Genomic DNA, 57,671 nt, shown 5'->3' on the forward strand with positions numbered 1-57,671 from the left:
TCCAGCGGCTTTCCGGCACCAACGGCAACTGCGGCGCGCGTTTTCATGAGGCATTCCTCCCAAGGCAGTCGAAGAATTCCATGCTCGGCGGGCTTGACGTCCGCTCGCAACAAATGTCCGTTTTCTGGCCGTCGTGAGGTCGCGATAATCGAACGATCCACCTCATAAGTCTATTCTACCAAGGTACCCCGACCCTCAACCGCGTCGAGGCAGCCGCGTCATGCACGCGGCGCTGATCTTGAGGATCAGTTCGGAACTTTCTGCGCAGGTTTCGGGAGCCGTGACCCGTTTGATCGCCGACCTCCTGGCACGGGCAAATTGGACTAAAGCAGAAGCGACAAGCCAGCTTACACGTTTGATAAATCCAGCACTTCCGCTAAGTTCGCCACGGGCACCTTGGGCTTGGCGCCGGTCCGACGCGATCGGGTTTCAGCGCAAGAACGGGCATGTTTATCGATGACGAGCGCGGTGCCGAGCACTCTTGCGGCCTTTTTGTGCTTTGTTTTCCTGACCGCCAACATTTCCGGGGCGATAGGCCAGGAAGAGGCGGGCAAACAACCGACGGCAGCGGTCGGGGCTGAAAAAAAGATCACTGAAATCAAGATCGGCTACCTGCGGGCTTACGCCCCGCGACTGACGCTTTCCCTGCTCGACGTGCCGCCGCGTAACGAAGGCGTCGCGGGCGCCAATGTCGCTATCGGCGACAACAACACGACCGGGAAGTTCATCAATCAGAAGTTCAGCCTGGATGTTACCGAGATAAAGCCGGAATCCGACGCGGTTCAGGCATTCGGCGACCTCATCGCCAAAGGCGACCGCTATGTGGTCGCGGACCTCTCGGCCAAGCAATTGCTGTCGATAGCCGACATCGCCCGCGACAAGGGCGTGCTGATCTTCAACATCGGCGCTACCGACGACAGGCTGCGCGAGGAAGACTGCCGCATAAATGTCTTCCACATCGCCCCGACGCGCAGCATGCTGGCCGACGCGCTGGCGCAGTATCTCATGGTGAAGAAATGGCCGAACTGGGTGCTGCTCTATGGTTCGCATGATGAGGACCATCTCTATGCCGACGCGTTGCGCCGCGCGGCAACCCGTTTCGGCGGCCAGATCGTCGCCGAGAAGGAGTTCAAGGACACCGGCACAGCCAGGCGTACCGACACAGGCGCTACGCAGATCCAGCAGCAGATCTCCGTCTTCACGCAGGATCTGCCGGAGCACGATGTGGTGCTGGTCGCCGATGAGAGCGAAGTGTTCGGGACTTACGTCCCTTACCGCACCTGGACGCCGCGGCTTGTCGCAGGCACGACCGGGCTTGTGCCATCGTCGTGGCATCCCGCCAGCGAGCAATGGGGCGGCATCCAGATGCAAAGTCGCTTCCTGAGGACGACGGGCCGGCGAATGCTGTCCAAGGACATGTCGGCCTGGACGGCCGTGCGGGCCGTCGGCGAAGCCACCACCCGCACCAATGGCGACGATCCGAAAAAGATCAGCGACTACATCCGTTCGGGCGATTTCTCGGTCGCCGCCTTCAAGGGACAGAAGCTGACCTTCCGCAAATGGAACCTTCAGCTGCGCCAGCCGATCCTGCTCGGCGACGCCAAGTCGGTCGTCTCGACCTCGCCGCAAGAGGGTTATCTCCACCAGGTTTCCGAGCTCGACACGCTCGGCGTCGATCAGCCGGAGACGAAATGCGCCCTTAAGTAGAATCAATCGGGAGGAATTTTGGTGCAAGGACGAGCTTGTGCACTCGCCATTCTCGCGACCGGCCTCATGGCGGGTCCGGCGTCGGCCTATACTGCCTATGTCTCCAACGAGAAAGACAACACGATGACCGTCGTCGACACGGCGACGATGAAGGTTGTCAAGACCGTCGATGTCGGGCAGAGGCCGCGCGGCATCACCATCTCGCACGACGGCAAGTTCATCTATCTGTGCGCCAGCGACGACAATATGATCCAAATCATCGACACCGCGACGCTGCAGGTCGTCGGTACGCTGCCCTCCGGCGACGATCCCGAATTGTTCGTGCTTTCGCCCGACGGCAAGACGCTCTACGTCGCCAACGAAAACGACAATCTGGTCACGGCGATCGACGTCGACAGCAAGGATGTCAAGACCGAGATCCCGGTTGGCGTGGAACCGGAAGGCATGGCCGTCAGCCCAGACGGCAAGACCATGGTCAACACCTCAGAGACCACCAGCATGGCGCATTTCATCGACACCGAGAGCCATGACGTAACCGACAACGTGCTGGTCGACACGCGCCCGCGCTTCGCTGCGTTCAAGCCGGACGGATCACAGATCTGGGTCAGTGCCGAGGTCGGTGGCACCGTCAGCGTCATCGATAACGCCAAGCGCGAGGTCGTGAAGAAGATCGGGTTCGCGATTGCGGGACTACGGGCCGAAACCATTCAGCCGGTAGGCATCGCCATCAGCGCCGACGGCAAGAAGGCCTATGTCGCGCTTGGCCCGGCGAACCACGTCGCGGTGATCAACACCGAAAGCTACGAGGTGGAAAAGTACATCCTCGTCGGCCAACGCGTCTGGCATCTGGACTTCACCCCCGATCAGAAAACACTGATCACCACGAACGGCAATTCCAACGACATCACTTTCATCGATACGGCGACCGACGAGCCGGTTCAGTCGGTCACCGTCGGCCAGCAGCCCTGGGGCGTGGTCATATCGCCCCAATAGAAAGCAGTCGGATGACTGACCCCGGCGACATCGAGCGCGCCAGGCACAAGCATCCTGAAGGAGCATCCATGCAGCATGCCGGGACGGGGAAAGCGGGAGACGAGGTGGCGGCGCTCGACGTCGCCGGCGTCAGCCATTCCTATGGTCCGAAGCGGGCGCTCAACGACGTCTCTTTTTCAATCGCACCGGCGACTTTCACCGCCCTGCTCGGTCTCAATGGTGCCGGCAAGACAACTCTGTTCTCGTTGATCAGCCACCTTTACAACACGCGCCGGGGATCGATCCGCATCTTCGGCCATGACGTCAGCCGTGCTTCCGGCGAGGCGCTCAGGCGTGTCGGCATCGTGTTCCAGGCACGTACGCTCGATCTCGACCTCAGCGTCTACCAGAACCTCTCCTATCACGCCTCGCTGCACGGCATTGGCGGACGCGAGGCCCGGCAGCGTATCGCCACTCTGCTTGAAACGGTCGACATGCAGGGCCGTGAGCATGACAAGGCCCGTTCTCTCTCCGGCGGCCAGATGCGGCGCATCGAGATCGCCAGGGCGCTGCTCCACCACCCTTCCTTGCTGCTGCTCGACGAGGCGACGGTCGGTCTCGACATCCAGTCGCGCGCGGGCATTCTTGCCACCATCCGAAAGCTGGTCGAAACCGACGGCATCGGCGTGCTTTGGGCCACCCATTTGATCGACGAGGTTGATGACGGCGACCACGTGGTCGTGCTGCGGCAGGGCGACCTGGTCGCCAAGGGCAAGGTAGCCGACGTCGTCAAGGCAAGCGGCGCCGGTTCGATCGGCGACGCCTTTTCGAGGCTCAGCCGCGGCCAAGCGGCCGGCATTGCGGAGATTTCGCCATGAGCGCTTCGGCAATGCCGGAAAAGGTCGCCGCCGTCGCGCCGGCGACGTCCGGCGCATTCGGCCCTCGTCACTATCTCATCTGCCTCAAGGGTGTCGTCGTACGGGAATGCCTGCGCTTCCTGCATCAACGCGAGCGCTTCATCTCCTCGCTGGTTCGACCGCTCGTCTGGCTGTTCATTTTTGCCGCCGGATTCCGGCAGGTGCTCGGCGTCTCGATCATCCCGCCCTACAAGACCTACGTGCTCTACGAAGTCTACATCACGCCCGGTCTATGCGGCATGATCCTTCTGTTTTCGGGCATGCAGTCTTCGCTGTCGATGGTTTACGACCGCGAGATGGGCAATATGCGCATCCTGCTTGTCAGCCCATTTCCGCGTTGGTTCCTGCTGCTGTCGAAGATGCTCGCCGGCGTTGCCGTTTCGATCGCGCAGGTTTACGCGTTCCTGATCGTTGCCTGGTTCTGGGGCGTCAAGGCGCCGCCGCTCGGCTATTTGTTCGTGCTGCCAGCGCTGTTCCTGTCGGGCATGATGCTTTGTGCGCTCGGCATGCTTTTGTCCTCGATGATCAAGCAGCTCGAAAACTTCGCCGGCATCATGAACTTCGTCATCTTTCCCGGCTATTTCGCTTCACCGGCGCTCTACCCTTTGTGGCGCATCCAGGAAGCGAGCCCGCTTCTTTACAAGCTCTGCCTCGCCAACCCCTTCACCTATGCCGTCGAGCTGATCCGCTTCGCCTTCTACGGGCAGGTCGATTGGGTGTCGCTGGGTGTCGTCGCCGGCTGCACGCTGCTGTTCCTGGGAGGCGCCATCATCGCTTATGACCCTTCGCGCGGCCTGATGACCCGCAAACAAGGCACGGGAGGAAACGGTTGATGGAACGGATGGGCCTTGTTCGCAGCCTGGTTGCGGCTGCCGTGCTCGTACCGCACGCCAGCGCCATGGCCGCGAATACCGATCCGGACTGGCCCTGCGTGCAGCGCAAGGTGCCGCAACTCTCGCTCGGCCAGGTCTGGAACGGACCGGACCTTCCACCAGCGGCGAAGGACTGGTCGGAGGACCCTTTGGTCTCCGCCTTGGTCGAGGAAGTGGCGGCTCGCAGGCTGCCGATTGCAGACGCGCAGAAGAAGATCAGGGATTTTGCGGCCTCGGTGCCGGTCGGGCAGCTTGCGCCGAAAATGGCGATGCTCGAGCAGGGCATGTTCGACCACATGGACGCCGAGCGTTCGCACGTGATTACCGGCATTTCCCGCTACGCCCACAGGCAGCTCGAAATGGCAGCCGAATTGCGCAAGCAAGCGTCCGATGTCGATGCGTTGCGTGCAAAACCCGACGCGGATCAGGACGAGGTCGAGCGGCGGACCGACCAACTGAATTTCGCCACGCGAATCTTCAACGAGCGAGCGCAATCGCTGACTTATGTCTGCGATGTGCCGACGATAATCGAGCAGCGGCTTTACCAGCTGTCCAAGACCGTCTCGGAAACGCTTGCCGCGAAGAAATAACGCATGTCGCCCAAAAGTGCGCAGCAGTTTTGGAAGAACGACATGCGAAAATAAAAGATCTAAAGCCTGCTGCGAAGACGCGCCCCGTCAGGATGACCGGCCAGGCAGTACACGCCAGCGCTGCACGAAATAGCCGGGATGTGTTTCCAGCCAGTGGGCGACCAGCGGCTGCGCCTGCATGAAGGCCACCCCGGGATTCATGGCCAGGCCGTCCGCCATTTCCTCGCGTTGCTCGCAGGTCTGCGGCACCGCCGTCATGCAGACCATCATCACGATTGTATAAAGCATTGCCCCTTCCCCTTCGAATTCCCGAACCCCACGCCCGGGACGCATAGCGATTTGCCTGCAGGGATTGGCTGCCCATCCGTCTTGGTGCGAGTGTGAAAGCGCGTGCCCCTGCCCTTTCGCGCTGCAACATAACATGCGAGCCGGACGACCGCCATCGGCGGCGATCCTTTTCCACGCCCTTCTCGGGCCATTTTTGCACGATCCCGTGCGCCGGTATGTCAGGCATTTCACTCCGACAGCTTTCCGGACGCTCTCGCTTGTTGCGTCCGCGCTGCGTCATTCGCTTCGGCGTATGGATACAGCTTGCCGAACAGGGGCAGGTATGTTGCGCCCCTGCGCATCAGGAAATCGTTGAAGGTCGCCATGGCCGGCGAGATCACGTGATCGGTGCGCATCACCGAAAACCATTGCCGGCGGATCGGCATGCCGACGACGTCGAGAATAACGAGGCGGCCGGCTTCCGTTTCGGCCGCGATGGTGTGGGCGGAGATGAAAGCGATGCCGAGATCTGCCATCACCGCCTGCTTGATCGTCTCGTTCGAGCCCATCTCGACGCCGAGATCGTCGATCCGGCCGGGTACGTCGCTCAGGAATATCTCCAGCGAGATGCGCGTGCCCGAGCCTGGCTCGCGAACAAGGAAATGCTCCTCGGCGATTCTTTCCTTGGAAATGTCACGTGCCGACGCCAGCGGATGTTCGGGCGGCGCGATGATGACCAGCGGATGATCGCCGAAGACCGAAGCGCGCACCGAAACTTCCTTGGGCGGACGGCCCATCAGTGCGATGTCGATGTCGTGGTTCTTCAGCCTATCGATCGTTTCGGCGCGATTACCGATGGCAAGCCGCATATCGATATCGGGATGCTCCTTCATGAAGCCGGCCATGAGCCGCGGCGCAAAATATTTGGCGGTGGAAACGACGCCAAGCCTCAGACTGCCGGTGCGCACGCCCTTGATGGCGTCCATCGCGTCTTCGAGCAGGCGAAGCCGCTCCTCGATAGCCTGCGCCGCCTCGACGAAGGCCAGCCCTGCGGCGGTCGGACGCATGCCGTCCGACGTCCGGTCGAACAAGGCCAGCTGGAACTCCTCCTCCACCTGTCGCAACTGGATCGTCACCGCCGGAGGAGAAAGGCCTAACACCTTGGCCGCGCTGACGATTTTCCCGTGGCTGACGATTGCCTGCACGGTCTTGAATTGCTTAAGCGTGAGGTTTCTCATACCGCATACTAAATTGTTTTTACTGCAAAGGTAAAGTTATTGAATTTTACTTAGCTAAGGTCGTCTGGTTTCATCCTCCCCATCCGGCCTCGAGGGATACGGCCGGACCGGGAGGTTACGATGCCAGCGGCAACGCTTGACGCTTTTCTGAACTCCTATCTCGGCGACCCGCCGAACGAACACCGCTCCGCGGTCGTGGCCACCATCCGTCAGCTCACACAGGCTGCCACCAAGACGCGCAATGCCATCAACCAAGGGGCGCTCGGCGCCGCTTTTGCCGGGACCCGCGGCGCCAATGCCGATGGCGATGTCCAGACGGATCTCGACGTCTTCGCCGACGACGTCTTCCTCGACGCCATGCGTCACGCTCCGGTCGCGCTCTATGCGTCCGAGGAGCTGGAGCAGCCGACCCTGCTCGACAGGCAAGCCCCCCTCGCCATCGCCATCGACCCGCTGGATGGCTCCTCCAACATCGACACCAACGTGTCGGTCGGGACGATCTTCTCCCTCCTCCCTGCAACTGGCGCGCCGGACGCCAATCCGGCCGCCTCTTTTTTGCAGGCGGGCGTGCGCATGCTGGGCGCCGGGTTCTTCATTTACGGGCCGCAGCTGGCGCTCGTTCTGTCGCTCGGCAGCGGCACGCATGTCTTCGTGCATTCGACGAGGCTGGGCACCTTCGTGCAGGCCTACGAAAGCCGGATCATCCCGGAGCGGACCCAGGAGTTCGCCATCAACGCCGCCAACTACCGCCACTGGGACGAGGCCGTGCGGCTCTATGTCGACGACTGCCTGGAAGGCACCGAAGGCCCAAGGGAGAAGGACTTCAACATGCGCTGGATCGCTTCGCTTGTCGCCGACTGCTACCGCATATTGATGCGCGGCGGCGTGTTTCTGTATCCCGGCGACCAACGCAGGGGCTACCGCCAAGGCCGGCTTCGGCTCGTCTATGAGGCCAATCCGATTGCCTATCTGGTCGAACAGGCGGCCGGCGCGGCGACCGATACGATTACCCGCATCCTCGAAATCGAACCAGAGAGCCTGCATCAGCGCATACCCGTGGTCTTCGGATCCGCGCGCGAAGTCGCGCGGATCGCCCGCTACCACACCGAACCCAGCGCGATCGGCGAGCGTGCGCCGCTGTTCAGCCGCCGCGGACTTTTCAGGGCCTGAGCAGCATCATGTCGGCAAGGCACCCCATCATCACCATCACCGGGTCGTCGGGCGCGGGCACAACCTCGGTCAAGCGCATCTTCGAGTTGATCTTCCGGCGCGAGAACATCGAGGCTGCCTTCATCGAGGGCGACGCCTTTCATCGCTACGACCGCGCGGCGATGAAGGTGGAGGTGGCCAAACAGGAAAAGGCAGGCAACCCGAACTTCACCCATTTCCATGCCGAGGCCAACGAGCTCGGGATCCTCGAGGGGGTTTTCGAGGAATATGGCCGCCGGGGGAGCGGAAGGACCCGCACCTACGTCCATGACGAGGACGAGGAGAAGCTATATGGCAGGCCGCCGGGGAATTTCACCGAATGGCGCGAATTCGCCCCGAGCGACCTGCTCTTCTACGAAGGCCTGCATGGCTGCGTCGTCACCGACAAGATCAATCTGGCCAGGCATGCGGACCTCAAGATCGGCGTGGTGCCGGTCATAAATCTCGAATGGATCCAGAAGATCCATCGCGACCGCGCCACGCGCGGCTATTCCACCGAGGCGGTGATGGACGTGATCCTGCGCCGCATGCCGGACTATGTCCGCTACATCGTTCCGCAATTCTCGCAGACCGCGATCAACTTCCAGCGCGTGCCGATCGTCGACACGTCCAACCCGTTCATCGCACGCTGGATACCGACCCCCGACGAATCGATGCTGGTCATCCGCTTCGCCAATCCTCGCGGCATCGATTTCCCTTACCTGCTTTCAATGATCCACGACTCGTTCATGTCGCGGCCGAATTCCATAGTGGTGCCAGGCAACAAGCTCGACCTTGCCATGCAGCTGATCCTGACGCCGCTCATCCTGCAATTGATCGAACGCAAGAAACGTGTGTCGTGAGGAGGACGCCATGACCAGCCTGGCAGCATTGAAGTCCGTCGCCGCCGCCGTCTCCGAGCGCGACATGGCGAACGCCATCCGCGCGCTGGCCATGGACAGCGTGCAGAAGGCCAACTCCGGACATCCGGGCATGCCGATGGGCATGGCCGATGTTGCGACTGTACTGTTCGGCCGCTTCGTCAACATCGACCCGACAGCGCCGGACTGGCCTGATCGCGACCGCTTCGTGCTTTCGGCCGGACACGGCTCGATGCTGCAATACGCGCTGCATTACCTGCTCGGCTACGAAGACATGCCGATCGAGGAATTGCAGCGGTTCCGTCAACTGGGCAGCCGTACCGCCGGACATCCGGAGCATGGCCACGCACTTGGCATCGAGACGACGACCGGTCCGCTCGGACAAGGCATTTCGACCGCTGTCGGCATGGCGCTGGCGGAGCGCATGCTTGCTGCCCGCCACGGCGCAGATCTCGTCGACCACTACACCTACGTGATTGCCGGCGACGGTTGTCTGCAGGAAGGCATCAGTCACGAGGCGATCGATCTCGCAGGTCACCTGAAGCTCGCGCGTCTGATCGTCCTTTGGGACGACAACGCGATCTCCATCGACGGACCGACCTCTCTGTCGACATCGATGGATCAGCCGGCCCGGTTCAAAGCCGCGGGATGGCTTGTCCAGTCGGTGGACGGCCACGACATGGAGGCCGTCGCCGCGGCGATCGAGGCCGCGCGACAGTCGGATCGGCCATCGCTGATCGCCTGCCGCACGGTGATCGGCAAGGGCGCGCCCAATCTGGGCGGTTCGGAAAAGACGCATGGCGCGCCGCTGGGCGATCCGGAGATTGCCGCGACACGCGAAAACATCGGCTGGGCCCACGCACCGTTCAAGGTGCCGGACGATATCCTTTCCGCATGGCGCGAGATTGCCGAGCGCGGGCAAGCGACGCGGCGCGCCTGGGAGCAGCGGCTTGCCGCCTCGCCGCAGCGCAAGGCCTTCGAGCGCGCGGTCGGCGGCAAATTGCCCGATGCGGTGTTCGAGGCCCTTGGCGCCTTCCGCATGGAGCATGTCGAGAAGGCGACCAAGGTTGCAACGCGCAAGGCCTCCGAGATGGCGCTTGCCGCGATCAACGGCGCCACCGATCTGACGGTCGGCGGCTCCGCCGATCTCACGCATTCGAACCTGACGATCACCAAAGGCATGGATCGCATGGTGCCGGGCGGTTATGCGGGCCGCTACATTCACTACGGCATTCGCGAGCACGGCATGGCCGCGGCCATGAACGGCATCGCGCTGCATGGCGGGTTCGTGCCCTACGGCGGCACCTTTCTGTGCTTCGCCGACTATGCTCGCGGCGCGATGCGGCTCTCGGCGCTCATGAGCCAGCGCGTCGTCTATGTGATGACGCATGATTCCATCGGTCTCGGCGAGGACGGCCCGACGCATCAGCCGATCGAGCACCTGGCGATGTTGCGGGCGACACCGAACCTGAACATCTTCCGTCCGGCCGACATCATCGAAACGGCGGAGTGCTGGGAGCTGGCGCTGAAGAGCGAGAAGCGGCCGAGCGTGCTTGTGCTCTCGCGCCAGAACCTGCCGATGCTGCGCCAGGCACCGTGCCAGGAGAACCGGTCCAGCCGGGGCGCTTACATCTTGCGCGAGCCATCCGCGCACCGCGCCGTGACACTGATCGCGACCGGCTCGGAGGTCGAGATCGCCGTTGCCGCCGCCGAACGGTTGGAGACCGAACACGGCACCGCCGCCGCGGTCGTCTCTATGCCGTGCTGGGAACTGTTTGAGGAGCAGGACGCCGACTACCGGAAGTGCGTCCTCGGTTCGGCGCCGCGCATCGCCATTGAGGCGGCCGCCCGTCTCGGCTGGGATCGTTGGATCGGCGATACGGGCGATTTTGTCGGCATGACCGGCTTCGGCGCCAGTGCTCCCGCCCCGGACCTCTACCGGCATTTCGACATCACGCCCGAAGCCGTCGCCGCGGCGGCGCTGAAGCTCATCATCTAGGAGGACGGACAATGGCCCGCATCACCCTTCGCCAGCTCCTCGACCATGCCGCCGAGCACGGTTACGGCGTGCCGGCATTCAACATCAACAACATGGAACAGGGCCTCGCCATCATGGAGGCGGCGAGCGCTTGCGACGCGCCGGTGATCATCCAGGCCTCGCGCGGCGCCCGCTCCTATGCAAACGACATCATGCTGGCCAGGATGATGGAGGCGCTGACCGAAATCCATCCGGCCATTCCGCTGTGCATCCATCAGGATCACGGCAACAACGAGGCCACCTGTCTTTCGGCGATCCGCCACGGCTTCACCTCGGTGATGATGGACGGGTCGTTGATGGCGGACGCCAAGACCCCGGCGACATACGACTACAACGTCGCCATCACCGAACGCGTCGCGCGCATGGCGCATTGGGTCGGCGCTTCCGTCGAAGGCGAGCTCGGCGTGCTCGGCTCGCTGGAAACCGGCCAGGGCGAGGCCGAGGACGGTCACGGCGCGGAGGGCGCGCTATCGCACGACCAGCTCTTGACCGATCCCGATCAGGCGGTCGACTTCGTGACCGCCACGCGGGTCGATGCGCTGGCGATTGCCTGCGGAACCTCACACGGCGCCTACAAGTTCACGCGCAAGCCGGACGGCGACATCCTGGCCATGCAGGTGATCGAGGCGATCCACGAGAAGCTGCCCAACACGCATCTGGTCATGCACGGTTCGTCCTCCGTGCCGCAGGAACTGCAGGACATCATCAACAAGTATGGCGGCGAGATGCCCCAGACCTTCGGCGTTCCGGTCGAGGAGATCGAGCGCGGCATCCGCCACGGCGTGCGCAAGGTCAACATCGACACCGACTGCCGCATGGCCATGGCCGGGCAGTTCCGTCGCGTCGCAACGCAGGATCCGCGCGAATTCGATCCGCGCAAATTCCTGAAGCCCGCCATGGACGCCTTGCGCGACCTTTGCCGCGATCGTTTCGAACGCTTCGGCACCGCCGGCAACGCCTCGAAGATCAAGGTCATCGCCATGGACGAGATGGCGAAACGCTATGCCGCGGGAAAACTCGACCCGCAAATCGCAACCGCGAAAGCCGCCTGAGCGGCGGTCCGCCAAAAAAGGAAAGGACCGGCACCATGCCCAACAAATCCGAAACCGTGACCGGTAAGGACCGCTACAGGTCCGGTGTCATGGAATACAAGAAGATGGGCTATTGGGAGCCCGATTACGAGCCGAAGGATACCGACATAATCTCGGTGTTCAGGATCACGCCGCAGGACGGTGTCGACCCGATTGAGGCCGCGGCAGCCGTCGCCGGCGAATCCTCGACCGCAACCTGGACGGTGGTCTGGACCGACCGGCTGACGGCAACCGAAAAATACCGCGCCAAGGCCTACCGGGTCGACCCGGTGCCGAACGCGCCCGGACAGTATTTCGCCTATATCGCCTATGACCTCGACCTGTTCGAGCCGGGTTCGATCGCCAATCTTTCGGCATCGATCATCGGCAATGTCTTCGGCTTCAAGCCATTGAAAGCGTTGCGGCTCGAAGACATGCGTTTTCCGGTCGCCTATGTGAAGACCTTCCAGGGACCGGCGACCGGCATCGTCGTCGAGCGCGAGCGCCTCGACAAGTTCGGCCGCCCGCTGCTCGGCGCCACCGTCAAGCCGAAGCTCGGCCTTTCGGGCCGCAATTACGGCCGTGTCGTCTATGAGGCGCTGAAGGGCGGGCTCGATTTCACCAAGGACGACGAGAACATCAACTCGCAGCCCTTCATGCATTGGCGCGAGCGTTTTCTCTACTGCATGGAGGCGGTCAACAAGGCGCAGGCCGAGACGGGCGAGATCAAGGGCACCTATCTCAACGTCACCGCGGCCACCATGGAGGACATGTACGAACGGGCCGACTTCGCCAAGGAGGTCGGCTCCAACATCGTCATGATCGACCTTGTGATCGGCTACACGGCAATCCAGTCGATGGCGAAATGGGCGCGCAGGAACGACATGATCCTGCACCTCCATCGCGCCGGCCATTCGACCTACACACGGCAGAAGTCGCACGGCGTCTCCTTCCGCGTCATCGCCAAATGGATGCGGCTTGCCGGCGTCGACCACATCCATGCCGGCACCGTGGTCGGCAAGCTGGAAGGCGACCCCGCAACGACAAGGGGTTACTACGACATCTGCCGCGAGGACCATAACCCGATGAAGCTGGAGAACGGCATATTCTTCGACCAGCACTGGGCATCGCTCAACAAGCTGATGCCGGTGGCATCGGGCGGCATCCATGCCGGCCAGATGCATCAACTCATCGACCTGCTCGGCGAAGACGTCGTGCTTCAGTTCGGCGGCGGTACCATCGGCCATCCGATGGGCATCGCTGCGGGCGCCACGGCCAATCGCGTTGCCCTCGAATGCATGATCCTCGCCCGCAACGAGGGTCGCGACTATGTGCGGGAAGGACCGCAGATCCTGGAGAACGCGGCCAGAAACTGTCTGCCGCTGAAACAGGCGCTCGAGACCTGGAAGGACGTGACCTTCAACTATGCCTCGACCGACACGCCGGACTTCGTTCCGGTGGCTACGGCAGCCGAATAAGGAGAACAGTTATGCGTATCACCCAGGGGGCCTTTTCCTTCCTGCCCGACCTGACCGACGACCAGATCCGCGCGCAGGTGCAGTATTGCATCGACAACAAATGGGCCGTCAGCCTCGAGGTCACCGACGACCCTCACCCGCGCAACGTCTATTGGGAGATGTGGGGTCACCCGATGTTCGACAATCCCGACGCGGCGGCGCTGATGATGGAGCTGAACGCATGCCGTAAGCTCTATGGCGATCGCTATATCCGCATCGTCGCCTTCGATTCCTCGCATGGCTGGGAATCGGTCAAGCTCTCCTTCATCGTCAACCGCCCGGCCGAGGAACCCGGCTATCGGCTCGAGCGGCAGGAAGCCGCAGGCCGCATGATCCGCTACACCACCAGGCCCTACGCCGCCGACAAGCCGGCTGGAACAAGGTACGGCTGATCATTGGGACGCGAGGAGAATGCCATGTTTGCGCCAGCCCTTGCCGAAACGGAAGCGCCTCAGAACGCCGTCCCGGCGGCCATCGATCTGCGTGAGGAATTCGAAACTTCCGGCGTCAAGGACGTCCTGGCCGAGCTCGACCGCGAGCTGATCGGTCTCGCGCCGGTCAAAAGACGCATCCGCGAGACGGCGGCGCTCCTGCTGGTCGAGCGGGCGCGCCGCCGCATGGGCCTCGCGCACGAAACGCCGACGCTGCATATGAGCTTCACCGGCAATCCGGGCACCGGCAAGACGACCGTCGCGCTGCGCATAGCCGACCTGCTGCATCGGCTGGGCTATATCCGCAAGGGTCATCTGGTCTCGGTGACCCGCGACGACCTGGTCGGCCAGTATATCGGCCACACCGCGCCCAAGACCAAGGAGATCCTGAAGAAGGTGATGGGCGGCGTGCTGTTCATCGACGAGGCCTACTATCTCTATCGCCCCGAGAACGAGCGCGATTACGGCCAGGAGGCGATCGAGATCCTGCTGCAGGTGATGGAGAACCAGCGCGACGACCTGGTGGTCGTCCTTGCCGGCTACGCACAGCGCATGGATCGCTTCTTCGAAAGCAATCCGGGATTCCGTTCACGCATCGCCCACCATATCGACTTTCCCGATTATTCCGACGACGAGCTTCTCAGGATCGCGGAACAAATGCTCGATCAGCAAAATTACCTGTTCGACGCCAAGGCAACCGCCGCAATGGCCGACTACATCGCACGCCGCCGCGCGCAGCCGCATTTCGCCAATGCCCGCTCGATCCGCAACGCGCTCGACCGGGCACGGCTGAGGCAGGCCAACCGCCTGTTCGAGAGCGCCAAGGGACTGCTCGACGCAAAGGCGCTGTCGACGATCTCAGCCGAGGACATCACCGCCAGCCGGGTGTTCGCGCTAAATCCCGGGGAAGGAGAAAGCAAATGACCGCAAAGACCATCATCGCCCCTTCCGTTCTGTCGTCGGATTTCTCGCGGCTCGGCGATGAGGTCGAAGCGGTCGCACGGGCGGGCGCCGATTGGATCCATCTCGACGTGATGGACGGGCATTTCGTGCCCAACATCACCTTCGGCCCGCCGGTGATCAAGACAATCCGCGATCGAACGGACAAGGTCTTCGACTGTCATCTGATGATCGCGCCGGCCGATCCCTATCTTGCAGCTTTCGCCGATGCCGGCTGCGACATCATCACGGTGCATGCCGAGGCCGGGCCGCATCTCGACCGGTCGCTGCAGGCGATCAGGAGCCTCGGCAAGAAGGCCGGCGTGTCGCTCAATCCGTCGACGCCGGAAAGCGTCATCGAATATGTTCTCGACCGGCTCGATCTGGTGCTTTTGATGACCGTCAATCCGGGTTTCGGCGGCCAGGCCTTCATCTCGGCGGTCATCGACAAGGTCAGGCGTGTCAAGGCGCTTGTCGGCCAACGTCCGATCGATATCGAGATCGACGGTGGCGTCACGCCAGAGACGGCTCCCCTGGTCACCGCGGCCGGAGCCAATGTGCTCGTCGCCGGATCTGCCGTCTTCAAGGGTGGCACCGAGGCTGCCTATCGCGCCAATATCGGCGCGATCAGACAAGCAGCCGACGGAGCGATCCGGCGAGCCGCGTGACCTGCTTGGTCGGAGGATGACATGGCGGCAATCCCACCTGTCTGTGATTTCGGCTGGCAAGCCGTCGATGCCGTTTTGCCCGGCGTCGACGGCAAATCGCATTCGATCTTCGGCCAAGCCGGTCCCAACGGGCTGGTCGTCGCCTTCATCTGCAATCACTGCCCCTATGTGAAGGCGGTGATTTCACGCATCGTGCGTGATGCCGACGACCTCAAGGCCGAAGGGATAGGCTTCGTCGCAATCAACTCCAATGATGCCGACGCCTATCCGGACGATTCCTTCGACGCCATGAAGCTCTTCGCCAGGGCGCACGCCTTCACCTTCCCGTATCTCCACGACGAGTCGCAGGCAGCGGCGCGCGCCTATGGAGCCGTGTGCACCCCGGATTTCTTCGGCCTTAACAGCGAACTGACGTTGCAATATCGCGGCCGGCTGGACGCATCTCGGCGGGACGCCGGACCGCCGGGCCTGAGGCGCGATCTGTTCGAGGCGATGAAGCAGGTTGCCCGAACCGGTGACGGACCGCTTGACCAGATCGCTTCGATCGGCTGCTCGATCAAATGGAAGGATGCCGCATGAACGTTGGCGCAAGCAGGCAGTTTCGGCCGCAGAGGGCGATCCTTTTCGATCTTGATGGCACGCTGATCGATTCGGCGCCCGACATAACGGCCGCAGTGAACGAGCTGCTGGCCGGCCGCGATCTGGCGCCGCTGCGTGTGGATCAGGTCAAGGCAATGATCGGTGGCGGCGTCACAAAGTTGGTCGAGCGGGCCTTCGCGGCCTCGGGGTCACCGCTTTCCGGCAGCGCGCTCGAGGAGGCCAACCGCGACATGGCGCCGATCTACCGCAGACATCTGACCGGCCTGACGAGGCTGATGCCTGGCGTCAGGGAGGTGCTCACGCACTTCCACCTGAACGGAACGGCCATGGGCGTTGTCACCAACAAGCCGCAATTGGCGACCCGCGAAATCCTGCTGCATTTCCACCTGACGGAATATCTCGGCGCGATCGTCGGCGGAGATGCGGTGACACAGCTGAAACCGGCGCCTGACACTCTGCTGCTGGCGCTCGACCAGCTTGGGGTCGAACCCACCGACACGCTGATGGTGGGAGACAGCAGCAGCGACGTCGGCGCCGCGCGCGCCGCCGGCATGCCCGTCATTCTGCTGCGCGGCGGCTATACCCAGGTCCCCGTCGAAGAGATCGGCGCAGACCTTGTCTGCGACAGTCTGCTCGATCTGCCTTCCGCCATGCAGAAGCTGGGTGCCGCTGCCTGACAGGCGGCGTCGATTACGGAGGTCTTCGCCGGCCGATCACAATCGAACGGCCGGCGAAGCCGTTACTTCGAGAATTGCCGTTACTTCGAGAATTGCTTGAGATAGGCAATGACGTTGGCCACGTCCTTGTCGTCCTTAAGGCCGGCAAACGCCATTTTTGTGCCTTTCACCATGGCCTTTGGATCGTGGAGATAGGTCGTCAGCGTTGGTTCGTCCCATTTGACGCCGGACTTTCCGGCCGCCACCATGGCCTGGGAATAGCTGAATCCCGGATGCGTGCCGGCCGTGCGGCCGATGACGCCGTTCAATGACGGGCCGACTTTGTTCTGGTCCTTGTCCGCGACGTGGCAGACCTTGCATTTGGCGAAGACCTTCTCACCCGCCGCGGCATCCTGCGCATGAGATTGGTTCGTGATGAAAGTCGCCAAGGATACGGCAGCGAAAAATGCGATAGCGCGCATGGCATTCCCTCATTGATCGTCAACATGCCCCAGTTGATTTGCATGCCATTGCTTTGATGAAGTCAACCATACGAAAGTCCAGAGCAATCCGGCCGCCTTGTCCTTTCGCCTTTGTTGACGGCCTTAGGGCGAGCGCGTAGCTTCAGGTCGTTGCGGGTTCTCATGGGCACCTCGGGAATCCGGCAGGCTGATTGTCCAGGCTGAGATTTATCGAGGCAGTGGGGCGGGCAGGATTTCGCCAGAGCAGGCGTTTTTGCACGCAAGAGGTGCCGGATGAATATGGTCGACCTCATATTGACGGTTTGCCTGAGCGCCAATCCTGGCGATTGCCGAGACGAGCATCTCTATTTCGAGAGCCGTGGTTCTCTGTTCCAATGCATGATGCTGGCGCCCAGCGAAATCGCGAAATGGTCGCACGAACACCCGACCTTCAAGGTCAGGCGCTGGAAATGCGCTTTCCCGACGAAGGATCAAGCTATCTGACGGAAGCCCCTGGTTTGTTGCAGTCCCGGGAGGGAACTTCATGATTTCGCGGCGGGAAACGCTCCGACTGGCGGGTCTTGGCACGGCGGCGATTCTTGGCTCACACCCAATCGCCGCCTCCGCCGCATCCAAGGTCCGCATCGGCGTGCTGAAGTTCGGCACGGTGAGCTGGGAGCTCGACACGCTGAAGGAGCACAAGTTCGACGCTGCCAACGGGATCGATCTGGACGTCAGCTATTTCGCCGGAGAGGACGCGACCAACGTCGCGATACTTGCAGGCGCGATCGACGTGATCGTGACCGACTGGCTGTGGGTCTCGCGCCAGCGCTCGACCGGTGGCGATGTCACATTGGCCCCCTATTCGACGGCGGTCGGGGCGATCATGGTGAAGGACGCATCGCCGGTCCGCACGATCGCAGACCTCAAGGGAAAGAAGATCGGCGTCGCCGGCGGGGCCCTCGACAAGAGCTGGCTGCTGATACAGGCGCTGGCCAGACGCGATCATGGCCTGGACCTGCCGGCTGTCAATGACGTCGTCTTTGGCGCGCCGCCGCTGATTTCGGAAAAGGCAATTCAGGGCGAACTCGATGCAGTGCTCAATTTCTGGCATTTTTGCGCCCGGCTCGAGGCCAACGGCTTCCGTCGGCTGATCGGCGCCGACGATGCTGAGAAGGCGCTTGGAGCTTCGGGCCCGGTATCCGCGCTCGGCTATGTATTCCAGGACAAATGGGCGAACCAGAATCCGGATGCCATCCGCGGCTTTCTCAAGGCTTCCGCGCAGGCCAAGGATATTCTGGCCAAGTCCGACGATGAGTGGCTGCGCCTGGCGCCGATCGTCCGCGCGGAAGGCAAGGAACTGGCAAAGCTGCGCGACCGCTACCGCGAGGGCATCCCCAGGCGACCGGTCGCCGAGGAAGCGGCCGATGCCGGCAAGCTCTACCGCGTACTGGCCGGGATCGGCGGCGAGAGGCTGGTCGGCGGCGCGCCGGAAATGGCGCCCGGCACGTTCTGGCAGGGGTCCCAGGAATGACTGCACGGGATACTGACGATCGCGCGCCTGGCGCCACGGCCGATACGTCCAGCCGACTCGGTCATGCAACGGCGCTGATGCCAGCGATGACGGTGACAATTTCTCTGCTCGGACTTTGCCTGCTGTGGAGCCTGGCGGCGAATGCCTGGCGAAGCCGAGCCTTTCCGGGGCCGGGAGAGGTCTGGCAGGTGTTGCTCCGGGAGGCGGCGAGCGGCGATCTTTTCTACCATCTCGGCGCAACGCTGGGCCGGGTTGCCGCGGCATACGTCGTCGCGATGATTGTCGGCTCGGTGATCGGCATCCTCCTCGGCAGCTATCGCGGCGCGGACCGGTTTTTCAGTCCGTGGGTAGTCCTGTTCCTCAACATCCCCGCGCTGGTGATCATCGTGCTGGCCTACATCTGGTTCGGCCTCACCGAGGTGGCGGCGATAGGCGCGGTTGCCGTCAACAAGATTCCGAATGTTGTGGTGAACATGCGCGAAGGGACCAGGGCGCTCGATCCCAGTTACGCCGAAATGGCAGTCGTCTACCGCTTCGGTCCCCTCGATCGCGTTCGCCATATCCTGCTGCCGCAACTGCAGCCCTATCTGGCCGCGACCTCGCGATCGGGCATCGCGCTCATCTGGAAGATCGTCCTGGTGGTCGAGCTGCTCGGCCGCTCCAATGGCGTCGGCTTCCAGATCCATCTCTATTTCCAGCTCTTCGACGTCGCTGCCATTCTTGCCTATACGCTGGCATTCGTGGCTGTGATGCTTGTCATCGAACTTCTTCTGGTGCAGCCCGTTGAACGACACGCGACCCGTTGGCGCCGGCGCCCCGCTTAGGGTCGACATCGCCGAGAAGACTTTCAGGTCCGCGCAAGGCGTCTCGGTCACGGCGCTCAAGAACCTTTCCTTCGAGGTCCGGCAAGGCGAATTCGCTTGCCTGCTCGGACCATCGGGCTGCGGCAAGACCACGACGCTGCGTATTCTGCTTGGGCTCGACAGGCAGTTCTCCGGTTCTTTCCAGCTGCCGAAGGCGGCTCGAACCGCATAGCCGCCGTGTTCCAGGAACCCACCTTGCTGCCGTGGCGGACGGTAGAGCAAAATGTCAGGCTGGCACTGCCAAAAGGCCTGCGAGCGAAAAATCTCGACGGGCTGTTTGACACTCTCGGCCTCGCCGGCATGCGCTCGCTCTATCCGGCCGAACTTTCGCTCGGTCTTGCGCGTCGGGCAGCACTTGCGAGGGCCTTCGCGACCGAGCCGGCGATGCTTTTCCTGGACGAACCCTTCGTGTCACTCGATGAACGCACCGCCGAACGGCTTCGGCACATGCTTGTGACCGTCTGGTCGGCGCGACCTACGACCGCCCTGATGGTGACGCACAATCTGACAGAGGCCCTGATGCTGTCGGATCGCATCATCGTGCTCGCGCCCAGGCCCGCGCATGTGCTCGGCATTTTCGACGTAAGGCTGCCCAGGCAACAGCGCAGCCCAGAGGCGACGAGCGACCTTTTGCGGTCGTTCCATCAGCAATTTCCAGGTGTGACCTGATCGCCCTGCAACGGGCGAAATGCCCTTGAGGAGCCCTAAAACGGCCGACACGCATAAATAGCGCGTCGCGACGAAACGGATTAAGGCCACGCACTTTGAATCTTGTTTTGATGCATGTCGTTCACCCAAAACCGCTGCGCACTTTTGGGCGAGCTGGCATTAGAGCAATTCCAGGAAAAGTGTGTAACGGTTTTCCGTCTGGAATTGCGTAAAAACAAAGAGATAGAGCGGTTCGGCGTTTCCGTGAAACGGTGAACCGCTCTAGAAGCAACGCACGTCGGCTTCCGCTTGAGCGCGCTTCAACTCCGTTCGCACGGCTTTCGCCGGCGCGCTTTCGCGAAACAGGCCTGCATTTTCGCCCGTCGTCAGAGACATGCTCTTGAAGGTCTCGGCCCGCTCGTAATGGTCGTACGGGAGGATCGAGGCGATGACATCGATCGAACAGGAACAACTCTCCAACGCCTGACGCGTCTGGCCATTCGTCTGCATGCAGCCGAGCACATAATCTACAACCGTCGCCGTCGGGTAGTCTCCCGCAACGCCGGCTGAATTTGCAAGGACCGGTGTCGGTGCAAGGAGGAGCGGCAGGATCGAAAATCCAACATATCTGATCATGAGAATTCCTCCGGTCGCCGGGGCGCGGTGCATCGAAACTGCATCACCCGGCGCCAGTTGGCGACATGCCGAAAGCCCGGTCAACCTCTCACCGCCTCCATATAGGACCAAAGGAGGAATGCTCGGCCCTTCGCCGACAGCGTTTCTGGGCATCTTCATGACCCGCCTTGCATCCGTCTTACCAGGTTCTTTCCACATCTCGCTCACTACCGATAAAAAATAATGGCCATCACAAACCGCGTCACCAAACTACGTCGAAATAAAGTACAGCTACTATCACATAAATAATACATTTAAGTAAGATTCATTATTTTCTTTTGCTTGCTTACAATCATTCTGCGATCTGACATCGTGGAAAATTTCTACTCTTCGTCTATATATTGCGATGCAACAAAAAAATATTGCAGCGCAAAACTTACAGAGGGGTTTTTCCTTGCCTGGCATTTTGCAATGACATAGCCTTATCTCGTTTCCGGCTTCAAGGACGCCGCTGTAATTCGGGAACGGCGGCAGTCTTTCGTAGGCCAATCGGGCGGGTGCAGGGCTGGGCTAGATAGGTAGAGGTCAGAAATGTACCTCTGCTGAACTGGTTCAGGTCGTGACACGCTGCCGGAAATACTTCCCACAATGAATCGCGTGTACTAGCTCTTGCGAGCTTGCAGATCGATTTCTTGTTACCAACCTGGGAGGATTTTAATGCGCGCACTTACGCAAGCTACCTACATCGCAACGACCACTGCGCTACTGTCGTTAGGCGCGCTCTATACGGCGTCAGCCAACGAAGAACTCGCGAAAATGGCCAAAAGTCCCAAGGACTGGGTGATGCAGACGGGTGATTACGCCAACACCCGTTATTCGACACTCAAGCAGATCACCAAGGAGAACGTGAAGAACCTGCAGGTCAAGTGGACCTTCTCGACCGGCGTGCTGCGCGGCCATGAGGGCGGACCACTGATCATCGGCGACGTGATGTATGTTCACGCGCCGTTCCCGAACACCGTCTACGCGCTCGATCTCAACAAAGACGGAAAGATCCTCTGGAAGTACGAGCCCAAGCAAGACACGAACGTCATTCCGATCATGTGCTGCGACACCGTCAATCGCGGTGTTGCCTATGCGCCTGCCGATGGCGACCGCCCGGCGTTGATCATTCTCAACCAGGCCGACACCACCGTCGTGGCGCTCGACGCCAAGACCGGGAAGGCTGTCTGGTCAGTCAAGAACGGCGAAAACACCGACGGCGGAAAAGGTGAATCCGGCACATCGGCGCCCGTGGTCATCAAGGACAAGGTTCTCGTCGGTGTATCCGGCGCGGAATTCGGCGTCCGCGGCTGGCTGGCTGCCTACGATCTGAAGGACGGCAAGCTCGCCTGGAAGGCTTATTCGGAAGGTCCGGATGCAGAAACCCTGATCGATGCCGAGAAGACCACGCAGCTTGGCAAGCCGGTCGGAAAGGACTCCGGCACGAATACTTGGGAAGGCGAGCAGTGGAAGACGGGAGGCGGCACGACATGGGGATGGTATTCCTATGATCCCAAGCTCAACCTCGTCTACTACGGCACCGGCAATCCCTCGACATGGAACCCGGTTCAGCGCCCCGGAGACAATCGCTGGTCGATGACCATCTTCGCCCGCGATGCCGACACCGGCATGGCCAAATGGGTCTACCAGATGACCCCGCATGACGAATGGGACTTTGACGGCGTCAACGAGATGATTCTCGTCGACGGCATGGAGGTCAAAGGCAAAAAGCATGACGTGCTGGTGCATTTCGACCGCAACGGTTTCGCCTACACCATGGATCGCGCCTCCGGCGAGCTTCTCGTTGCCAAGAAGTACGATCCGGCGGTGAACTGGGCGACTGAGGTCAACACGGACCCCAAGAGCAAGGAGTATGGCCGTCCGCAGGTCGTGGCCAAGTATTCGACCCAGCAGAACGGCGAAGACACCAACTCGACGGGCGTCTGCCCGGCAGCGCTTGGAACCAAGGACCAGCAGCCGGCCGCCTACTCGCCGAAGACCGGGCTGTTCTACGTGCCGACCAACCATGTCTGCATGGACTACGAGCCCTACAAGGTGAGCTACACGGCCGGTCAGCCCTACGTGGGCGCCACCGTGTCGATGTATCCGGCGCCTGGCGGTGACGGCAACATGGGCAACTTCATTGCCTGGGATGCTGCCAAGGGCGAGATCGTCTGGTCGAAGCCCGAGCAGTTCTCGGTGTGGTCGGGCGCGCTGGCGACCGCCGGCGACGTCGTCTTCTACGGAACGCTCGAAGGCTACATCAAGGCAGTCGATGAGAAGGGCAAGGAACTCTATAAGTTCAAGACTCCGTCCGGCATCATCGGCAACGTCACGCCCTTCGAGCATGACGGCAAGCAGTACATCGCCGTTCTGTCCGGCGTCGGCGGATGGGCCGGCATCGGCCTCGCCGGCGGATTGCTGTCACCCGATAACGCCGCTGCCTGGCACGGCGCCGTCGATCAGGGCCGCGCTCAAGGCGATCAGGCCGCGGTCGTTGGAACCGCGGGTCTCGGAGCAGTCGGTGGCTACGCAGCACTTGCCGACTACACGACGCTGGGCGGCCAGCTGACCGTCTTCGGTCTTCCGGACTGATATCCGGAAACGGCCCTAGAGACCGAAGGCCGGAAAATACGAGAGCCCGGATCGCCCGGAGATTTCCGGGCTCTCGATTTGACGCGCACCCCAAACATCGATCAATGCCGCGGCGCGACGGCAAACCCCTTTGTCCTTGGCAAAAGAAGGAAGCGTCTGAATGTCTGTTCGCATTGCAATCTCCGTTCTCGCCCTGGCTCTTCTGCCTCTGGCCGGCTCAAGTCTGGCGTGGGCCGAGGACAGCGCCGAAAAAGCCAAGGCGGTGAAGGACGAGGGCGGCAAGTATTTGGACGCGGATGGAAATCCAACCTACAAGATCGAAAACGGAACCGTGGATTGGTATACGTTCAGCGGTTATCGCCGCTATCACTCGGACTGCCATGTCTGTCATGGACAGGACGGAACGGGTTCGAGCTACGCGCCGGCCCTGGCGAACAGCCTGAAAAACATCGACTACCCCACTTTCCTCTCGATCGTCGCCCAGGGCCGCAAGAATACCGGCAGCGGCAAGGAAAACGTCATGCCTGCCTTTGGCGACAACAAGAACGTCTATTGCTACATGGACGATCTCTACGTCTATCTGCGCGCCCGCGCCGACGGCGTGGCACCCCGTGGCAGGCCGCCCAAGCACGAAGACAAGGCTCAGGCGGCCAAGGATGCCGAAAAATCCTGCATGGGGGGATGAAGTGACCGCAAGCGTTGCATCGAACCCGCGCGTTATCTTGCTGATCCTCGGCGCACTCGCCATGTCGCCGTCGAACGCCCAGGCGCAGAGCGCAGGCCTCGGAGCAGCGGGCGAACTGGTCGACCCAGATACGCTGCGCGTCTGCGCCGATCCCTCGAACATGCCGTTCACCGACCAGAACGGCCAAGGTTTCGAAAACAAGCTGGCTGAGTTGGTTGCCAGGAAGACGGGAAGGAAGTCGGTCGCCTACACATGGTTTCCGACCGTCATCGGCTTCGTGCGCAACACGCTTGCCGCCAACCGATGCGACGTCATCATGGGCTATGCCCAGGGTGATGAGCTGGTGCAGAACACCAATGCCTACTATCGCTCCTCCTATGTGCTCGTGCATCCGAAGGGCGACGACCTCGAGGGTGTCGAGACGATCGAGGATCCGAAACTCACCGGCAAGAGGATTGGCGTCGTCGAACGCACGCCGCCGACTGCCAACATGGCCGCCAACAAACTCTTGCGAACGGCAAAAATCTACCCGCTGGCCGTCGATACGCGCGTCACCCCGTCGATGGGAGAGGTTGTGATCAAGGACATGCTTGCCGGCAAGATCGACGCAGCGATCCTGTGGGGACCGATGGCAGGCTACTATGCCAAGCAACTCAAGGCGAATGTTGCGATCGTCCCGCTGGTCAAGGAAAGGACCGGCTCGCGCATGTCCTACCGCATCACCATGGGAGTGCGTCCATCCGACCAGGAATGGAAACGCACGCTCAACAAAGTGATCCGGGAGAACCAGGCAGAGATCAACAAGCTCCTGCTCGACTACAACGTGCCGCTGATCGACGAACATGACAACGCGATCACGGCGACGCCGGGGTGAGCTTGATCGGCGCGAAATTGCAGAGGCGATGGAGGAAGGAACTGATCTTCGAGGCAGATAGTTTTCTTTAGTTGTTTGAGAACCCAGTGTTTCATTTGTCCATTTGTGAAGTGATGGACGAGCCATTGCATTGCCCGCAATGGCACCAACGACATGACCCGCCCCTTCGGGCCGGCAAAGAGGAGAATGCCATGAAGAAGAAGAGCTGGAAGAAACCGACCATGTGCCAGGTTGCTGCGGGCTTCGAAATTTCGCGGTACCTGCCTGCTGAAATTCCTCCCAGGAAGTAGGCCGCAAGGGTGCATGTCCCTGACAACAGGGGCATGCACCCAGTTGCATGTGAGCGCTTTGCTGCAGGAAACGCGGACGCGAAGCCGTTTACCGCCGAGAAGCCAGTCAAATGGGCTGCGGAGCAGGCATTTGCCATGCGCGTGAAGATCATCGGATCGGCGGCCGGAGGCGGCTTTCCGCAATGGAACTGCAACTATCGCCTGAGCCGCGCGGCTCGCGCCGGGATGTCCAGCGTGCATTCGCGAACCCAATCATCCATTGCCGCATCGGCGGACGGGGCAGGCTGGGTTCTCTTCAACGCGTCGCCCGACATTCGCCAGCAGATTGCGCAAACGCCTGAACTGCAGCCCGCGGCCGACGCGCCGCTGCGTTCGACGCCTATCCGCGCGGTGGTGCTGACCAACGCCGACATAGACCATATCGCCGGCCTGCTCAGCCTGCGTGAACGAGAGCCTTTCGCAATCTATGCGACGGCACAGGTGCTGGCGACGCTGGAGGCGAATTCGATTTTCAATGTTCTCGATCCGGCGATCGTGCCGCGGCGCCTCCTGGCGCCAACGGAGGAACTGGCGATCCGCAATGCGGACGGCCATGAGACCGGTGTGGTCGTCGACGCCTTTCCCGTGCCCGGGAAGATCGCGCTCTATCTCGAGCAAAGAGGCGATCCTAGCGCCGATTTCAGCTCCGACACGGGCGACACGATCGGAGTCCGCATCACCGGCACCGGCAGCCGCGGCGCTGTCTTCTACATCCCGGGCTGCGCGCGCATCGATGCCTCCCTGCGCTCTCGTCTGGCCGATGCCGCCTACCTTCTGTTCGACGGCACCGTCTACACGGACGACGAGATGATCATTGCCGGCGTCGGCCAGAAAACCGGTGCGCGCATGGGGCACATCGCAATGTCTGGGGAGGCGGGTTCGATTGCCGGCTTGGCCGATGTGAAGATCGGCCGCCGTATCTTCGTCCATATCAACAACACCAATCCTGTTCTCGACGAGAATTCCGCCGAGCACGCGGCGGTCAAAGCGGCTGGCTGGGAAGTCGCCAGCGATGGGATGGAGATGGAATTTTGAGCGATTTCCGCGACGCGGCCAGAGGTGGCCTGTCCAAGAGCGGGCTCGAGGCCGCGCTGCGGCAGGTCGGTGACGAGCGCTATCACAACCGCCATCCTTTTCATCACAGAATGACCAGCGGCGCCCTGTCGAAGGCCGAAATGCAGGCCTGGGCGCTGAACCGCTATTGTTACCAGGCCGTCATTCCGCGCAAGGACGCCATGATTCTTGCACATGCCGAGGATCCGGCGTTTCGCGCCGCCTGGCGCAAACGCATCGAGGACCACGACGGCGGGGACGGCTGGAGCGGCGGCATCGCGCGCTGGCTGCATCTGGCAACCTCGCTCGGGCTCGATGCCGAAGCCGTCAAGAGCGAAAGGCTGGCGCTGCCGGCGACCCGTTTCGCCGTCGGCGCCTACCTTTCCTTCTGCGCGAACCGGACGCTGCTCGAGGCGGTCGCGTCTTCGCTGACCGAGATGTTCTCGCCGCGCATCATCGGCGAGCGCGTGCCGGCGATGCTGGCGAAATACGACTACATCACCGAGGATACGCTGGCCTATTTCAGCCGGCGGCCCGAGCAGGCATCGCGCGACGCCGACTTCGCCCTCGCCTACGTGCTGGGCCATGCCGATACGGCGGAGCGCCAGCAGCAGGCGATCGATGCGCTGGTGTTCAAATGCGATATACTCTGGGCCATGCTCGACGCGCTTCAACATGCCTATGGCGCGCCTGGAAATATACCGCCCGGCGCCTTCCGCCCGGAGTCGGTCTGATGATAGCGCTGCGCGAAAGAACCGTCGTGTCGTTGCAATCGGTGCCATCGCTGCCCAAGCATGTGCGCATACAGTACGACCCGGTGCGGCAGGCCTTCGCCGTGCTTTCGCCGGAGAAGGTATTCTGGCCGAACGATATCAGCCTCGACATATTGCGCCGCTGCGATGGGCGGTCCACCGTCGGCCACATCATCGCCCACCTTGCCTCCGACTATGACGCCGATCAGGAGGCCGTGACGGCCGACGTCATCGCCTTTCTGCAGGAATGGTCCGACAAGCTTTTGGTGAAGCTATGAGCGAGCCCATTCTTCCTCCGATCGGCATGCTGGCGGAACTGACGCATCGCTGCCCGCTGCAGTGCCCTTATTGCTCCAACCCGCTCGAATTGCTGAAAGCCAATCGCGAGCTCGACACGCAGACCTGGCTCGATCTCTTCTCGCAGGCCGCCGATCTCGGTGTTCTGCAGGTGCATCTGTCCGGCGGCGAGCCGACGCTTCGCCGAGACCTGGAGCAATTGATCGCCGGGCTTTCGGCTCGCGGTGTCTACACCAACCTCATCACCGCCGGTATCGGCATAGCCGAAGGCCGCATCGAGGCGTTTGCCGAAGCCGGGCTCGACCACCTGCAACTGAGCTTTCAGGGGGCCCGGCCGGCAACCACCGATCGCATCGGCAACCATCGGGGCAGCCACGAAAAGAAGCTGGAGACGGCACGCCGCGCGCGGGTGGCCGGCCTGCCGCTTACCATCAATGCGCCAATCCACCGTCACAATATCGAGGAAGTGCCGGAGTTCATCGATCTTGCCCTTTCGCTGGACGCGGAGCGGCTTGAGATCGCCAACGTCCAGTATGCCGGCTGGGCGCTGGCCAATCGCGATGCGCTGATGCCCGATCTTGCTGCGGTCTACCGGCAGGCGGACGTCGTCGCGACGGCGCGCGAACGACTCGCCGGCATCATCAACATCGATTTCGTCACGCCGGACTATTTTGCCACCTATCCCAAACCGTGCATGGGCGGCTGGGCGCGCGACGCCTTCATGGTGACGCCCGACGGCACGGTGCTGCCGTGCCATGCCGCGCAGACCATTCCGTCGCTCCGCTTCGAGCGCTTCGGAGAGCGCACGCTTGCCGAAATCTGGACCGATTCACCGGCATTCAATGCCTTCCGCGGCACCGAGTGGATGCAAGAGCCGTGTCGAAGCTGCGAGCGTCGCGAGGTCGACTGGGGCGGCTGCAGATGTCAGGCGATGGCGATTGCCGGCGATGCCGCGGCTACGGATCCAGCCTGCATCAAGTCCCCGATCCACACTCGCATGGCGATGCTGATCGACGCCGCGTTGGCAGAGGCCACGCCGGCGGCAGATGAAAATGGCGCGGAAAATTTCATTTTCCGGCGGATAGGCGCCACAACTCGGCCGGACGTATCCGACCACCCGCCAATTCACCAACCACCGTCGATGGCGACATTGCGGAGCCGCTGATCATGTCGGACAAGCTCTTTCCCGTCCTTGGCCAGATTCGCCCACGCTTGGCGCCCTGATCCTCGGCGCTGGCCAGCTCCGGATTCCAGAATGCGTGTCCGCTCGTCCATGGACACCCGATGCGGGTTTCATCGCGCCGGTAACAGTGGCAAGGTGGCTTTAGAACAACGCTCCCTTTTAATGTGAGAAGCAGATGCTTTGTACCGCAGTGTTGATTTTTGCGCGCCTCATCCAGAAGACCTACCACGCACAGGCAGATGGACGATGAAGGCAATTGTTGTGACGGACCAGGCCTCTGGAACGGCCGGAATGAGGCTGGTGGAGCGGCCGGAGCCGCAAGCGGCGATAAACGACGTGGTCGTTCAGGTTCATGCGTCGGGATTCGTCCCGACGGAGCTAGCCTGGCCCTCGACCTGGACCGATCGCCTCGACCGTGACCGGACGCCGTCGATCCCCGGACACGAACTGGCCGGGGTGGTCACAGCTCTCGGCTACGGCACAGCAGGACTGTCGCTGGGACAGCGGGTGTTCGGCCTCGCCGACTGGTATCGTGACGGCACCCTGGCGGAGTATATAGCTATCGAGGCACGCAACCTCGCGCCGCTGCCGGGCGACGTCGACTTCACGGTGGGGGCTAGCCTGCCGATCTCGGGACTGACCGCATGGCAGGGGCTGTTCCAGCATGGCCGTCTTCGGGCGGGGCAGAGCGTCCTCGCCCACGGCGCGGCCGGCGCAGTCGGTTCGATGGTGGTGCAACTGGCGCGCGAGGCCGGCGCCTACGTCGTCGGAACCGGGCGCACCGCCGACCGTCAGACGGTACTCGACTTCGGTGCGCAGGAGTTTGTTGACCTCGATAACGACCCTCTGGAAGACGTCGGCCGGGTCGATCTGGCGTTCGATGTCATAGGCGGCGACATCCAGAAGCGCTCTGCAGGCCTGATTCGAGCCGGAGGAACACTGGTGTCGGTCGTCGGCCCACCAGAGGCGCGGCCCGACGACGGCCTGGCGGTCGACTTCGTTGTCGAGTCCGACCGTGCCCAACTGTGTGAGATCGTCCAGCGGGTGCGGGACGGACGACTGCGCAAGAATATCGGCAACATCGCGACCCTCGACGAAGCCGTCGCCGCCTTCAACCCGACCGAGCGGCGCAAGGGGAAGACGGTCATCCGCGTTCGTCCGTAAACGGCACGCGCCTATCGTTGATCTTCCCGCATTGTTCCGTATGGTTCTGCGACCTGCCGCGCAGTCGAATTTCGCTCCGATATGCTTCCTTAATGCCAATTTTGGATTCCAGGCATCCGAACAAGGGTAACCGCTGTTCTTAGGCCGCCAAGCAGGGATGTAGCTCCCCCTTTGTTGACGCGATGTAGGTGGCGGGTCATGATAGCCAACGGCGCAAAGAGCGACACCTCATGCTGGTGGGAGGGCAATGATGCATCCACTTGTCATCGACGCGAAGCCTCAACCTATTTCAATTGATCCTGCTAACGCTGCAGTTCTCGTCGTGGACATGCAGAATGACTTCGGCTCCAAGGGTGGAATGTTCGACAGAGCCGGAATCGATATCTCCGGGATCCAGAGGGCTGTCGGCCCTACTGCCAGCGTAATCGCTGCCGCTCGCAACTTGAGAGTGCCCGTCGTCTATCTGAAGATGGGGTATTTGTCAGACCTCTCGGACCTTGGGAGGTCGGACGCCCCCAACCGTATCCGACACCTCCAGGTCTTTGGGGTCGGTGAGAGCATAATAACGCCGGATGGCAACGAGAGCCGGATTCTGATCCGCGACACCTGGGGAACAGACATCGTCGACGACCTCAAGCCACAGGCAGGAGATGTCGTTCTCTACAAAACACGGTTCAGCGGCTTCTACGAGACCGAACTCGATTCTGTTCTAAAGACCGCAGGCGTCAAACACCTCATCGTGACGGGATGCACGACCAGCGTGTGTGTGGAATCGACAATTCGGGATGCCTTCTTCAGGGACTATCACTGCATACTGCTGACGGATTGCACCAGCGAGCCCATTGCTTGGGACGCCTCAAGGAGCAATCATGATGCCTCGATCACGCTCGTGCAGATACTCTTTGGATGGACATCGACGTCCGACCATTTCCTGAAGGCGATCGAGGGGCGAGCTCAGGGGCGTCTTGAACTAGCCGAATGAGTTGGCGAGGCCGCGTATCACCCGAACTCAGACACGGCCTTAAGCTCGGGAGCCCGATGTAGGCCCAAGGCAGCAGGTCATGGATCTGGCTGTTGGGGTGGCCGTTGACGATCCTGGCGAGGACATCGGCAAGGTAGCCGAGCGGCTCGACACCGCTGAGCTTGCAGGTTTCAATCAGCGATGAACAAGGGCTCGCTCGCGCCGTTTCTTAGGCTAAGATTGTTCCAACTGGCGGGAGGTCCGTTCCTTGCGAGAAGAGCAACGCAGGCTTGCGGCGATCTTGGCTGCCGACGTGGCAGGTTACTCGCGGCTGATGGCGGCCGACGAGTCGGGAACGCTGGGACGGTTGAGGCGGCTCCGAGCTGAGGTGTTCGAGCCCAAAATCGCCCGGTTCCACGGACGCATCGTCGGCTCGGCCGGGGACAGCTTGCTGATCGAGTTTGGGAGCGCGGTTAACGCCGTGCAGTGTGCGATCGAGCTGCAGCGCGAGCTGGGCGGCGAGAACGCCGGGCTCCCCGAAAACCGGCGTATGGCGTTCCGTATGGGCGTAAACCTCGGCGACGTGATCGTCGAAGACGACACGATATACGGAGACGGTGTGAACATCGCGGCACGGCTTGAAAAGCTCGCGGAGCCTGGTGGCGTTTGCATCGGGCGCGCCATTTACGATCAAGTAAAAGGCAAACTCGAATACGTCTATACGGATATCGGCGAGCAACGGGTTCACAACATTGCGGAGCCGGTACGCGCTTACCGTGTCATGTCCATTGAGCAATCCCCCACCAGCTCGTCCGTGCCGCCGGCCAAGGATGCGCTTCTGTTCCGCAACCGACCATCGATCGCCGTGCTGCCTTTCACCAACATGAGCGGCGACCCAGAGCAGGAATATTTCTCTGACGGCATCACCGAGGACATCATTACGGACCTCAGCAAGGTCGGGGCGCTGGCAGTCACCGCGCGCAACACGACCTTTACCCTCAAAGGCAAGTCGATGGATGTCAGCGAAGCGGCGCGGCAATTGCGCGTTTCGCATGTGCTGGAAGGCAGCGTACGCAAGGCGGGTAGTCGCGTTCGCATCACCGCGCAGCTGATCGACGGGATGAGTGGGCACCATGTGTGGGCCGAGCGCTACGACCGTGATCTCAACGACATATTTGCGCTCCAAGACGAGATCGCGCGGGCCATCGTCGATGCCCTGAAGATCCGGCTGATGCCGGCCGAGTATGCTGCCATCGGCAAGCGCACGACCGAGAACGTCGAAGCCTATCAATATTACCTCATGGGACGGCAGCATTTCTTGCGCCTGGGCCGTCGCAATCACCTTTCCGCCCGACGCCTCTACCAGCGGGCGCTCGAGATCGATCCCGAATATGCGCTGGCGCGGGCCGGGCTGGCGCTAGCTGAAGGCATGTTGCTGAGATCCGGAGATCCCAGCGCAAACCTTGTCACCTTGAGCGCCGAGGCTCAGCGCGCGCTGGCCTTGGACTCGACGCTGGCGGAAGCTCACGTGGCCCACGCGATGGCGCATTTCCAGGAGGAGCAAATCGAGCTCGCAGGCACCGCCTGCCGGCGAGCAATCGCTCTCGATCCCGATCTCTACGAGGCGCACAGGACCTTGGGCGACGTGCTGCGCATGGAGCGCAAGTTTGCAGAGGCCGCGGCCGCCTACGAGAAGGCGGCGGAGGTTGATCGCAACAGCTATGGTGCAATGTGCATGCTATGGGATTGCCGCAAGACCCTGGGCGACGAGGAGGAAGCCCACAGGCTTTCAGGGGAGTTGCTTACCCGCATCGAGAAAGCCATGCAGCTCTATCCGGACGATGGGGCAGCCTATGCCTATGGTTGTTACATCCTCCACAATCTCGGCCTGGACGAACGCGCCCTCCAGTGGGCCGACCGCGCGATCACCATCGACCCCGAGGACTATAACAGCCACTACAATGTCGCGTGTTTCCTGGCGGCGATCGGCGTCGTCGAAAAGGCGATCGACACGCTGGAGCGCTGCGTGCCGCAGCTTGGATTGCAGCAAGTGCGCTGGATGGCGCAGGACGTGGATATGAATCCTCTGCGCGATCATCCGCGTTATCGGGCGCTGATCGAGCGCCTGGAGGTCAGTTTGGCGAAGGCAGAAGGCCAATCAGGAAGCGGAACCGAAGGACGGCCTTCCGGAGCTTAGAGCCATTTCCCATTCGGGACTGCGAGACGGCTTGGGTCATGACATCCGATTCCGAAAGTCCGCGTCGCGCCGGAAACCTTGGGTCGGGACCGGCCCGCCGCTGCTTCCGCCGATAGCCTTAAGCACCTGTCATGCTGACGCGTATGGTTGAGATTCATTCTTTTCCTGCGCGTTGGCGGCCATCCGGTTGAACTTCAGGTTCGAAACTTCCGTCACAAGTTTCATGAAGGCCTCGATCGGGCGAAGCCCCTGACGCGCCTTCAGGCACGTTGCGAAGGATTCGGTGAATGGTTTGTGGTCTGCGATGGACAATGGCGTCAGCCGGTCGTCGAACTGGAACTCGGTCTTTGACACAATGCCGGCACCCAAGCCCGCCGCGACCGCTTCGCGGACTCCATCGCGCGGGATCTCCATGACCACGTTCGGTCGGACCCGATGCAATTCCAGCATCTTCTCCAGCGCCCGACGCGTCATCGAACCTGGTTCGCGAAAAATCATCCGCTGCCCATCGAGTTCCTCGAGATCGATCTGCTGCCGACCCGCCCACGGATGATCTCGGTGGACGAAAATGATGACTTCATGGCGACCGAGCTGGATGAGGTCGAGACGCGGATCGTCATAGTCCCGGCCGATAATGGCGACATCCACCTCGTAGTTCATGAGCTTGTTATAGACGGCGTCGGAATTGCCGCTTTCAAGCGAGACCTGCACCAGGGGATATTTAGCGTGAAACGCCGATAGCAGCTCCATCACAAAGAATGGGCCCACTGTGCCGACGCGCAATTTACCAGATATTTGATTGCCTTCGGCGCGCAAGATACCGACCGCCTGCTCCTCTAGCGAGAAGATCTGGCGCGCCACGGTCAGAAGCGCTTCTCCGGCATCCGTCAGCTTCAGGCCGCGCGGAGATCGCAAGAAAAGCTGAACGTCATAGGTTTCTTCAAGCGCTTTGACCTGAGTGGTCACCGTCGGCTGGCCGATGCAGAGCAGGTCGGCAGCCTTCGTGAAGCTAAGCTCGCGACCTACCGCATAGAAGGAACGCAGCTGGCTGAAATTGACGAAATGAAGCTTGTTAATGCCGCCCACGACCTGTCTCCCTGCGAAAGGCCTCAGCCATCCGCACGATTCCTCCAGCGATTTCCGAGCGTTCCTCCAACAGATCGCACAATATCGTATAGTGGTTTTTTCCGTGCATCGGAACCAGTTCGGCGTGCCGGCCCGGGCCGCTCCAATAGGAAGCGAACCGCTGAGACTGCTCGCGGAACTCCTGGGTCTCGTCCGTCCCGACGATGGCCGCGAGCCGGCAATGCGGCACCGGCCAGCGGATCGGGCTGAGCCCCGCGGCCCGCTCGCGATCGAGCCCAAGCGCCGCATTGAGTGACGTCTCTGCCAGCGGCTCGACATCGAAGATGCCGCTGATCGGAACGCAGCCCGCCAGCGGCGCGCCTGCCATGAGGCTTCTCATGGCGAGTGTGGCAGCAAGATGACCACCAGCGGAATGGCCGGTCGCGATCCAGAAAGCCGGGGGCTTCTCAAGGGCTCGCAGGATCGCCGGCAGGCAGGCTCCAATGCCTGCAACGATTGCGTCGATCTGTGTCTCCGGCGCCAGCGGATAGTTTGGCAGCGCCACGGAGAAGCCGTGCCGAACGAGCGCAGAGGCGACGAAGGAATAACGGTCCTTGTCGAGGCTCTGCCAGTAGCCGCCATGCACAAAAATCACCAGCGGCGCCCCCTCGCCGGCCGGAAACAGGTCGAACACCTCACGCGGATGCGCACCATAGGCGACATTGCGCCGGCATGTCAGTGAACTGCGGGCGGCGGCGCTCGCCTCATCGAAGAGCCTATAGACGTCCGTTCTTTCCGGATGGCGGTCGCGGAAGACGTAGCCATATTCCTTACTGGAATTCGCGCCATTCATTCGAAGTGAACGACGCTGCGCACCGATGTTCCCGCTCGCATCAGATCGAAGCCGCGATTGACCTCGTCGAGCGTCAGACAATGTGTGATCTGCCGCTCGAGATCGAGCCGGCCGTCCATGTAAGAGTCAATCAGCTTGCCCAGCCCGCTGCGCCCCTTGACGCCACCGAAATAGCTGCCGCGGATCGTGCGGCCGTAGCGGACGCCTACCGGTGGGAATCCCATTTCGGCGCCGGGCGGCTCGACACCGAGCAACACAGCCGTGCCCCAGGCCGGCTGGCAGCAATCGAAGGCCTGCCGCATGACCGGCACGATGCCCGTGCATTCGAATGCAACGTCGACGCCGCCATTGGTGAGATCGCGAACCGCCTGCACGACCTTGTCGCCTTCGCGTGAGGCGTTGACAAAGTCGGTCATGCCGTAGGAGCGGGCCATTCCGGATTTGCCGTCGGTCACATCGATGCCGATGATCCTTCCGGCACCGGCGAGCCGCGCCCCTTGCACAACATTGATGCCAATGCCGCCCAGCCCGAAGACGGCAACGGCGTCACCCTCGCGGATCTCGGCCAGCGCCGCGCCTACGCCCGTCGTGACGCCGCAACCGAACAGGCAGACCTTGTCCAGCGGTGCATCCTTACGGATTTTCGCCAACGCGATCTCAGGGACGACCGTATAGCGGGAGAGGGTCGAGGTGCCCATGAAATGATGCACCGGCTGCGATCCAATCGAAAAACGCGACGTGCCGTCCGGCATGACGCCTCGGTCGCGCGTCGGCTTGATGGTCCAGCAAAGATTGGTCCGCCCGCTCATGCACATGCGACAATTTCTGCATTCCGGGCCATAGAGCGGAATGACGTGATCCCCGGGGTTGAGATCGTATACCCCCTCGCCTACTTCGACCACTCGGCCCGCACCCTCATGCCCGGGAATGAGAGGATAGACGCTGGTCGCGTTGACGCCGTCGAGCGCGGTGAGGTCCGTGTGACAAAGGCCCGAAGCAACGATCTCGACGAGCGCTTCGCCATGACCGGGCGGCGCCACTTGCACTTCTTCTATTGCGAGCGGCCGGTGGATTTCGAAGCAGATCGCTGCGGGTGAACGGATCATGATGCTTGCCTGTCGACTTCATCGCAGAAGCGCGTGAACCCCTTGCGAACGAGTTCGGCGCCGTCCGGCCTTCCGCCTGCCTTGATCATCTCGCGCGCGATGCGGATGTCGCGGCCGCAACCGACGCCGATTGCGCCGATCAGTCGGCCGCCAGCCATGAAATATGCGAGATAGGAACGGTCGCCTGGCTTGCCACGCTCGAATGCCGGCTCTCGGGCGCCCGGCATTCCAGCGACTTGAACGTTGAGGTCATATTGATCCGTCCAGAACCAGGGCACTTCGCTGTAGGGGGATGGATTGCCGCATAGATAGGACGCAACGACGGCCGCCTGGTCTTCCGCATTCTTCCACGACTCCAGCCGCCAGCGCTGACCGAAGACACGGTTCTCATGAGCCGCGACATCGCCCGCGGCGAAAATGTCGGGATCATTGGTCTGCCCAAATTCGTTGACGACAATGCCATTGTCGACATGCAGGCCAGCATTGCCGCCGATCCGGTCGTTCGGCGTGCCGCCGATGCCGACCAGGACAAGGTCGGCCTCCAGTATCGTTCTGTCATCGAGATGGAGGCGTCCCACGGTTCCCAGCGCCTCGGAGGAAACGACTTGACGGCCACAGAGAATACGCACGCCTGCCCGCTCATGAAGCTCGGCGAGCCATTGCGAAAGATAGGGCGGAAGCAATCGGCTCAAGGGGCGCTCGGCGGCCTCCAGAACCGTCACCGCCGCGCCGAGCTTGACCGCGCTTGCGGCGACTTCCAGGCCGATCAGCCCCGCCCCGACAAGCACCACCCGCGCGCCACGTATGATGCGGTTGCGCAACATGAGCGCATCGGCGAATGAGCGAAGATAGAGCGTGCGCGCCGCGACGGGCTCGAGGGATAGGATCCGGCGGGGCGACAATCCCGTCGCCAGCACCAGTTTCCGATAGGAGAGACTTGCTCCGTCGGCGAGCGACACGGCCTTCTCCCGCCTGTCGATGCCGATCGCCTCGGCCCCCAGATGGAACCGTACGCCTATCTCGTTCCAACGAGCCGGCGATAGCAGATAGGCATTTGCTGGTACGCCCGCCGATGTCAGCACGCCCTTGGATAGCGGCGGCCGCTCGTAAGGCAGCTCCGTTTCAGCCCCGACCACGTCGATCGGTCCGACGAAGCCGCCGTGCCGCAGCCTCTCCGCGACGCGGCCGCCAGCATGTCCTCCACCGACGATGACAACGCCGGCTTTTCGTCCTGCGCTCACCACTGCCGTTCACGCTCCCTGCCCGGCAGGCGTCGCGCCGGCACGACCATTCCTCAGCACCTCGCGGATGATCTCGCGATGTACGTGGAAATAGCTCTTGCTGACGCATTGAAGATGCGGCGAGACCTCGTCATGAAGCCGGCCCAGCGCATGAAACGGCACCGAGGAAGCGAGGTGGTGCTCCGCATGGAACGGCATGTTCCAGTAGAGCATCCTGAGCAACGGGTTCGCCAAAGTGGTACGGGTATTGGCAAGCAGGTTCGGACTTTCTTCGGCGCCGGTGTGCTCGGCCATGCGGATGGCGCGCAGCACGGGCTCTCCCATCACTCGGGGCAACAGCCAATACACTAGCGCGATCGTGCTGGCGAAATAGATCGAGACGGCAGTGATGGCGACATAGAGCAGGGCGAGCAGCCGTATCTCCAGCATCACCTGCTTCCAGACCGATTTTGGCAGAAATTCGCGTTCTTCCTCAGTGAAGCGCCCGGTCGTGCCGCGCCAAAGCGTGCCGACCAGCTTCGGCCAGAAGGAGAGGCCGATTATCTGCCCGAAATAATCGCGAAGCGATGTCGGAAACGGCACGATGTCTGGATCATGGTCCTCGTGCTGAGTGAACGTATGATGCGCGGCATGCCGGTATTTGAAGTAGAGAAACGGACGGAATGTGAAGGCTGCGACCGCAAATCCAACGATGTGGTTGATCCATCGCGAATGGAAAGCGGTGCCGTGCGAGCATTCATGCAAGGGCGCGAACAGCAGCACGATGACGATGCCATAAGCGAGCATTGCGGGTATCAGCAGCCACGGCGTCCCGGCGGAGAAGTAGACGGCGAGTACGCCTAGAGCCAGGGCCGTGAGATGCACCGCCAATCTGATCAGCCCCGGTCCGTTGGATCGCGTGCGAAGCGTCTTCAGCTTGTCGCGTGAAATGATCTCCGGTCCCGTCAGCGGCCATATCTTGCTGCCGATGCCGCCGATCCCAGCATAGCTCGCGGAATTATCGCCTTGCATGCCGATCCTCCTTCAGATTGCACTTGTCGCGATAGGTCTAACGGGTCGCCACATCGAAGAAAAATTCATTGTTCCCATGGCGTTATCGGTTCGGCGTCAGGCCACGAAGCAATGCGCGATTGCTTCCGCGGAGAAGTCCTTGCGGTGAAAATGTCCGGTCACCCGACCGCGGCTCATGACGAGGATGCGGTCGCAGGCATCCATCATCTCCTGCAGTTCTGTGGTTAGCAGCAGAATTGCCTTGCCCTCTTCCGCCAGATCCTGGATGGCGCGCCATATCTCGAACTTGGCGCCCACATCGACGCCGCGGGTTGGGTCCTCGGCGATCACAATGTCGCCGCTGCGTGCGATCCATTTGCCAATGACGATCTTCTGCTGGTTTCCACCGGACAGTTGTGACGCCACTTGCGACAGGCCGTTGATCTTGATTGCCAATGTGCGCACCAGGCCGTTGGCCGTCGCGTTTCTTTGCCGACGCTTCATGAAACCGAGGCGGCCGAGGCGACGCAGGATCGTCATTCCGATATTGTCGCCAACGCTCATCGGCAGGACGAGGCCCTCACGCTTGCGATCGGCAGGCATGAAGCCGATGCCAAAGGCAATGGCGTCCCGTGGAGAGCGCAGTTGCACCTTGTGTCCATGAACGCGGATCTCGCCGCGATCGATAGACGTGGCGCCGAAGATCGCGCGCACGACTGATTCGCGCTGGCAGCCAAGCAATCCGGCAATGCCGACGATTTCGCCCGCCCGCACCTGCAGGGAAATATCGTCGAAGACGCGGGCCTTGCCGATCCCCTTTGCTTCCAGCGCGACGTCGCCACAGCGCCTCTCTTTGTAAGCGGACTGGCCCGGCTTGTGTTCACGCCCGACCATCAACGCGACAAGAGCAGCCTCGTTCAAGCCGGCAATGTCCCGGGTGGCGACGACGTGGCCGTCGCGGAGCACGGTAACGCGATCCGAAATCTGCATCACCTCACTCAACCGGTGCGACACGTAGACGATGCCGAGGCCGTTGGCCTTCAGCTTGCGAATGATGGCGAGGAGATGCCCGACCTGGTCATCGTTCAGCGAGGCGGTCGGCTCGTCGAAGACGAGGACGCGCGGACGGCTCGCCAAAGCGCGGCATATCTCGACGATCTGTTGCTCATTGAGGCTGAGCTCGCCGACGGCCCGCGAAGGATCAAGGCTGACATGAATTTCGTCGAGCAGGTCCTTCGCCATGCGGTTGAGCATAGCGCGCGTCCTGCCGAGACGGCCGGCCGGTTCACGGCCGAGAAAGATGTTCTCGGCAACACTCAGGTTAGGACATAGCACCAGCTCCTGGTGGACCAGTGCCAATCGGTTGGCGAGCGCCACCGTGGGATCATTGAGAACCACACGCTGTCCGTCGATCCTGATTTCGCCGCTGTCGGGCGCGACGAGGCCATTCATGACCGACAGCAGCGTCGACTTGCCGGCACCGTTCTCGCCGACCAGCGCATGCACCTCGCCGGCCTTCAGATCGAAGGTCACGTCGGAGAGCGCAATGACACCCGGATATGTCTTGCGGATCGATTCGACCTCGAGCAGCAGGGCACTCATCGCTATCACGCCGAATGATATTTGTTGAGGAGCGCACGGTGGCGATCCATGTCGCCGCGCAGATTCTCGTAGATCGACGACCAGACTTCGAAGAAATCCTGGTAACGCTCGTGCAGTTTCGGATCGGGGTCGATCGTCTCCTTGATGCGAACAATGCTCGCAAGAGGCTCGGTCGGCGATTTGTAGATCCCAGCGGCGACGCCGGCAAGAATGGCATCGCCAATCGGGGCGGCTTCGCCGATGTCGGGCGTCTTCAACGGCAGGTTCACCACGCTGGCGGTGATTTGGTTCCAGAATCGGCTCTTCGTCGGGCCACCGTTCAGGATCAAACCGTCGACCTTGACGCCGGCCGCATTGGCGATGCGAACGTTGGAGTAAAGGTCGAAGGCGACGCCTTCGATCAGCGCGCGGATGAAATGCGCCCGTGACGTCGTTGGCCGTACGCCGAAAAAGTTGCCGCACGCATTGCTGTTCCAGTTGGGCGACAACGTGTTGCCGAGATATGGCAGATACAGCAGTCCGTCGGAACATGGCGGCACGCGCTTGGCCTGCTCGGTGAACAGATCGAAGACATTATGGCCCATGCGCTCGGCCAGACGGAATTCGGCATCGCCGAACTGGTCGCGGAACCATTTCAACGATGCACCGGTAAAGGCCATCGGGCCATCGAACATGGTTAGGCCGGGCAGCACGTGCGGCCATTTCAGGATGCGGTACTCCTCGACGTTCTGCGCGGTCGGGATCATGATGCCGAGGTTGGAGCCCGTGCCCATGGAGTAATAGGCCTCGCCGGCTTTGGTGACGCCGACGCCAAGTGCTGCCGAACTGATATCGGTGCCGCCTGCAGCGACGATGGTTCCGGGCCGCAGCCCCGTCTCCTCGGCCGCCTGTCTGGTCACCTCGCCCACCACTTCGTGAGATTGGTAGAGCCGCGGCAGCTTCTCGAGTGGGATGCCGATCGCCTTGGCGACAGACTCGTTCCAGCGCTCCTCGCGATATTCGTAGGCGTAAGCGAGCCCCGCATCGCCGGTGTTCATCGTGAAGTTGCCGCACATCCGGTAGGTGCAGTAGCCGGAGGGCGACAGGAACTTGTGCGTGGCGTTGAAGATGTGCGGTTCGTGCTTTTTGATCCAAAGCGCCTTGGGGTCAATGAACCAGGGCGCAATTCGGTTGCCGTTGTTCTTATTGATGGTTGCCTCGCCGACGCTGCGGCGGATGTCTTCGCACTCTTCTTCGGAGCGGGAGTCCATCCAGATCATCGCCTGACGCAATGGCTTACCCTGGTCGCTGACCGGCAGTGTTACGCCAACCAGGCCGGAAAGCGCCACGGCGGCGATGTCATCTGCGAAGCGACCTTGCTCCAGGCATTGCCTTACGGACGAGACCACGGCGCCCCAGTAATTCGACGCATCCTGCTCGGCCCAACCGGGAAACGGGTGAAACAGCGGATGTTCCTGCGAGCCGGACGCCACCAGCTTGCCAGTGTTGGTGTCCAGAACCGCCGCCTTTACGTTGGTCGTGCCGATATCGATGCCGAGCGTAAGGTGTCCGCCCATGAAATCGCTCCTCCCAGTGTCTATGCTTGTATTTTCTTGCGGCTCATCTTCGACAAGCCGACCGACAAGATGAGAACGACGCCGATGGCGAGGTTCTGATACCAGGTCCCGACGCCCCAGATGGCGAGCAGGTTGAGACCAGCGGCAAACGCAATGCTGCCCAGCAGCGTACGCCAGGGCGATCCGATGCCTCCAGCCAGCGCCGTGCCGCCGATGACGGCAATGGCAATGGCGGTCAATTCATAACCGACCGCGAGCGGCGCATCGACCGACTTCAGCCGCGCGGTGAAGATGACGCCGGCAAGGGCGGCGCACAACCCGCTGATGGCATAGGCCAGCATCACGTAGCGCTGCGCCTTGATGCCGGCATAGAGCGCGGCTTTTTCGTTGCCGCCTATGGCGTAGAAGCGGCCGCCCCGCATGCTGCCGTTTATGAAACCCATGAGCGCAAGAAGGACGAGAAGGAAGACAACGAAGCTGATCGGGATGCCGATGATCTTGCCGTCGCCGATCCAGCTGTAAAGCGGCGCCTTGAGATAATAGGGATGGCCATTGGTGAGCACATAGTTGAAGCCGCGCAAGGCCGTCAGCGACACCAGCGTCATGATGAAGGACGCGACCTTGAAATACGCTACGCCAATGCCGTTGAGTGCGCCGACCGCGATGCCCGTCGCCAGCGCGATCAAAATGACCGGGACGATCGGACCGGCATAGGTGTTGCCGCGCACCAGCCAACGGCTTCCCAGCATTGGGCCGATCTCGGCCATGACGACTACGCCGACAATGACCGAAAAGATCATCAGCGCCGCGACCGACAGATCGATGCGGCCGGTGAGCAGAACCACCGTCATGCCGAGCGACAACAGGCCGATGACGGCGATGCTGCGCATGAGGTTTTCGATGTTGAGCGCGGTGAGGTAATACTCGGACGTCAGCGCACCGACTGCGAAGATCAGCAGGATCAGCCAGATGATGGGATCGCGCAGCAACCCCCGCAGGAAGGGGGCGACGCGCGGGGTGGAGAGTTCCAGGACGCTCATTTCGCGATCCCCCGCTGCCACATGCCAGGCATCACGACGGCGAGGATGACTGCCGCGGTCACGACCTGCTGCAGATAGATGCTGATACCGAGCTGGTTGAGAAGGTTGTTGACGATGCCGATGATCAGGGCAGCCACAACCGTACCGGTTATCGAGCCGGAGCCCCCGGACAGCGCCGCGCCTCCCAGTACGGTGACCGCCAAAACCGAAAGCTCCACGCCTTCGAAGCCCGCCGGATTGATGTAGGACAGCCTGGCGCTTTCAAGCATGCCGGCGAGCGCGGCGCAGACGCCGGAAATCCCGAACACGGCTGTGCGCACGCCGGCAACATTGATGCCGGACAATGCGGCGGCCTTGACGTTGCCGCCGGTCGCATAGAGCGCGCGCCCGAAGATCGAGTATCTGGTGAGCGCGACCGCAGCCGCGCCGAGCACGACGAGCAGCACGACCGGTACCGGAACGCCGGCAAGTTCGCCACGACCGAGCCAGAGATAGGCGCCGATCGGTTCGGGATAGAGCGCCTGACCGCCTGAGAAGATATTGGCAAGCGCGCGGCTGATGCCAAGCATGCCGAGCGTGGTTATCAGCGAGGGAATGCCCAATGCGGCGACAAGAATGCCGTTGACCAACCCGATGGCAAGGCCAGTGAGCAAGGTGCAGCCGATGACGAGCGCTGCGGAGCCCGCCGGGATCAGAAGCCCGCCGGCGACGCAGGAGAGAATCGCGACCCCGGCGATGGACAAGTCGATTTCACCGGTGATCACCACCAGCGTCATGCCGTAGGCCATGATACCGATCGCGGCTACGGCAAGAAGTGTGACATGTATGTTGGCGAGTGACAGAAAGGACGGTGTGATCGCCTGCCCGGCAATAAGCAGGACGATCAACACCGCGACGCGGCTCAGGTCGCCAACGCTCAAGTGCCGCCAAGCGTCGGTAGGCCGCGCCTGTGAGGCGACCTTGGTTTCGAGAGTACTCATGGTCATGACGTGCTCGCCTGCCTTTTCGGTCAAGGCCTGCCGGTCCTCGCGAGAGAAATCCGGCAGGCGCATGGGAGCTGGCGATCAGCCCGCGACTTCCGGACCGTAGGCGTAGGGCCACTCGTCCGGCGTCAGCGTCTCGATGCCCTCGATGTTCATCTTCTCCTTGGTGATCATAGGCAGGTTGGGCGTCATGATGAGCTTCGGCGGTGCTTCGTTGAGGCCTGCCTTGGCGCCAATATGCATGACGACGGCACGGATGCCGATGTCGCCGATCAGCGGCGTGTAGGGCGACACCATCTCGATATTGCCGGCCCTGATTTCCTTCAGCACCTCACGAGCGTCGTCATTGGCTAGGATCGCGATCTTCTTCCCGCCCGGGGCGCTGTTCAGCCGGTTTGCCTCACGGATCGCATCAAGTGCGCCCATGGCTTCCTCGCCGCCGGTGTTGAACGATACCGAGATATCCTTGAAGGCCTGAAGTGCATCCGCGGTCGACTTGAAGGCCAATGTGCGCTGGCTATTGGTGTGATAGTTGGCGAGCACCTTGTAGCCGGGCGTGTTACCAATCGCTTCCAGGAAGGCACCGGTGCGGATCGAGTCCGCCGTGCTGCCGAGATCCTTGCGGTTGAAGATGATGTTGCCCTCGGGCGCGGCATGCTTGAGATAGAGGCCTTGCTGCAGACCGTTGGCATAGAAGTTGCCGAGCACTTCCGAACTGATCTGCTCGGACGAGGTCCGGCGGTCAAGGCTTACCACCGGGATGCCGGCCGCGATGGCGCGATCGACCGGCGGCCCCATCGGCGCTTCGCGGTTCGGCCAAAGCACGATTCCGTCATACTGCTTGGCGATCCAGGTATCGATGACCTGGCCCATCTTGTTGTCGTCGAACTCGGCGTCGATCACCTCGAGCTCGATGTTGGAGTGACGCGCAGCCTCCCAAGCGGCGGTATCCGCGAGGCTGATCAGCCAGGGATGGTTGAAGCCATGGAAGACCAGCCCTATGCGATACTTCTTGTTGGGATCGAGCACCGGACCTTCGGCAAGCGGCAGATAGTCGGTGAACGGCGACTTGATCTGGAGCTTGCTGTAAGGGCCGACGAAACTTGCCCCCATGCCGGGTTTCCAAACAAACCCGCCGGCGAGATCGCCGACAGGATAGACGTCGAGGTAATCGCGAAAGCCGTCTTTTTCGAACAGCGCGCTCACGTCCCCATTCGACATTCCGGCCTTCGCCTCGTCGGAGTATTTCTTGATGAGCGCGTTGATGACGGAATGGACCGATTCCTCGGCTGCCGCTGGAGCGATTGCCAGCGGGGCGGCAGCAAGCACGGTCAGTGTCGAGGCCGTCTTCAAGAGATGACGGCGAGATAATTTCAGCATTTAAGGTTTCCTCCCATATTTTGGTTTCAGCCCGGGATATGTCCCGAAGAAGTCAGTGCTACTCTCCTCCTTCCACCAGGACGTGGACGTGGCCGTCCGCGACCTTGGTTTCGTAAGTCTTCAGCCGCTCGGTGACCGGCGGCGAAAGCGGCATGCCGGTCGGGATATGGAACAGTCCCTGATGCAGTGGGCATTCGATTGTCTGGCCATCGATGTAGCCCTCGGAAAGGAAGGCATGTGCGTGAGTGCAGACGCCGGCTGTCGCGTAGAACCTGCCGCCGAGATTGAAGATCGCGATGCAGGATCCCTTGTGTTCTATGCGCGTGGCGTCACCGGCGGGCAGGCTGTCAACGCGGATCGCCTGTATCCAATGCATGCCCTCTGTTGTTGCTTCCGCCGTCATTCATTTCCTCGCAACCGTCATTCTGTTTCGTTTATTTTCGTTGTCTTTCCATAAGCGACCAATTCATTGTGAGAATGCCGGTATTGATGACTCCGATAGGGTGGCCGGGCGGCCCCGCGAAGCGACGGCACAATTCGAAAACCGTTGGCCGCTCGGCAGCGCAGCTGGCACTTGCTATGGTCTGGCACTTTGGCTTGGCAATCGTGGCGACGTTGCCGGGCTGCGGTGCGATCAACGGGTGACGCGTTGCGGTATCATCGACGGGGTCGAGCCTCAGTTCGACGGATTTGATATCGCTCAGGCCAAGAATAAGGGGCGCACCGGCGGCAAGCGACTTTTCGGGCCTGTAACCCCACGCTTTGCGAGATCCTCGACTCCGCCGACAAGCACGGCGAGACCGTGTTGGTGACGGCGTATGGAGAGCCTGGAATGATGGCGCATTGGCGCAAGCTTGCCGGTCTGCCGAAGGGCCTGACCCAGCATTGGCTGAGGAAATCGCTTGGCGTCTACCTGGCAGAGGCAGAGGCCTCAACGAGACAGCTTAGGGACGTGCTGGGTCACGATGACATCATGCCCAACTCTATTCGCGTGAGGCGTCGCAGGTTCGGCTGGCGGTACAGGGATGGATCGAGTCGTGCGTCTCGTGACGTGCAAACCGATGCCTGGCGAAGCTATTGGCGAACCGCGTGGCGAGCCACCCTATAAAGCATTGATAAATAACGACAATGGTGGCCCGGAGGATGTACCGCGGAATTGATTTTATTGGCTTTTCGCGGGTCAACGTTGAAGAAGCGGTGCTGCTTCCATCGGGCAAAAATACCCGCGACTGTTCCAGCCGCGGGCATCGCGAGAGTTCTTGAGAAACCTGTGGTCAAATGTTGGCGAGCAATTCGTTGACGCGGCTTTCCATGTCGGCAAGCGCGGCATCGACGTCCTTCTGGCCGGTGATTGCAGCGCTCATCTCTTCGCCGACAATGTCCTGGATTGCAAACTGGCGCTGCACCGCTGACGGCAGCGGCCTGCCGAGATCGGCGACCGCGGCGATCGTATTGCGATGCGGCAGTGCCTTGAAGGCGTCCGAGGTGATGATGGCTTTGTAGGCCGGCAGGTGGCCGGTGCGCGACCAATCGAAGTCATTGTCCGCGAAGAACTTCAGGAACTTGCCGATGGCCGCGGTCTGTTCGGGCGTGCGGTCCTTCTGTGAGACCGCCCAGGTGTGGCCGTCGGCATATTGCGCATGAGCGCCGGCAAATAGCTGCGGATACGGGTAGACCGCATAGCCGCCCTTGTTGAGGGCCGTGCCCTTGGTTTCGGACTGGGCGTTGTTGTCACCAACAACCCACGTGCCGTTGAGCTGCACGCCACCTCCACCGGCAAGGAAGGCGTTGATCGCGCCGCCGTAGTCGAGGTCCTTGGTGGTGTAGCCCTTGTCGAAGATCGCCTTGTACATCTCGACGACCTTCTTGGCTTCCGGCGTGTTCAGCTTCACATGCTTTGGATCGGCAAAGAAGTCGGAATTCTGCTGGAAGAGATAGGTGTAGAGATTGCGCGTGTAGAGTGCGGTCTCATTGGCCAGGTTCTGAACGAAGTAAGGCTTGCCGGTCTTCTGCTTGAACTGTTCGGCCTGGGCGAGCAGTTCCTCGGGCGACTTCGGAAGGATCGGCGTGCCGTCGGCATTGACGAGGCCGGCCTGTTTGAAGAGATCCATGTTGATATGATAGAGCATTGTCCAGCTGTCGATCGGCAGGCCGTAGATCTTGCCGTCCTTGGTGGCGCCGTTGCGCGCAGCGTCCGTGAAGGCGTCGGGTGTGACGCCGACGGACTTCAAGAGATCGTCGAGCGGCATCAACAGCCCCTTGGACTGGTAGTCCGAAAGCGCGGATTCATGAATCGTGACGATGTCGGGAGCATCGCCCGAAGCAAACTGCGCGGTCAGCTGGTCATAGCCCGGCCATTCCACGGTGGTGACATTGACGTGCACATCGGGATTGTCGGCGTTGAACTTGTTGATCAGCGAGGTGATGATGCCGCATTCACCTACGGACCTGGCGACATCGGTGTTGCTGCCGAAATCGGCATCGCAGGCACCGAAAAAGCGCTGTACGGTCAATTCCGTCGCTGCAAGGCTCGGGCTTGCGAGCATCATTGTGCCCGCGGAGACTACCGCAAACAGGACTTTCTTCACATTCATATCAGTTCCTCCTACTGAGTCTGCGCCACTCCACGCTGGACTGGCTTCATGCTTCAATCGCTGCGGCGCACTCCCCGCCATCAGGCAATTTCGTCATCTCACCGCAGCGCCCGAGACGGCCGTGACGATGTATTTCTGGAAAAACAGGTAGACGATCAGGATCGGCGCGCCGGCGAACACCGCCTGCGCCATCAGGAAGCCGATGCCTTCGGACTGGGCGAAATTGGTCTGTGTCGAGGCCATGCCGACCGTCAGCGTGTACATATCCTTCTTGGTTGCCGAGATAAGCGGCCACAAGTAGTCGTTCCACGCGCCGAGGAAGGTGAAGATTCCAAGGGTTGCCTGAGCGGGCACCGTGAGCGGCAGAAGAATCTTCCAAAAAATCCTGAACCGGCTGGCATTGTCCAGCATGGCGGCTTCGTCGAGTTCCTTCGGGATGGCCTTGAAATACTGGGTCATCAGGAAGACGCCAAACGAAGCCGACAGGCCCGGGAGAATGAGCCCGTGATAGGTGTTGTGGAAGTTCAGCATGCTGAAGATCTGATGGCGGGCGACAAGCACCGCCTGTTCCGGAACCGCCAGACCGAAGAGCACGATCACGAACAGGATTCTTCGGCCGGGGAAATTCAGCCGCGCAAAGCCGTAGCCGGCGAGCGACGACAGGATCAGCGTTCCGAGTGTCAATCCGCCCGAGACGATGATGCTGTTGAACACCCAGACGAATACCGACGAGGTGCCGATGGTGTTGATGTAGTTCTTGAGCGTATAGGGCGCCTGAAACACCGAATTCGGATTTGCCATCAGCTCGGCATTTTCCTTGAGCGACAGGCCGATGACCCACAGAACCGGCGCGACCATGGCGATGGAAAGCAGGATGACCAGGAACAACAACACGCGGTCGCCGAATGCGCGTCCTTTGATCGAAATGGCCGGAGCCCTCATGTCCGATCTGCCTTGTTGCGTGTGACGAGGTACTGGGCCATGGCCGCGATCAGGATAAGGATGAACAGGATTTCCGACGCCGCCGCACCCATGCCCAGATCCCAGCGACGGAACGCGGTGTCATAGATGTAGAGCACGATCGGCTTGGTCAGGTTGTTGGGACCGCCGCGCGTCATCAGCCAGGCCTGGCCGAACAGCTGGAACTGCAGCACGATCTGGACGATGACCACCAGGATGAAGGTGCGCTTGATCGACGGCAGCGTAATCGAGCGTAACGTCTGCCAGCGATTGGCATTGTCGAGGGCCGCCGCTTCGTAAATATCCTGCGGAATCTGCTGGAGGGCCGAGAGAAAGAGCATCATCGGCAGGCCGATGCACCACCAGACGGTGGCAATGGCGATACCGATCATGGCAAGGCTTGGATCGGAAATGAAAGCCGGGGCAGTGGCACCGAACCATCCGTAGATGGTCGACAGCAGGCCGACATTCGGAATGAACACAATGCGCCAGATCAGTGTGACGATTGTGACCGACAGCACCGAGGAAGAAAAGAACAGGGTCCGCAGCACAGCGGCGGTGCGGGTACGGCGGTTGAGGCAAAGCGCGAGAAAAAGACCAATCAGTGCCAGCGTCGGCACCGTCAGAAGCACGAAGTAGAAGGTGTTCCAGACCGATTGCAGGAACACCTTGTCGTGAAACAGCCTGATATAATTGCCGAAACCGACAAAGTTTCCGGACGAGAAAGTGTCGGCCTTGTGGAAACTCAACCACATGCCCCAGAGCAGCGGGACGAGCAGCAGAGTCGTGAAGAAGAACAGGAATGGCGCAACGAAAATGAAGTTTCGCCATTGCGGCGCGTAGATATCGACGCTTGCGACTCTGACGCTGGCCGCTGGAGGCGTGGTCCGCGGCATCGCCGGCCGGTCACCCATATCAGACCTCCCTCGCGTGCCAGGCGCGGCCGTTCTCGCTGAACAGATGCGATTTCTGGCCGTCGAAGGCGAGCCCGACCTTGTGGCCGACCGCAACGCGGCTGTTGCCGACGTCCGAACCGACGATCTGTTGGCCATCGCCCAGCCGGGCGTAGATCAAGGTGCGTTCGCCGAGGCGCTCGAGCACATCCACCATGCCATCGGCATTGCCCTGTCCGGCGGGGACGATGCGCACATCTTCCGAACGGATGCCGAAAGTGTATTTGCCATCGGTCATCTGGTTGGAGGCGATCTCAGTTTGAACCGACATACCGTCCGCAAACCTCGCCGTGGCATTCCTGCCCGATCTGTCGAGCGTCGCCTCGACAAAATTCATCGCCGGTGCGCCGACGAAGCCTGCGACGAATTTGGTCGCGGGGCGCTCGTAGATCTCCATGGGAGAGCCGATCTGCTCGATCTTGCGATTGTTCATGACGACGATGCGGTCGGCGAGCGTCATCGCCTCGACCTGGTCGTGGGTCACGAAGATCATCGTCGATTGCAGGCGCTGGTGAAGCTGGGCAAGTTCGATGCGGGTACGGGTCCGCAAGGCCGCATCGAGATTGGAAAGCGGCTCGTCGAACAGGAAGGCCTTCGGCTCCTTTACGATCGCACGGCCGATGGCGACGCGCTGGCGCTGGCCGCCCGAGAGCTGGCCCGGCTTGCGCTCGAGCAAGTGCGCCATTTCGAGGATGCGGGCGGCCTCGTTTATCCGCGCGTCGATGACCTGGCGCGACATGCCGATATTCTCGAGCCCGAACGCCATGTTGTCGCGCACGCTCATGTGCGGATAAAGCGCATAGGACTGGAACACCATGGCAATGCCGCGCTTGCCCGGCGGCAGATGATCGATGCGTTCGTTGTTGATGGCAATCTCGCCGCTATCGACAGTTTCGAGGCCCGCTATCATGCGCAGAAGCGTCGATTTCCCGCAGCCAGACGGTCCAAGAAACACGATGAATTCGCGTGCCTTGATGGAGAGGGACAGATCGTCCAGCACCGTCATGGCACCGAAATGCTTGCTCACATTCCTGATCTCGATATCGGCCGTCACGTCGACGCTCCTCCTCGGCGCATGCACGACGATGCGCGTGAAAGTCAGAGCTTCAGGCGGATCATCTGGTAGGAATAGGGTGGCAGCGCCAGGCTCAGCTTGCTGCCCGCCACCGAGGCGCCGGTCCCCTTCTTGGGCCCGACATTGTTGGGGTTCTCGGCCGAATTGACGGCTTTCAGATCCGCGTGCGCCATCAGCTGATGGTCAACGATGTCAGCCGCGCCGAAGCCGGTGATGTCGATGACGGTTTCGATTTCCTCACTCGAATGGCGGTTGATGGCAAAGAAGGTGACATGTCCGGTTTCCGTGTCGTGCACGCCGGCGACGTCGACATAGGAGACGTCGCCCGCGACGGTGGACCTGTAGCTCGGGCTTTCCACCTTGAGATCCAGCGCATTGCCGCGGCCATAGATCGAGGCATAGAGATAAGGGTAGAAGATTGTCTGGCGCCATGCCGGGCCATTAGGAACGGTCATGATCGGCGCGATGACGTTGACCAGTTGCGCCAGGCACGCGATCTTGACCACGTCGGAACGACGGATGAAGGTGTTGAGGATCAGGCCAACCTGCAGCACGTCCTCGAAATTGTAGATGTCTTCGAGCAACGGCGGGGCGAAGGGCCAGCCGTCATTGCCGCCAAGGATCTTCTTGTCCTGTTCCTTGGAATGGTACCAGACGTTCCATTCGTCGAACGAGATGTAAACCTGCTTCTTGGAGCGCTTCTTGGCCTTGATATAGTCGATGACGCCGGCGACCGAGACGATGTATTCGTCGAGCTTCTCGCTCATGGCCAGATAGTTCGGCGCGTCATTCGCTTCGTTGTCGAAATACATGTGCAGCGAGATGTAGTCGACCTCGTTATAGGTGTGGTCGAGAACGGTCGCTTCCCATTCGGGGTAGGTCGGCATCTTGGCATTTGACGAGCCGCAGACCACGAGTTCGAGCGACTTGGAGAAGGCGCGCATCGCCTTGGCGGTCTCGTGGGCCAGGCGGCCATACTCGTCGGCGGTCTTGTGGCCGATCTGCCAGGGGCCGTCCATTTCGTTGCCAAGACACCAGAGCTTGACGTCAAAGGGCTCCTTGCGACCGTTGGCGATGCGCTTGTCGCTCCACTCGCTGCCGCCGGGATGATTGGTGTATTCCAGAAAGTTGCGGGCTTCGTCGAGGCCACGCGAGCCGAGATTGACGGCAAGCATCATCTCGGTGTTGGCCGAGGCGCACCAGTTGGCGAATTCGTGCAGTCCGACTTCGTTGCTCTCCGACGTGTGCCAGGCAAGGTCAAGGCGCACCGGGCGCTCTTCCTTGGGGCCGACGCCGTCTTCCCAATTGTAAGCGGACACGAAATTGCCGCCGGGATAGCGGACGATCGGAACATTGAGTTCCCTGACGAGATCGATGACGTCCCGACGCATGCCATTGTCATCCGCCGTCGCGTGGCCGGGCTCATAGATACCGGTGTAGACCGCCCGCCCAAGATGCTCGATAAAGGACCCATAGAGCCTCGGATCGATTTTCGAGACAACATAACGCGGATGCGCCGTAATCGCCGCCTTCATGCATTTCCTCCGACGGTATCATAAATGATGATTTAAATCATCTTATTCGATATCAAAGGGAAGCAAACTCCATTCGTCAAGCGAAAACCACCAAAAGTCTGACAATTGACTGACAATCACGGTCGCAAACGAAATCAACACATTGAAATCGCTGCGTTATTTTTTAGACCCGATTTGATGATATCAACCGGTTTTGATCCGGAGCAGGATGTCCTGGTCGTAATTTCCAAACCCCCTGCCGAAAATATTGATACCGCCGGGACGCTTGGCATCGTCCTTGACGCCAATACGGACCCGGATTGAATGATGGCCCTTGAGGTCGAGGGCGGCGAGGCTGGTTTCGGAAATCCTGACACCGTCGACATAGGTGCCGTCAGTGGAAATTCGCCAATTCTTCAGCTTGCCGTATTGTGAGCCCTTGAGCTTCCACCAGGAGGGCGTGAAGACGCCGCGCTTGTCGCCGAAATCGCCGGGTGACGTCCACGTTCCGGCATCGACGCCATTGATCGTCAGCGTGATGTCGGAGGGCCAATCGGCGCTGGTGCCAGGCACCTCCGAGGACAGCTCCACTACCAGTTCGAGCTCGGTAATCTCGGCGTTGGCGAGCTTGGCATTGTTGGGGAACTGATATTCGACAAAACCGCGCGTGAACCACAACAAACCAGCCTTCATACGGTCCGGATCGAGGAAAGTGTTGGGCACATCGAGCAGACCGATGATCCCGTCCGGCGAGCAAAGACCGCAGGGCGCGGTGACCTCGAATCCGGTGTAGAGCCCAATCGGCATCGACACTTCGATCGCGTCGTTCTTGAGCGAACGATACTCGCTCTTGAAGACCACGAGCACTTCCTCGGCGGTCGGGAAGCAGATTTTTTGGCTGCCCTTCTTCGCCTTCTGGTTCTCGGTACGGATCAGGCCAGCATCCTCGAGCACCTGTATATTCGTCGAGACCGTCGATTGCGGCAGCGACAGCAGGGCGGCGATGTCATTGACATTCATCGGCCCCTTCTCATGCAGCAGTTTCAGCATCGAGATGCGTGCCGAAGAGGCCAGGCCCTTGAGGACGGCAATGCCTTCCTCGGGTTCGATCACCAGGAAATTGCGACTCATGGATTTGCCAGCCTATGCAATCTATACCCGAAATCAGCTTGTATATCGGGATAATTGATTCAATCAATGCGCCGGCGCGACTCCATGCTACTTTTTGGTCGAGGGACCGCGGTGAAGCCATTTGCCATCACATCGGCATTGGAAGTTCAGATCGATTAGAAGAAAACGGAGGCACTCCCGGGCGCCTTCTGTGCCGCATACGGGGCGCATAGTGCGGACAAGGCGTAGGCAAAGGTAAGTTTTACCAAACAATTTCAACGACAATGGTGGCCCAGAGGATGTATAGAAGCTATTGCTTTCATTAACTTTTTCGCGAGCCAAAATTAGAGGCCATTCCGTATCGTCCGTATGATCTCCCCGATGATTTTACTACTGCGCGTGAATGGCCACGCCGTCCACCGTATTTCCGCTTCGCGCCGCATGTCTGCCATAGCGATCGGCTTGCCACCTCCTGGCAGACATCGTCTGCGACTACACGAAGATCGTGATTGCACCAGATACGGGACTTTCAGGCCACGTTCCGCCCAAACGTCTTGCGATCATCAGCCGCGAAAACGGCGCTCGCCTCGCTGACGATGGAAACGTGGTCCCTGGCGGCCTTGCCCGCAGCCGCGGCATCACCGCGCATGATCGCGGTGACGATCACATCGTGCTCCTGCCAGGATTTGGCGAGCCGGCCCGGCAGCATGAACTGGGCGCGGCGGAACGGCGCCAGCCGGCTACGCGTCACGACGGCCATTTCGTAGATATGGGCGTTGTGGGCGCCGCGATAGAGCCGGGTGTGGAACTCGGTGTTGAAATGCTCGTAGTCCTCCTCGGCGCTGAGTTGCACCATCCGCGCCGAGGCTTCGTGCTCGCTCTCCATCGCGCGGCGCTCGCTACCGGTCATGCGTTCGGCAGAGAACCGGGCGCAAATCGCCTCCAGTTCGGCCATGCTTTCGAACATCGCGGCGAGATGTTGCTGCGTTACCACGGCGACTATAGCGCCCCGGTTGGGCCGCCTCTCAACCAGTCCGATAGCGCTCAACTGGCCAAGCGCCTCGCGGACCGGCGTCCGCGAGACATCGAAGCGCGCGGCAAGCGAGACCTCGTCGAGCTTTTCGCCTGGGCGCAGATAGCCGGTGACGATGCGGTCTGCGATCGCCCTCACCATCTGATCCACGGTCGTGCCCGACCTGACCAGGCTGCGCTTTCCCGACACGTCTCCTCCGTCCAGTTTATCGTCCGTAGGCCCGCAAGCCGGACGTTCACAGGCTGATTCGACTCAGGCTGCATTTTCTGTATGCCTATATTTTGACCCCCATGTCAAATTGATCATTTCGAAGGCAATAAGTGCATGCACTTGCCTTGCCTTTATGCACGAGCGCTAAAGTCGCTCTTTGATTTTATTAAATAAACGGCGCTTTGAAACTGGCACAGTGATTGCATGCACTTTCTTGGCGAGACATCAACCGGCCCCAGATTGGGGTCCAAGAAGGGGAGCATTCACATGACCGAGAGATTCATGCTTAGCCGCCGCGATCTGCTCAAGACTTCGGCCGCCGGAGCGGCGCTCGGGCTGGCATCGGCAGCCTTTCCAATCCTTGCGGCACGCGCTGCCTCCGTCACAGTTGGCTTCATCTATGTCGGCCCGAAGGATGACTACGGCTATAACCAGGCGCATGCCGAGGGCGCCGCGACGCTAAAGTCCGTTGAAGGCATATCCATTGTCGAGGAGGAGAACGTTCCCGAGACGGTCGACGTCCAGAAGACGATGGAATCGATGATCAATCTCGACGGCGCGTCGCTGATTTTCCCGACCTCCTTCGGCTATTTTGACCCGCACATGCTCGCGCTGTGCGGAAAGTTCCCCGACGTCCAGTTCCGCCATTGCGGCGGCATGTGGAACAAGGACAAGCACCCGATGAACGCCGGTTCCTACTTCGGCTATATCGGCATGGGCCAGTATCTCAACGGCGTCGTCGCCGGTCACACCACCAAGTCGAAGAAGCTCGGCTTCGTCGCCGCCAAGCCGATCCCGCAGGTGCTGCTCAACATCAACTCCTTCCTGCTTGGCGCGCGTTCGGTCGATCCGGCGATCACCTGCCAGGTAATCTTCACCGGCGAATGGTCGCTGGCGGTGAAGGAGGCCGAGGCCACCAACGCGTTGGTCGATCAGGGCGCCGACGTCATCACCTGCCACGTCGACAGCCCGAAGGTGGTGGTCGAGACGGCCGCCGGACGCGGCGCCTTCGTCTGCGGCTACCACGCCAACCAGAGCCCGCTGGCGCCCGAAAAATACCTGACCGGCGCGGAATGGAACTGGGCCAAGGTCTACAAGATGTTCGTCGACGATCTCATCACCGGCGCCCCGCTGCCCAATTTCACGCGCGGCGGCCTGGCCGACGGCTTCGTCAAGATGAGCCCGCTCGGTCCCGCCGTCGGCGAAGCGGCGCGCAAGCAGTTCGACGGGACGCTGGCCGAAATGATGAAGGGCGGCTTCTCGGTCATCAAGGGTCCCCTGAAGAGCAACAAGGGCGCCGTCGTGGCCACCGCAGGCCAGGCCTTCGTGGAGACCGCCATCGAGCTCGAAAGCATGGACTATCTCATCGAGGGCGTCGTGGGCTCGACCGCCTGAACCGGACGGAGGCGGCAGCATGACAGACATGATGGCAGATGCCGGCGCGCCGACGACGTTCGGCGCCAGGGGCTATCCGGCGGCGCTCGAGTGGATCGCCAGGCGGGCGGAGGGCTTCGTCATTCCGCTCGCGGCGCTGATCGTCGGCATGGCGCTGTTCAGCCTGTTCATCTTGGCTGTCGGCAAATCGCCGGTGCAGCTCTACCAGACGATGTGGCGGGGCGGCTTCGGCTCCTGGTTCTCCATCCAGAACTCGCTGTCGCGCGGCGCGCCGCTGTTGCTGGCGGCGCTCTGCGTGGCGCTGCCGGCGCGCCTCGGCCTGGTCGTCATCGGCGGCGAAGGCGCGATCGTGCTCGGCGGCGTCGCCGCCGCTGCCATCGGCGTGGCGCTGGGCGGCGCCCCATCCTTCATCGTCATTCTTGCCATGGGCGTGGCGGGCATGGCCGCCGGCGGCATCTGGATAGGTGCCGTCGGCGTGCTACGCCATAATCGCGCCGTCAACGAGACCATTTCCAGCCTGCTGATGGCCTACATCGCCATCGCCCTGATGAACCACCTTGTGGAAGGGCCGCTACGCGACCCGGCCTCGCTCAACAAGCCCTCGACCCAGCCATTGGCCGACATCTACCGCGTTGCCAACATCCCCGGCATGGAGGTGCATTGGGGGCTCGTCGTTGGCATCCTCGCCTGCGTCCTCTCCTGGCTGCTGATCGAGAAGACGCGCTGGGGCTTCGCCGCCCGCATCGCCGGCGGCAACGTCAGGGCGGCACAGGTCCAGGGCCTTGCCGTCGGGCCGCTGATCGTCGGCTTTACCGCGCTCGCCGGCGGGTTCGCTGGCCTTGCCGGCATGCTGGAAGTCGCTGCCGTGCAAGGCAGCGCCAACGGCTCGCTTGCCGCCGGCTACGGCTATACAGGCATCCTCGTCGCCTTTCTTGCCCGCCACAATCCGCTGGCGATCATCCCGGTCGCGATCCTGCTCGGCGGCATCGACGCATCCGGCGGCCTGATCCAACGCCGCATGGACCTGCCCGACGCCACCGTGCTGGTGCTGCAAGGCATGCTGTTCATCGTCATCCTGTTCAGCGAGACCTTCTACGGCCGCTTCAAGCTCTTCAACCCGGACCTCTGGCAGAGGAGCGCCTGATGGACGCGACCGGCATCGGGCTCTGGGGCGTTCCGCTCGCCATCCTCGGCGGCGCCATCCGCGTCTCCACTCCCTTCATCTTCGTCTCGCTCGGCGAAGCCATCACCGAGCGCTCCGGCCGCATCAATCTCGGCCTCGAGGGCACGCTGGTGTTCGGCGCCATGACCGCCTACGCGGTGGCGGTGATGACCGGCTCGCCCTGGCTCGGCCTGCTGGCCGCCTCCGCCGCCGGCCTCTGTTTCGGCCTCTTCCACGGCTGGATCTGCAAATTCCCGAAGGTCAACGACATCGCCATCGGCATCGCCCTGATGCTGTTCGGCTCGGGCCTCGCCTTCTTCTTCGGCAAGCCGTTCATCCAGCCCTCGGCGCCGGACCTACCGGCGATCCCCTTCGGCGCCTGGTCCGACATCCCGCAGGTACAGGCAGCACTCAACGTCAACGTTCTGTTCCTGATCGGTGCCGCCCTCGCCGTCTTGCTCTGTTGGGCCTTCCGCAACACGCGCGTCGGCCTGATCGTGCGTGTGGTCGGCGACAGTTCGAATGCCGCGCGCGCCATGGGCCTCAACCCGAACACGGTTCGCCTCCTCGCCACCGGCGTCGGCGGCGCGCTCGCCGGTATCGGCGGCGCCTATCTGTCGCTCTACTATCCCGGCAGCTGGACCGAACGCGTCTCGTCCGGCCAAGGGCTGATGGCGGTGGCGCTGGTCATCTTCGCGCGCTGGAATCCGCTCGGCTGCTTCGCCGCCGCGCTCTTGTTCGGCGGCGCCGGCGCGCTCGGCCCGGCGCTGCAATCGGTGGGCGTCACGCAGGGCTACTACCTCTTCTATGCCGCGCCCTACATCCTCACCCTCATCATCATGATCGCCACCTCGTCGCCAAGCCGCACCCTCGCCGGCGCGCCCGGCGAACTGTCGATCACCAAATGACTGCGTCCCAGGAAGCGCTCGCAAGACCGGAGTTTTCGCCATGAACGCCAGAGCCGAGATCACCCAGCGCTACATCGATGCCGATCCCTATCCCTGGCCCTACAATGGCGATCTGAGGCCGGACAACACGGCGCTGA

54 protein-coding genes and 2 pseudogenes (1 of these 56 running past the window's edge) are annotated in these 57,671 nt (G+C 61.5%); 33 read left to right on the forward strand and 23 right to left on the reverse strand.

The window, feature by feature from the left end:
* Positions 1-456 precede the first annotated feature (456 nt).
* The 5 genes from RFM40_RS19000 to RFM40_RS19020 all read left to right on the forward strand — a co-directional run bounded on the left by RFM40_RS19000 (position 457) and on the right by RFM40_RS19020 (position 5,058).
* Entirely contained in the window at positions 457-1,707 is a 1,251-nt protein-coding gene (locus RFM40_RS19000) for an ABC transporter substrate-binding protein (protein WP_320228001.1), read from the forward strand.
* 21 nt (positions 1,708-1,728) lie between these two features.
* Positions 1,729-2,700 carry a YVTN family beta-propeller repeat protein gene (locus tag RFM40_RS19005; RefSeq protein WP_320278018.1) on the forward strand — a complete coding sequence of 324 codons (972 nt, stop codon included), beginning with the start codon at positions 1,729-1,731 and terminating at the stop codon, positions 2,698-2,700.
* 68 nt (positions 2,701-2,768) lie between these two features.
* Positions 2,769-3,557, forward strand: coding sequence for an ATP-binding cassette domain-containing protein (locus RFM40_RS19010; protein WP_320228012.1), 789 nt, complete (start codon positions 2,769-2,771; stop codon positions 3,555-3,557).
* Entirely contained in the window at positions 3,554-4,429 is an 876-nt protein-coding gene (locus tag RFM40_RS19015) for an ABC transporter permease (protein ID WP_430691706.1), read from the forward strand. The genes RFM40_RS19010 and RFM40_RS19015 overlap by 4 nt, the downstream gene beginning before the upstream one ends.
* Positions 4,429-5,058, forward strand: coding sequence for a hypothetical protein (locus RFM40_RS19020; protein ID WP_320227999.1), 630 nt, complete (start codon positions 4,429-4,431; stop codon positions 5,056-5,058). Before RFM40_RS19015 ends, RFM40_RS19020 begins: the two co-directional genes overlap by 1 nt.
* A gap of 87 nt (positions 5,059-5,145) precedes the next feature.
* On the opposite strand, the gene RFM40_RS19025 is transcribed toward RFM40_RS19020, so the two are convergent.
* Both RFM40_RS19025 and RFM40_RS19030 read right to left on the reverse strand, forming a co-directional pair.
* Entirely contained in the window at positions 5,146-5,346 is a 201-nt protein-coding gene (locus RFM40_RS19025; protein ID WP_320227998.1) for a hypothetical protein, read from the reverse strand.
* A 227-nt stretch (positions 5,347-5,573) separates the two neighbouring features.
* Positions 5,574-6,563, reverse strand: coding sequence for a LysR family transcriptional regulator (locus RFM40_RS19030; RefSeq protein WP_320227997.1), 990 nt, complete (start codon positions 6,561-6,563; stop codon positions 5,574-5,576).
* Positions 6,564-6,683: 120 nt separating this feature from the next.
* On the opposite strand from RFM40_RS19030, the gene RFM40_RS19035 reads away from it, so the two are divergent.
* Genes RFM40_RS19035 through gph form a run of 10 tightly spaced genes read left to right on the forward strand, consistent with a single transcriptional unit; the run spans position 6,684 to position 16,572 of the window.
* Positions 6,684-7,733 carry a class 1 fructose-bisphosphatase gene (locus RFM40_RS19035; RefSeq protein ID WP_320227996.1) on the forward strand — a complete coding sequence of 350 codons (1,050 nt, stop codon included), beginning with the start codon at positions 6,684-6,686 and terminating at the stop codon, positions 7,731-7,733.
* An 8-nt stretch (positions 7,734-7,741) separates the two neighbouring features.
* The gene (locus RFM40_RS19040) at positions 7,742-8,614 is read left to right on the forward strand and encodes a phosphoribulokinase (RefSeq protein WP_320227995.1); all 873 of its coding nucleotides are present in this window, start codon (positions 7,742-7,744) and stop codon (positions 8,612-8,614) included.
* A 10-nt stretch (positions 8,615-8,624) separates the two neighbouring features.
* A complete protein-coding gene (gene tkt, locus RFM40_RS19045; RefSeq protein WP_320227994.1) occupies positions 8,625-10,631 on the forward strand; it encodes a transketolase in 2,007 nt (668 codons plus the stop codon).
* 11 nt (positions 10,632-10,642) lie between these two features.
* The gene (fba, locus tag RFM40_RS19050; RefSeq protein ID WP_320227993.1) at positions 10,643-11,722 is read left to right on the forward strand and encodes a class II fructose-bisphosphate aldolase; all 1,080 of its coding nucleotides are present in this window, start codon (positions 10,643-10,645) and stop codon (positions 11,720-11,722) included.
* A gap of 35 nt (positions 11,723-11,757) precedes the next feature.
* Positions 11,758-13,218, forward strand: a complete 1,461-nt coding sequence (locus RFM40_RS19055; RefSeq protein WP_320227992.1) for a form I ribulose bisphosphate carboxylase large subunit — start codon at positions 11,758-11,760, stop codon at positions 13,216-13,218.
* Between the two features lie 11 nt (positions 13,219-13,229).
* Positions 13,230-13,649: a ribulose bisphosphate carboxylase small subunit gene (locus tag RFM40_RS19060; protein ID WP_320227991.1), complete on the forward strand. Its 420-nt coding sequence runs from the start codon at positions 13,230-13,232 to the stop codon at positions 13,647-13,649.
* 24 nt (positions 13,650-13,673) lie between these two features.
* A complete protein-coding gene (gene cbbX / locus RFM40_RS19065) occupies positions 13,674-14,612 on the forward strand; it encodes a CbbX protein (RefSeq protein ID WP_320278019.1) in 939 nt (312 codons plus the stop codon).
* Complete coding sequence (gene rpe, locus RFM40_RS19070) at positions 14,609-15,295, forward strand: ribulose-phosphate 3-epimerase (protein ID WP_320222133.1); 687 nt, start codon at positions 14,609-14,611, stop codon at positions 15,293-15,295. The genes cbbX and rpe overlap by 4 nt, the downstream gene beginning before the upstream one ends.
* A 21-nt stretch (positions 15,296-15,316) precedes the next feature.
* On the forward strand, positions 15,317-15,874 hold the full coding sequence (locus RFM40_RS19075; protein ID WP_320227989.1) for a thioredoxin family protein: 558 nt from the start codon (positions 15,317-15,319) through the stop codon (positions 15,872-15,874).
* Entirely contained in the window at positions 15,871-16,572 is a 702-nt protein-coding gene (gene gph / locus RFM40_RS19080) for a phosphoglycolate phosphatase (RefSeq protein ID WP_320278020.1), read from the forward strand. The genes RFM40_RS19075 and gph overlap by 4 nt, the downstream gene beginning before the upstream one ends.
* 80 nt (positions 16,573-16,652) lie before the next feature.
* Here the strand turns inward: gph and RFM40_RS19085 are convergent, their stop codons facing one another.
* Complete coding sequence (locus tag RFM40_RS19085) at positions 16,653-17,033, reverse strand: c-type cytochrome (RefSeq protein ID WP_320227987.1); 381 nt, start codon at positions 17,031-17,033, stop codon at positions 16,653-16,655.
* A gap of 523 nt (positions 17,034-17,556) precedes the next feature.
* Here RFM40_RS19085 and RFM40_RS19090 point away from each other — a divergent pair.
* From RFM40_RS19090 to RFM40_RS19105, 3 genes and pseudogenes are all read left to right on the forward strand, one after another.
* Positions 17,557-18,546 (forward strand): ABC transporter substrate-binding protein, encoded by a 990-nt coding sequence (locus RFM40_RS19090; RefSeq protein ID WP_320227986.1) that lies wholly within the window; start codon positions 17,557-17,559, stop codon positions 18,544-18,546.
* Complete coding sequence (locus RFM40_RS19095) at positions 18,543-19,370, forward strand: ABC transporter permease (protein WP_430691707.1); 828 nt, start codon at positions 18,543-18,545, stop codon at positions 19,368-19,370. Before RFM40_RS19090 ends, RFM40_RS19095 begins: the two co-directional genes overlap by 4 nt.
* Positions 19,330-20,078 (forward strand): annotated as a pseudogene (locus RFM40_RS19105) (ABC transporter ATP-binding protein). The gene RFM40_RS19095 and the pseudogene RFM40_RS19105 overlap by 41 nt, the downstream one beginning before the upstream one ends.
* 261 nt (positions 20,079-20,339) lie before the next feature.
* Here RFM40_RS19105 and RFM40_RS19110 read toward each other — a convergent pair.
* Positions 20,340-20,777 carry a hypothetical protein gene (locus RFM40_RS19110; protein ID WP_320227984.1) on the reverse strand — a complete coding sequence of 146 codons (438 nt, stop codon included), beginning with the start codon at positions 20,775-20,777 and terminating at the stop codon, positions 20,340-20,342.
* A 612-nt stretch (positions 20,778-21,389) separates the two neighbouring features.
* On the opposite strand from RFM40_RS19110, the gene RFM40_RS19115 reads away from it, so the two are divergent.
* From RFM40_RS19115 to RFM40_RS19155, 10 genes are all read left to right on the forward strand, one after another.
* A complete protein-coding gene (locus RFM40_RS19115; RefSeq protein ID WP_320227983.1) occupies positions 21,390-23,309 on the forward strand; it encodes a methanol/ethanol family PQQ-dependent dehydrogenase in 1,920 nt (639 codons plus the stop codon).
* A gap of 160 nt (positions 23,310-23,469) precedes the next feature.
* Positions 23,470-23,994: a c-type cytochrome, methanol metabolism-related gene (locus RFM40_RS19120; RefSeq protein WP_320227982.1), complete on the forward strand. Its 525-nt coding sequence runs from the start codon at positions 23,470-23,472 to the stop codon at positions 23,992-23,994.
* Positions 23,995-24,055: 61 nt separating this feature from the next.
* A complete protein-coding gene (locus RFM40_RS19125) occupies positions 24,056-24,868 on the forward strand; it encodes a substrate-binding domain-containing protein (protein WP_320228009.1) in 813 nt (270 codons plus the stop codon).
* 191 nt (positions 24,869-25,059) lie between these two features.
* Complete coding sequence (locus tag RFM40_RS33850; RefSeq protein ID WP_108723373.1) at positions 25,060-25,158, forward strand: hypothetical protein; 99 nt, start codon at positions 25,060-25,062, stop codon at positions 25,156-25,158.
* 135 nt (positions 25,159-25,293) lie between these two features.
* Positions 25,294-26,232 carry a pyrroloquinoline quinone biosynthesis protein PqqB gene (gene pqqB, locus RFM40_RS19130; RefSeq protein ID WP_320227981.1) on the forward strand — a complete coding sequence of 313 codons (939 nt, stop codon included), beginning with the start codon at positions 25,294-25,296 and terminating at the stop codon, positions 26,230-26,232.
* Complete coding sequence (gene pqqC / locus RFM40_RS19135; protein WP_320227980.1) at positions 26,229-26,984, forward strand: pyrroloquinoline-quinone synthase PqqC; 756 nt, start codon at positions 26,229-26,231, stop codon at positions 26,982-26,984. The genes pqqB and pqqC overlap by 4 nt, the downstream gene beginning before the upstream one ends.
* The gene (gene pqqD / locus RFM40_RS19140; protein WP_320227979.1) at positions 26,984-27,280 is read left to right on the forward strand and encodes a pyrroloquinoline quinone biosynthesis peptide chaperone PqqD; all 297 of its coding nucleotides are present in this window, start codon (positions 26,984-26,986) and stop codon (positions 27,278-27,280) included. Before pqqC ends, pqqD begins: the two co-directional genes overlap by 1 nt.
* Complete coding sequence (gene pqqE, locus RFM40_RS19145; RefSeq protein WP_320227978.1) at positions 27,277-28,464, forward strand: pyrroloquinoline quinone biosynthesis protein PqqE; 1,188 nt, start codon at positions 27,277-27,279, stop codon at positions 28,462-28,464. The genes pqqD and pqqE overlap by 4 nt, the downstream gene beginning before the upstream one ends.
* A 264-nt stretch (positions 28,465-28,728) precedes the next feature.
* Positions 28,729-29,646, forward strand: coding sequence for an NADP-dependent oxidoreductase (locus RFM40_RS19150; RefSeq protein WP_320227977.1), 918 nt, complete (start codon positions 28,729-28,731; stop codon positions 29,644-29,646).
* Between the two features lie 250 nt (positions 29,647-29,896).
* Positions 29,897-30,628, forward strand: a complete 732-nt coding sequence (locus tag RFM40_RS19155) for a cysteine hydrolase family protein (protein ID WP_320227976.1) — start codon at positions 29,897-29,899, stop codon at positions 30,626-30,628.
* A 58-nt stretch (positions 30,629-30,686) separates the two neighbouring features.
* Here the strand turns inward: RFM40_RS19155 and RFM40_RS19160 are convergent.
* A pseudogene (locus RFM40_RS19160) lies at positions 30,687-30,812 on the reverse strand (transposase domain-containing protein); the annotation flags it as partial.
* Between the two features lie 63 nt (positions 30,813-30,875).
* Between RFM40_RS19160 and RFM40_RS19165 the strand changes: the two are divergent.
* Positions 30,876-32,804 (forward strand): adenylate/guanylate cyclase domain-containing protein, encoded by a 1,929-nt coding sequence (locus tag RFM40_RS19165; protein WP_320227975.1) that lies wholly within the window; start codon positions 30,876-30,878, stop codon positions 32,802-32,804.
* 129 nt (positions 32,805-32,933) lie between these two features.
* Here the strand turns inward: RFM40_RS19165 and RFM40_RS19170 are convergent, their stop codons facing one another.
* From RFM40_RS19170 to RFM40_RS19255, 18 genes are all read right to left on the reverse strand, one after another.
* Entirely contained in the window at positions 32,934-33,890 is a 957-nt protein-coding gene (locus tag RFM40_RS19170; RefSeq protein ID WP_320227974.1) for a LysR substrate-binding domain-containing protein, read from the reverse strand.
* Positions 33,877-34,803 (reverse strand): alpha/beta hydrolase, encoded by a 927-nt coding sequence (locus RFM40_RS19175; RefSeq protein ID WP_320278023.1) that lies wholly within the window; start codon positions 34,801-34,803, stop codon positions 33,877-33,879. The genes RFM40_RS19170 and RFM40_RS19175 overlap by 14 nt, the downstream gene beginning before the upstream one ends.
* Positions 34,719-35,825, reverse strand: a complete 1,107-nt coding sequence (locus RFM40_RS19180; RefSeq protein ID WP_320228008.1) for a zinc-binding dehydrogenase — start codon at positions 35,823-35,825, stop codon at positions 34,719-34,721. The genes RFM40_RS19175 and RFM40_RS19180 overlap by 85 nt, the downstream gene beginning before the upstream one ends.
* Positions 35,825-37,069, reverse strand: coding sequence for an NAD(P)/FAD-dependent oxidoreductase (locus tag RFM40_RS19185; RefSeq protein ID WP_320227972.1), 1,245 nt, complete (start codon positions 37,067-37,069; stop codon positions 35,825-35,827). The genes RFM40_RS19180 and RFM40_RS19185 overlap by 1 nt, the downstream gene beginning before the upstream one ends.
* 9 nt (positions 37,070-37,078) lie before the next feature.
* Positions 37,079-38,080, reverse strand: a complete 1,002-nt coding sequence (locus RFM40_RS19190; RefSeq protein ID WP_320227971.1) for a fatty acid desaturase — start codon at positions 38,078-38,080, stop codon at positions 37,079-37,081.
* Positions 38,081-38,176: 96 nt separating this feature from the next.
* Entirely contained in the window at positions 38,177-39,661 is a 1,485-nt protein-coding gene (locus RFM40_RS19195) for a sugar ABC transporter ATP-binding protein (RefSeq protein ID WP_320227970.1), read from the reverse strand.
* A gap of 5 nt (positions 39,662-39,666) precedes the next feature.
* The gene (locus RFM40_RS19200) at positions 39,667-41,217 is read right to left on the reverse strand and encodes a xylulokinase (RefSeq protein WP_320227969.1); all 1,551 of its coding nucleotides are present in this window, start codon (positions 41,215-41,217) and stop codon (positions 39,667-39,669) included.
* A gap of 20 nt (positions 41,218-41,237) precedes the next feature.
* Positions 41,238-42,257: an ABC transporter permease gene (locus RFM40_RS19205; RefSeq protein ID WP_320227968.1), complete on the reverse strand. Its 1,020-nt coding sequence runs from the start codon at positions 42,255-42,257 to the stop codon at positions 41,238-41,240.
* The gene (locus RFM40_RS19210; protein ID WP_320278024.1) at positions 42,254-43,243 is read right to left on the reverse strand and encodes an ABC transporter permease; all 990 of its coding nucleotides are present in this window, start codon (positions 43,241-43,243) and stop codon (positions 42,254-42,256) included. The genes RFM40_RS19205 and RFM40_RS19210 overlap by 4 nt, the downstream gene beginning before the upstream one ends.
* Before the next feature lie 78 nt (positions 43,244-43,321).
* Positions 43,322-44,620: a sugar ABC transporter substrate-binding protein gene (locus RFM40_RS19215; protein WP_320227966.1), complete on the reverse strand. Its 1,299-nt coding sequence runs from the start codon at positions 44,618-44,620 to the stop codon at positions 43,322-43,324.
* A 58-nt stretch (positions 44,621-44,678) separates the two neighbouring features.
* Positions 44,679-45,023: a non-heme iron oxygenase ferredoxin subunit gene (locus RFM40_RS19220; protein WP_320227965.1), complete on the reverse strand. Its 345-nt coding sequence runs from the start codon at positions 45,021-45,023 to the stop codon at positions 44,679-44,681.
* Between the two features lie 871 nt (positions 45,024-45,894).
* Entirely contained in the window at positions 45,895-47,214 is a 1,320-nt protein-coding gene (locus RFM40_RS19225; RefSeq protein WP_430691708.1) for an ABC transporter substrate-binding protein, read from the reverse strand.
* Positions 47,215-47,307: 93 nt separating this feature from the next.
* Positions 47,308-48,156 (reverse strand): carbohydrate ABC transporter permease, encoded by an 849-nt coding sequence (locus tag RFM40_RS19230; protein ID WP_320227964.1) that lies wholly within the window; start codon positions 48,154-48,156, stop codon positions 47,308-47,310.
* A complete protein-coding gene (locus RFM40_RS19235) occupies positions 48,153-49,070 on the reverse strand; it encodes a carbohydrate ABC transporter permease (protein WP_320228006.1) in 918 nt (305 codons plus the stop codon). The genes RFM40_RS19230 and RFM40_RS19235 overlap by 4 nt, the downstream gene beginning before the upstream one ends.
* Positions 49,071-49,089: 19 nt before the next feature.
* On the reverse strand, positions 49,090-50,181 hold the full coding sequence (locus RFM40_RS19240) for an ABC transporter ATP-binding protein (protein ID WP_320227963.1): 1,092 nt from the start codon (positions 50,179-50,181) through the stop codon (positions 49,090-49,092).
* A gap of 44 nt (positions 50,182-50,225) precedes the next feature.
* Entirely contained in the window at positions 50,226-51,737 is a 1,512-nt protein-coding gene (gene arfA, locus RFM40_RS19245; protein ID WP_320227962.1) for an arabinosylfuranosidase ArfA, read from the reverse strand.
* Positions 51,738-51,920: 183 nt separating this feature from the next.
* On the reverse strand, positions 51,921-52,847 hold the full coding sequence (locus RFM40_RS19250; protein ID WP_320227961.1) for an ArsR/SmtB family transcription factor: 927 nt from the start codon (positions 52,845-52,847) through the stop codon (positions 51,921-51,923).
* 508 nt (positions 52,848-53,355) lie between these two features.
* Entirely contained in the window at positions 53,356-54,030 is a 675-nt protein-coding gene (locus RFM40_RS19255) for a GntR family transcriptional regulator (RefSeq protein WP_430691709.1), read from the reverse strand.
* Between the two features lie 306 nt (positions 54,031-54,336).
* Between RFM40_RS19255 and RFM40_RS19260 the strand changes: the two genes are divergently transcribed.
* The 4 genes in view from RFM40_RS19260 to biuH are tightly spaced (at most 40 nt apart) and all read left to right on the forward strand, a layout consistent with a single transcriptional unit that may run on beyond the window.
* The gene (locus tag RFM40_RS19260) at positions 54,337-55,464 is read left to right on the forward strand and encodes a BMP family ABC transporter substrate-binding protein (protein ID WP_320227960.1); all 1,128 of its coding nucleotides are present in this window, start codon (positions 54,337-54,339) and stop codon (positions 55,462-55,464) included.
* A gap of 28 nt (positions 55,465-55,492) precedes the next feature.
* The gene (locus RFM40_RS19265; protein ID WP_320228004.1) at positions 55,493-56,608 is read left to right on the forward strand and encodes an ABC transporter permease; all 1,116 of its coding nucleotides are present in this window, start codon (positions 55,493-55,495) and stop codon (positions 56,606-56,608) included.
* Entirely contained in the window at positions 56,608-57,534 is a 927-nt protein-coding gene (locus tag RFM40_RS19270; protein WP_320227959.1) for an ABC transporter permease, read from the forward strand. Before RFM40_RS19265 ends, RFM40_RS19270 begins: the two co-directional genes overlap by 1 nt.
* Before the next feature lie 40 nt (positions 57,535-57,574).
* On the forward strand, positions 57,575-57,671 hold the 5' portion of the coding sequence (biuH, locus tag RFM40_RS19275; protein ID WP_320227958.1) for a biuret amidohydrolase. 605 nt of this gene lie beyond the right edge of the window; 97 of the gene's 702 nt are visible here — the first part of the coding sequence; the start codon lies at positions 57,575-57,577; its stop codon lies beyond the right edge, outside the window.

Source organism: Mesorhizobium captivum (assembly GCF_033977165.1).
GTDB classification, from domain to species: Bacteria; Pseudomonadota; Alphaproteobacteria; order Rhizobiales; family Rhizobiaceae; genus Mesorhizobium; species Mesorhizobium captivum.

Excerpts from the sequence above, each read along its gene's own strand:
- RFM40_RS19000 (WP_320228001.1), top strand. The coding sequence starts at position 457 with ATGACGAGCGCGGTGCCGAGCACTCTTGCGGCCTTTTTGTGCTTTGTT.
- RFM40_RS19010 (WP_320228012.1), top strand. The coding sequence starts at position 2,769 with ATGCAGCATGCCGGGACGGGGAAAGCGGGAGACGAGGTGGCGGCGCTC.
- RFM40_RS19015 (WP_430691706.1), top strand. The coding sequence starts at position 3,554 with ATGAGCGCTTCGGCAATGCCGGAAAAGGTCGCCGCCGTCGCGCCGGCG.
- RFM40_RS19020 (WP_320227999.1), top strand. The coding sequence starts at position 4,429 with ATGGAACGGATGGGCCTTGTTCGCAGCCTGGTTGCGGCTGCCGTGCTC.
- RFM40_RS19025 (WP_320227998.1), bottom strand. The coding sequence starts at position 5,346 with ATGCTTTATACAATCGTGATGATGGTCTGCATGACGGCGGTGCCGCAG.
- RFM40_RS19030 (WP_320227997.1), bottom strand. The coding sequence starts at position 6,563 with ATGAGAAACCTCACGCTTAAGCAATTCAAGACCGTGCAGGCAATCGTC.
- RFM40_RS19035 (WP_320227996.1), top strand. The coding sequence starts at position 6,684 with ATGCCAGCGGCAACGCTTGACGCTTTTCTGAACTCCTATCTCGGCGAC.
- RFM40_RS19040 (WP_320227995.1), top strand. The coding sequence starts at position 7,742 with ATGTCGGCAAGGCACCCCATCATCACCATCACCGGGTCGTCGGGCGCG.
- tkt (WP_320227994.1), top strand. The coding sequence starts at position 8,625 with ATGACCAGCCTGGCAGCATTGAAGTCCGTCGCCGCCGCCGTCTCCGAG.
- fba (WP_320227993.1), top strand. The coding sequence starts at position 10,643 with ATGGCCCGCATCACCCTTCGCCAGCTCCTCGACCATGCCGCCGAGCAC.
- RFM40_RS19055 (WP_320227992.1), top strand. The coding sequence starts at position 11,758 with ATGCCCAACAAATCCGAAACCGTGACCGGTAAGGACCGCTACAGGTCC.
- RFM40_RS19060 (WP_320227991.1), top strand. The coding sequence starts at position 13,230 with ATGCGTATCACCCAGGGGGCCTTTTCCTTCCTGCCCGACCTGACCGAC.
- cbbX (WP_320278019.1), top strand. The coding sequence starts at position 13,674 with ATGTTTGCGCCAGCCCTTGCCGAAACGGAAGCGCCTCAGAACGCCGTC.
- rpe (WP_320222133.1), top strand. The coding sequence starts at position 14,609 with ATGACCGCAAAGACCATCATCGCCCCTTCCGTTCTGTCGTCGGATTTC.
- RFM40_RS19075 (WP_320227989.1), top strand. The coding sequence starts at position 15,317 with ATGGCGGCAATCCCACCTGTCTGTGATTTCGGCTGGCAAGCCGTCGAT.
- gph (WP_320278020.1), top strand. The coding sequence starts at position 15,871 with ATGAACGTTGGCGCAAGCAGGCAGTTTCGGCCGCAGAGGGCGATCCTT.
- RFM40_RS19085 (WP_320227987.1), bottom strand. The coding sequence starts at position 17,033 with ATGCGCGCTATCGCATTTTTCGCTGCCGTATCCTTGGCGACTTTCATC.
- RFM40_RS19090 (WP_320227986.1), top strand. The coding sequence starts at position 17,557 with ATGATTTCGCGGCGGGAAACGCTCCGACTGGCGGGTCTTGGCACGGCG.
- RFM40_RS19095 (WP_430691707.1), top strand. The coding sequence starts at position 18,543 with ATGACTGCACGGGATACTGACGATCGCGCGCCTGGCGCCACGGCCGAT.
- RFM40_RS19115 (WP_320227983.1), top strand. The coding sequence starts at position 21,390 with ATGCGCGCACTTACGCAAGCTACCTACATCGCAACGACCACTGCGCTA.
- RFM40_RS19120 (WP_320227982.1), top strand. The coding sequence starts at position 23,470 with ATGTCTGTTCGCATTGCAATCTCCGTTCTCGCCCTGGCTCTTCTGCCT.
- RFM40_RS19125 (WP_320228009.1), top strand. The coding sequence starts at position 24,056 with ATGTCGCCGTCGAACGCCCAGGCGCAGAGCGCAGGCCTCGGAGCAGCG.
- RFM40_RS33850 (WP_108723373.1), top strand. The coding sequence starts at position 25,060 with ATGAAGAAGAAGAGCTGGAAGAAACCGACCATGTGCCAGGTTGCTGCG.
- pqqB (WP_320227981.1), top strand. The coding sequence starts at position 25,294 with ATGCGCGTGAAGATCATCGGATCGGCGGCCGGAGGCGGCTTTCCGCAA.
- pqqD (WP_320227979.1), top strand. The coding sequence starts at position 26,984 with ATGATAGCGCTGCGCGAAAGAACCGTCGTGTCGTTGCAATCGGTGCCA.
- pqqE (WP_320227978.1), top strand. The coding sequence starts at position 27,277 with ATGAGCGAGCCCATTCTTCCTCCGATCGGCATGCTGGCGGAACTGACG.
- RFM40_RS19150 (WP_320227977.1), top strand. The coding sequence starts at position 28,729 with ATGAAGGCAATTGTTGTGACGGACCAGGCCTCTGGAACGGCCGGAATG.
- RFM40_RS19155 (WP_320227976.1), top strand. The coding sequence starts at position 29,897 with ATGCATCCACTTGTCATCGACGCGAAGCCTCAACCTATTTCAATTGAT.
- RFM40_RS19190 (WP_320227971.1), bottom strand. The coding sequence starts at position 38,080 with ATGCAAGGCGATAATTCCGCGAGCTATGCTGGGATCGGCGGCATCGGC.
- RFM40_RS19195 (WP_320227970.1), bottom strand. The coding sequence starts at position 39,661 with ATGAGTGCCCTGCTGCTCGAGGTCGAATCGATCCGCAAGACATATCCG.
- RFM40_RS19200 (WP_320227969.1), bottom strand. The coding sequence starts at position 41,217 with ATGGGCGGACACCTTACGCTCGGCATCGATATCGGCACGACCAACGTA.
- RFM40_RS19205 (WP_320227968.1), bottom strand. The coding sequence starts at position 42,257 with ATGAGCGTCCTGGAACTCTCCACCCCGCGCGTCGCCCCCTTCCTGCGG.
- RFM40_RS19210 (WP_320278024.1), bottom strand. The coding sequence starts at position 43,243 with ATGACCATGAGTACTCTCGAAACCAAGGTCGCCTCACAGGCGCGGCCT.
- RFM40_RS19215 (WP_320227966.1), bottom strand. The coding sequence starts at position 44,620 with ATGCTGAAATTATCTCGCCGTCATCTCTTGAAGACGGCCTCGACACTG.
- RFM40_RS19220 (WP_320227965.1), bottom strand. The coding sequence starts at position 45,023 with ATGACGGCGGAAGCAACAACAGAGGGCATGCATTGGATACAGGCGATC.
- RFM40_RS19225 (WP_430691708.1), bottom strand. The coding sequence starts at position 47,214 with ATGAATGTGAAGAAAGTCCTGTTTGCGGTAGTCTCCGCGGGCACAATG.
- RFM40_RS19230 (WP_320227964.1), bottom strand. The coding sequence starts at position 48,156 with ATGAGGGCTCCGGCCATTTCGATCAAAGGACGCGCATTCGGCGACCGC.
- RFM40_RS19235 (WP_320228006.1), bottom strand. The coding sequence starts at position 49,070 with ATGCCGCGGACCACGCCTCCAGCGGCCAGCGTCAGAGTCGCAAGCGTC.
- arfA (WP_320227962.1), bottom strand. The coding sequence starts at position 51,737 with ATGAAGGCGGCGATTACGGCGCATCCGCGTTATGTTGTCTCGAAAATC.
- RFM40_RS19250 (WP_320227961.1), bottom strand. The coding sequence starts at position 52,847 with ATGAGTCGCAATTTCCTGGTGATCGAACCCGAGGAAGGCATTGCCGTC.
- RFM40_RS19260 (WP_320227960.1), top strand. The coding sequence starts at position 54,337 with ATGACCGAGAGATTCATGCTTAGCCGCCGCGATCTGCTCAAGACTTCG.
- RFM40_RS19265 (WP_320228004.1), top strand. The coding sequence starts at position 55,493 with ATGATGGCAGATGCCGGCGCGCCGACGACGTTCGGCGCCAGGGGCTAT.
- RFM40_RS19270 (WP_320227959.1), top strand. The coding sequence starts at position 56,608 with ATGGACGCGACCGGCATCGGGCTCTGGGGCGTTCCGCTCGCCATCCTC.